The sequence below is a fragment of the Clostridium sp. TJA085 genome, assembly GCF_058310235.1.
This window is the reverse complement of sequence record NZ_JBZEEZ010000005.1, coordinates 1-57,671: the sequence shown is the minus strand read 5'-3', so window position 1 is coordinate 57,671 and position 57,671 is coordinate 1. Positions and strand designations below refer to the sequence as shown.

Annotated in this window: 51 protein-coding genes, 7 tRNA genes, 1 rRNA gene, 1 pseudogene and 2 other annotated features (1 of these 62 running past the window's edge); of the genes and pseudogenes, 51 read left to right on the top strand and 9 right to left on the bottom strand. The window is 28.3% G+C overall.

Annotation, left to right across the window (positions count from 1 at the left end):
• The 6 genes and pseudogenes from rsmA to AC4FQW_RS11615 form a co-directional block, all read left to right on the top strand.
• Window positions 1-75 carry the final stretch of a 16S rRNA (adenine(1518)-N(6)/adenine(1519)-N(6))-dimethyltransferase RsmA gene (gene rsmA / locus AC4FQW_RS11640; protein ID WP_491149199.1) on the top strand. 768 nt of this gene lie to the left of the window's left edge, so 75 of the gene's 843 nt are visible here — the last part of the coding sequence; the start codon falls outside the window, past its left edge; it ends in the stop codon at window positions 73-75.
• Window positions 76-139: 64 nt separating this feature from the next.
• Window positions 140-1,240: a DUF7922 domain-containing protein gene (locus AC4FQW_RS11635; protein ID WP_491149198.1), complete on the top strand. Its 1,101-nt coding sequence runs from the start codon at window positions 140-142 to the stop codon at window positions 1,238-1,240.
• A 116-nt stretch (window positions 1,241-1,356) separates the two neighbouring features.
• A complete protein-coding gene (locus AC4FQW_RS11630) occupies window positions 1,357-2,115 on the top strand; it encodes a prolipoprotein diacylglyceryl transferase (protein WP_491149196.1) in 759 nt (252 codons plus the stop codon).
• On the top strand, window positions 2,112-2,972 hold the full coding sequence (locus AC4FQW_RS11625; RefSeq protein ID WP_491149194.1) for a YhfM domain-containing protein: 861 nt from the start codon (window positions 2,112-2,114) through the stop codon (window positions 2,970-2,972). Before AC4FQW_RS11630 ends, AC4FQW_RS11625 begins: the two co-directional genes overlap by 4 nt.
• 65 nt (window positions 2,973-3,037) lie before the next feature.
• Window positions 3,038-3,790: pseudogene (locus AC4FQW_RS11620) on the top strand (Mrp/NBP35 family ATP-binding protein); the annotation flags it as partial.
• A 35-nt stretch (window positions 3,791-3,825) separates the two neighbouring features.
• A complete protein-coding gene (locus AC4FQW_RS11615; RefSeq protein WP_303127384.1) occupies window positions 3,826-4,014 on the top strand; it encodes a ferredoxin in 189 nt (62 codons plus the stop codon).
• 36 nt (window positions 4,015-4,050) lie between these two features.
• On the opposite strand, the gene AC4FQW_RS11610 is transcribed toward AC4FQW_RS11615, so the two are convergent.
• From AC4FQW_RS11610 to AC4FQW_RS11595, 4 genes are all read right to left on the bottom strand, one after another.
• Window positions 4,051-4,254, bottom strand: coding sequence for a hypothetical protein (locus AC4FQW_RS11610; RefSeq protein ID WP_491149192.1), 204 nt, complete (start codon window positions 4,252-4,254; stop codon window positions 4,051-4,053).
• 79 nt (window positions 4,255-4,333) lie between these two features.
• A complete protein-coding gene (locus tag AC4FQW_RS11605; RefSeq protein WP_491149190.1) occupies window positions 4,334-4,786 on the bottom strand; it encodes a PadR family transcriptional regulator in 453 nt (150 codons plus the stop codon).
• A gap of 2 nt (window positions 4,787-4,788) precedes the next feature.
• Complete coding sequence (locus AC4FQW_RS11600) at window positions 4,789-5,634, bottom strand: DegV family protein (protein ID WP_303127390.1); 846 nt, start codon at window positions 5,632-5,634, stop codon at window positions 4,789-4,791.
• A gap of 132 nt (window positions 5,635-5,766) precedes the next feature.
• Window positions 5,767-6,804 (bottom strand): DUF3048 domain-containing protein, encoded by a 1,038-nt coding sequence (locus tag AC4FQW_RS11595; protein ID WP_491149188.1) that lies wholly within the window; start codon window positions 6,802-6,804, stop codon window positions 5,767-5,769.
• Between the two features lie 270 nt (window positions 6,805-7,074).
• Here AC4FQW_RS11595 and AC4FQW_RS11590 point away from each other — a divergent pair, with 270 nt between their 5' ends.
• The 3 genes from AC4FQW_RS11590 (at window position 7,075) to AC4FQW_RS11580 (ending at window position 11,378) form a co-directional block, all read left to right on the top strand.
• Complete coding sequence (locus AC4FQW_RS11590; RefSeq protein WP_303127394.1) at window positions 7,075-9,192, top strand: anaerobic ribonucleoside triphosphate reductase; 2,118 nt, start codon at window positions 7,075-7,077, stop codon at window positions 9,190-9,192.
• A gap of 172 nt (window positions 9,193-9,364) precedes the next feature.
• On the top strand, window positions 9,365-9,883 hold the full coding sequence (nrdG, locus tag AC4FQW_RS11585; RefSeq protein WP_491149185.1) for an anaerobic ribonucleoside-triphosphate reductase activating protein: 519 nt from the start codon (window positions 9,365-9,367) through the stop codon (window positions 9,881-9,883).
• A gap of 22 nt (window positions 9,884-9,905) precedes the next feature.
• Window positions 9,906-11,378, top strand: coding sequence for a leucyl aminopeptidase (locus AC4FQW_RS11580; protein WP_491149183.1), 1,473 nt, complete (start codon window positions 9,906-9,908; stop codon window positions 11,376-11,378).
• A 90-nt stretch (window positions 11,379-11,468) separates the two neighbouring features.
• Here the strand turns inward: AC4FQW_RS11580 and asnS are convergent, their stop codons facing one another.
• Window positions 11,469-12,863, bottom strand: a complete 1,395-nt coding sequence (asnS, locus tag AC4FQW_RS11575) for an asparagine--tRNA ligase (RefSeq protein ID WP_303127400.1) — start codon at window positions 12,861-12,863, stop codon at window positions 11,469-11,471.
• A 64-nt stretch (window positions 12,864-12,927) separates the two neighbouring features.
• Window positions 12,928-13,187 (bottom strand) — a binding site (T-box leader).
• Window positions 13,188-13,286: 99 nt separating this feature from the next.
• On the opposite strand from asnS, the gene AC4FQW_RS11570 reads away from it, so the two are divergent.
• Window positions 13,287-13,703 carry a cytochrome b5 domain-containing protein gene (locus AC4FQW_RS11570; protein ID WP_491149181.1) on the top strand — a complete coding sequence of 139 codons (417 nt, stop codon included), beginning with the start codon at window positions 13,287-13,289 and terminating at the stop codon, window positions 13,701-13,703.
• Window positions 13,704-13,747: 44 nt separating this feature from the next.
• Here the strand turns inward: AC4FQW_RS11570 and AC4FQW_RS11565 are convergent, their stop codons facing one another.
• Window positions 13,748-14,446 (bottom strand): metallophosphoesterase family protein, encoded by a 699-nt coding sequence (locus tag AC4FQW_RS11565; protein WP_303127405.1) that lies wholly within the window; start codon window positions 14,444-14,446, stop codon window positions 13,748-13,750.
• Between the two features lie 150 nt (window positions 14,447-14,596).
• On the opposite strand from AC4FQW_RS11565, the gene AC4FQW_RS11560 reads away from it, so the two are divergent.
• A complete protein-coding gene (locus AC4FQW_RS11560; RefSeq protein WP_303127407.1) occupies window positions 14,597-15,676 on the top strand; it encodes a M24 family metallopeptidase in 1,080 nt (359 codons plus the stop codon).
• 136 nt (window positions 15,677-15,812) lie between these two features.
• On the opposite strand, the gene AC4FQW_RS11555 is transcribed toward AC4FQW_RS11560, so the two are convergent.
• Both AC4FQW_RS11555 and AC4FQW_RS11550 read right to left on the bottom strand, forming a co-directional pair.
• On the bottom strand, window positions 15,813-17,039 hold the full coding sequence (locus tag AC4FQW_RS11555; RefSeq protein WP_303127409.1) for a NupC/NupG family nucleoside CNT transporter: 1,227 nt from the start codon (window positions 17,037-17,039) through the stop codon (window positions 15,813-15,815).
• Between the two features lie 51 nt (window positions 17,040-17,090).
• Window positions 17,091-17,909: a purine-nucleoside phosphorylase gene (locus tag AC4FQW_RS11550; protein WP_491149178.1), complete on the bottom strand. Its 819-nt coding sequence runs from the start codon at window positions 17,907-17,909 to the stop codon at window positions 17,091-17,093.
• Window positions 17,910-18,193: 284 nt separating this feature from the next.
• On the opposite strand from AC4FQW_RS11550, the gene AC4FQW_RS11545 reads away from it, so the two are divergent.
• Entirely contained in the window at window positions 18,194-18,655 is a 462-nt protein-coding gene (locus AC4FQW_RS11545; protein ID WP_491149176.1) for a YdcF family protein, read from the top strand.
• A 30-nt stretch (window positions 18,656-18,685) separates the two neighbouring features.
• Here AC4FQW_RS11545 and murC read toward each other — a convergent pair whose 3' ends face one another.
• On the bottom strand, window positions 18,686-20,065 hold the full coding sequence (gene murC, locus AC4FQW_RS11540; RefSeq protein ID WP_491149174.1) for a UDP-N-acetylmuramate--L-alanine ligase: 1,380 nt from the start codon (window positions 20,063-20,065) through the stop codon (window positions 18,686-18,688).
• Window positions 20,066-20,354: 289 nt separating this feature from the next.
• Here murC and purR point away from each other — a divergent pair, with 289 nt between their 5' ends.
• From purR to AC4FQW_RS11345, 39 genes are all read left to right on the top strand, one after another.
• Window positions 20,355-21,173 carry a pur operon repressor gene (gene purR / locus AC4FQW_RS11535; RefSeq protein ID WP_303127417.1) on the top strand — a complete coding sequence of 273 codons (819 nt, stop codon included), beginning with the start codon at window positions 20,355-20,357 and terminating at the stop codon, window positions 21,171-21,173.
• A 111-nt stretch (window positions 21,174-21,284) separates the two neighbouring features.
• Window positions 21,285-21,557: a septation regulator SpoVG gene (gene spoVG, locus AC4FQW_RS11530; protein ID WP_303127419.1), complete on the top strand. Its 273-nt coding sequence runs from the start codon at window positions 21,285-21,287 to the stop codon at window positions 21,555-21,557.
• 228 nt (window positions 21,558-21,785) lie between these two features.
• Complete coding sequence (glmU, locus tag AC4FQW_RS11525) at window positions 21,786-23,156, top strand: bifunctional UDP-N-acetylglucosamine diphosphorylase/glucosamine-1-phosphate N-acetyltransferase GlmU (RefSeq protein ID WP_491149172.1); 1,371 nt, start codon at window positions 21,786-21,788, stop codon at window positions 23,154-23,156.
• A 57-nt stretch (window positions 23,157-23,213) separates the two neighbouring features.
• Entirely contained in the window at window positions 23,214-24,173 is a 960-nt protein-coding gene (locus tag AC4FQW_RS11520; RefSeq protein WP_303127423.1) for a ribose-phosphate diphosphokinase, read from the top strand.
• A gap of 231 nt (window positions 24,174-24,404) precedes the next feature.
• Complete coding sequence (locus AC4FQW_RS11515) at window positions 24,405-25,091, top strand: response regulator transcription factor (RefSeq protein ID WP_024614186.1); 687 nt, start codon at window positions 24,405-24,407, stop codon at window positions 25,089-25,091.
• Window positions 25,092-26,510, top strand: coding sequence for a sensor histidine kinase (locus AC4FQW_RS11510; protein ID WP_303127426.1), 1,419 nt, complete (start codon window positions 25,092-25,094; stop codon window positions 26,508-26,510). It begins immediately after the preceding gene.
• A 14-nt stretch (window positions 26,511-26,524) separates the two neighbouring features.
• Window positions 26,525-27,592, top strand: a complete 1,068-nt coding sequence (locus tag AC4FQW_RS11505; RefSeq protein WP_491149168.1) for a S1C family serine protease — start codon at window positions 26,525-26,527, stop codon at window positions 27,590-27,592.
• Between the two features lie 196 nt (window positions 27,593-27,788).
• A complete protein-coding gene (gene pth / locus AC4FQW_RS11500; protein ID WP_303127431.1) occupies window positions 27,789-28,364 on the top strand; it encodes an aminoacyl-tRNA hydrolase in 576 nt (191 codons plus the stop codon).
• Between the two features lie 14 nt (window positions 28,365-28,378).
• Window positions 28,379-31,891, top strand: coding sequence for a transcription-repair coupling factor (gene mfd, locus AC4FQW_RS11495; RefSeq protein ID WP_491149166.1), 3,513 nt, complete (start codon window positions 28,379-28,381; stop codon window positions 31,889-31,891).
• A 100-nt stretch (window positions 31,892-31,991) separates the two neighbouring features.
• Window positions 31,992-33,026: a peptidylprolyl isomerase gene (locus AC4FQW_RS11490; RefSeq protein ID WP_491149164.1), complete on the top strand. Its 1,035-nt coding sequence runs from the start codon at window positions 31,992-31,994 to the stop codon at window positions 33,024-33,026.
• Window positions 33,027-33,164: 138 nt separating this feature from the next.
• Entirely contained in the window at window positions 33,165-33,716 is a 552-nt protein-coding gene (spoVT, locus tag AC4FQW_RS11485; RefSeq protein ID WP_303127439.1) for a stage V sporulation protein T, read from the top strand.
• A 101-nt stretch (window positions 33,717-33,817) separates the two neighbouring features.
• Window positions 33,818-35,353, top strand: a complete 1,536-nt coding sequence (locus AC4FQW_RS11480) for a putative polysaccharide biosynthesis protein (RefSeq protein WP_491149162.1) — start codon at window positions 33,818-33,820, stop codon at window positions 35,351-35,353.
• A 20-nt stretch (window positions 35,354-35,373) separates the two neighbouring features.
• Entirely contained in the window at window positions 35,374-36,825 is a 1,452-nt protein-coding gene (yabN, locus tag AC4FQW_RS11475) for a bifunctional methyltransferase/pyrophosphohydrolase YabN (RefSeq protein WP_491149160.1), read from the top strand.
• Window positions 36,826-37,058: 233 nt separating this feature from the next.
• A complete protein-coding gene (gene hbs / locus AC4FQW_RS11470; protein ID WP_024614195.1) occupies window positions 37,059-37,334 on the top strand; it encodes a non-specific DNA-binding protein Hbs in 276 nt (91 codons plus the stop codon).
• A gap of 96 nt (window positions 37,335-37,430) precedes the next feature.
• The gene (locus tag AC4FQW_RS11465; protein WP_491149157.1) at window positions 37,431-37,688 is read left to right on the top strand and encodes an RNA-binding S4 domain-containing protein; all 258 of its coding nucleotides are present in this window, start codon (window positions 37,431-37,433) and stop codon (window positions 37,686-37,688) included.
• Between the two features lie 91 nt (window positions 37,689-37,779).
• Window positions 37,780-38,076 (top strand): sporulation protein YabP, encoded by a 297-nt coding sequence (yabP, locus tag AC4FQW_RS11460; RefSeq protein ID WP_303127448.1) that lies wholly within the window; start codon window positions 37,780-37,782, stop codon window positions 38,074-38,076.
• Window positions 38,077-38,078: 2 nt separating this feature from the next.
• Window positions 38,079-38,468 carry a spore cortex biosynthesis protein YabQ gene (yabQ, locus tag AC4FQW_RS11455; protein WP_303127451.1) on the top strand — a complete coding sequence of 130 codons (390 nt, stop codon included), beginning with the start codon at window positions 38,079-38,081 and terminating at the stop codon, window positions 38,466-38,468.
• A gap of 80 nt (window positions 38,469-38,548) precedes the next feature.
• Entirely contained in the window at window positions 38,549-38,839 is a 291-nt protein-coding gene (locus AC4FQW_RS11450; RefSeq protein WP_303127453.1) for an FtsB family cell division protein, read from the top strand.
• 55 nt (window positions 38,840-38,894) lie between these two features.
• Entirely contained in the window at window positions 38,895-39,302 is a 408-nt protein-coding gene (locus tag AC4FQW_RS11445; protein WP_303127455.1) for a S1 domain-containing RNA-binding protein, read from the top strand.
• 185 nt (window positions 39,303-39,487) lie between these two features.
• Window positions 39,488-39,576 (top strand) — tRNA-Leu (locus AC4FQW_RS11440).
• Window positions 39,577-39,601: 25 nt separating this feature from the next.
• Window positions 39,602-39,677: transfer RNA gene (locus tag AC4FQW_RS11435), tRNA-Met, on the top strand.
• A gap of 7 nt (window positions 39,678-39,684) precedes the next feature.
• A tRNA-Met gene (locus AC4FQW_RS11430) sits at window positions 39,685-39,761 on the top strand.
• A 19-nt stretch (window positions 39,762-39,780) separates the two neighbouring features.
• A tRNA-Leu gene (locus tag AC4FQW_RS11425) sits at window positions 39,781-39,869 on the top strand.
• A gap of 346 nt (window positions 39,870-40,215) precedes the next feature.
• The gene (gene spoIIE, locus AC4FQW_RS11420) at window positions 40,216-42,606 is read left to right on the top strand and encodes a stage II sporulation protein E (RefSeq protein WP_303130499.1); all 2,391 of its coding nucleotides are present in this window, start codon (window positions 40,216-40,218) and stop codon (window positions 42,604-42,606) included.
• A gap of 275 nt (window positions 42,607-42,881) precedes the next feature.
• Window positions 42,882-44,282, top strand: coding sequence for a tRNA lysidine(34) synthetase TilS (gene tilS / locus AC4FQW_RS11415; protein WP_491149153.1), 1,401 nt, complete (start codon window positions 42,882-42,884; stop codon window positions 44,280-44,282).
• Window positions 44,283-44,284: 2 nt separating this feature from the next.
• Complete coding sequence (hpt, locus tag AC4FQW_RS11410; protein ID WP_303130501.1) at window positions 44,285-44,824, top strand: hypoxanthine phosphoribosyltransferase; 540 nt, start codon at window positions 44,285-44,287, stop codon at window positions 44,822-44,824.
• Between the two features lie 74 nt (window positions 44,825-44,898).
• Window positions 44,899-46,701, top strand: a complete 1,803-nt coding sequence (ftsH, locus tag AC4FQW_RS11405; RefSeq protein ID WP_491149151.1) for an ATP-dependent zinc metalloprotease FtsH — start codon at window positions 44,899-44,901, stop codon at window positions 46,699-46,701.
• A gap of 236 nt (window positions 46,702-46,937) precedes the next feature.
• Entirely contained in the window at window positions 46,938-48,608 is a 1,671-nt protein-coding gene (locus AC4FQW_RS11400; protein WP_491149149.1) for a formate--tetrahydrofolate ligase, read from the top strand.
• A gap of 127 nt (window positions 48,609-48,735) precedes the next feature.
• Window positions 48,736-49,515, top strand: a complete 780-nt coding sequence (locus AC4FQW_RS11395; RefSeq protein WP_303130506.1) for a type III pantothenate kinase — start codon at window positions 48,736-48,738, stop codon at window positions 49,513-49,515.
• A 7-nt stretch (window positions 49,516-49,522) separates the two neighbouring features.
• Window positions 49,523-50,506, top strand: coding sequence for a tRNA dihydrouridine synthase DusB (gene dusB / locus AC4FQW_RS11390; protein ID WP_303130507.1), 984 nt, complete (start codon window positions 49,523-49,525; stop codon window positions 50,504-50,506).
• 276 nt (window positions 50,507-50,782) lie between these two features.
• Window positions 50,783-51,265, top strand: a complete 483-nt coding sequence (gene greA / locus AC4FQW_RS11385) for a transcription elongation factor GreA (RefSeq protein ID WP_303130508.1) — start codon at window positions 50,783-50,785, stop codon at window positions 51,263-51,265.
• A 14-nt stretch (window positions 51,266-51,279) separates the two neighbouring features.
• Window positions 51,280-52,785: a lysine--tRNA ligase gene (gene lysS, locus AC4FQW_RS11380; RefSeq protein ID WP_491149146.1), complete on the top strand. Its 1,506-nt coding sequence runs from the start codon at window positions 51,280-51,282 to the stop codon at window positions 52,783-52,785.
• 187 nt (window positions 52,786-52,972) lie between these two features.
• Window positions 52,973-53,047, top strand: a tRNA-Asn gene (locus tag AC4FQW_RS11375).
• Window positions 53,048-53,062: 15 nt separating this feature from the next.
• Window positions 53,063-53,137, top strand: a tRNA-Asn gene (locus AC4FQW_RS11370).
• A 12-nt stretch (window positions 53,138-53,149) separates the two neighbouring features.
• A tRNA-Asn gene (locus AC4FQW_RS11365) sits at window positions 53,150-53,224 on the top strand.
• Between the two features lie 115 nt (window positions 53,225-53,339).
• Window positions 53,340-53,505 (top strand) — a binding site (T-box leader).
• A gap of 48 nt (window positions 53,506-53,553) precedes the next feature.
• Complete coding sequence (locus AC4FQW_RS11360; RefSeq protein WP_303130512.1) at window positions 53,554-54,954, top strand: glycine--tRNA ligase; 1,401 nt, start codon at window positions 53,554-53,556, stop codon at window positions 54,952-54,954.
• 179 nt (window positions 54,955-55,133) lie between these two features.
• Window positions 55,134-55,517 carry a PH domain-containing protein gene (locus AC4FQW_RS11355; RefSeq protein WP_303130514.1) on the top strand — a complete coding sequence of 128 codons (384 nt, stop codon included), beginning with the start codon at window positions 55,134-55,136 and terminating at the stop codon, window positions 55,515-55,517.
• 216 nt (window positions 55,518-55,733) lie between these two features.
• Window positions 55,734-57,113: a UDP-N-acetylmuramoyl-L-alanine--D-glutamate ligase gene (murD, locus tag AC4FQW_RS11350; protein WP_491149143.1), complete on the top strand. Its 1,380-nt coding sequence runs from the start codon at window positions 55,734-55,736 to the stop codon at window positions 57,111-57,113.
• Between the two features lie 481 nt (window positions 57,114-57,594).
• Window positions 57,595-57,671 (top strand): 16S ribosomal RNA (locus AC4FQW_RS11345); the annotation flags it as partial.

Below are 57,671 nucleotides of genomic sequence, written 5' to 3'. Positions count from 1 at the left end.
CCAAAGAGAAGAGGAGAAACTTTATCTTTAGAAGAATTTGCAAAGCTTAGTGATGAAATTTACAAATATAAGTAAATTTCGATTATCATAATAGGTACCTTACTGCATATACTATATTGAATAAATGTATGCGGAGGTAATGGGGAAATTGGCACATAGTAAATTATATAGAAATTTTATAATTCTACAAGAAGATGAAAGAAGTAAGAGTTCTTCAGATAAGGCACTGTCAGGATATGCAAAAATAGAATCAAAAGGGGATAAGTGCAAAATAACATTTTACACACAAAACTTAAAAAAAGAAGATGATTATACTATAGTACTTATTTGTTATAAAAAAGATTTAAAGCAAATAGTGGATATTGGTAAACTAAAGGTTAGTGATTCTGGAAAAGGTGAGGCGTGTATAGAATATAATTCTGATAATATAGCAGGATTAAATATGCATTATGATAAAATATCAGGAGCTGGTATATGTAAAAAGAAATCAGATGGATTAGATTTTACTATGTATGGATTTATGAGCGGAGAAAAGTTAGATGACAACTGGAAGAAATGCAAAGTAGTAAAATGTGATTATGATGGACTTAAACCTAAATCAAGAGAGTATATAAAAAGAGAGGTTATTGAACCAGAAGTTGAAGAAAAGCATACTGATATAAAAGAGAACTTAGATATAAATCAAAATAAAGAAGAAGTTGTTAAAGAAGAAGTAGAAAATATTAAAGCTGAACATAAAAACAATGAGGAAGAATTAACAAATAAGTTTGAAGATTATGAAAGAAGTATAGAGATAGAAAATGTAGATCCTTATGATTTTAAATTAAGAGGTGGCATTGGAGATTTCTTTGAAAACTTAGTTAAAGGTTTTGAGGAAATTAAAGATGGATTCAAAGAATTAACTTATACTAAATGGTATAAGATACCTGTACATGATATAGAGGATATGTGTGATTCAAAAGATTATAATAAATATTCTATTTTATATTATCCTATGATTAATTATTATCCATATATCAGAAAATACGGTTATTTTATGATGGGATATAAATGTGATAAAAAAGGAAACTTAAAGTACTTAGTTTATGCTGTGCCAGGTAAAAAAGATAAGGATGAGCAACCTTATGGAGGAAAATCAGGATTTATTACATGGTGTAAGAGAAAAAGTAATGATGAATATGGTTTTTGGTTAATGTTCTATGATTATAAAAATTCAACAATTGTAGTTCCAGCTAAGTAATAAATTTGTAATATACAATAATTTGCAAGTAATATTTGAAAGTATTATAATTTAGATATAATTAGGAGAAGCTTAAGCTTCTCCTAATTAGTTATATAGGGTGTTTAGGAGGGAATATGAGACAAGTACTTTTTGAAATTTTAAATTTTAAGGTTTATAGTTATGGGTTTATGATTGCTATAGGTGTAATATTAGCATCAACATTTTTTATAAGAAAAGCAAAAAGGTATGGATATGATGAAGATAAGTTATTAAATTTAATAATTGTAACAGTTATATCAGGTATATTAGGAGGAAAGTTATTATTTATAATTACTGAATTTAAGGACATAATAAATAATCCGTCAATTCTATTTAATTTTGGTAATGGATTTGTAATATATGGAGCTATAATATGTGGTGCACTAGGACTATATTTATATTGTAGAAAAAATAGATTTGATTCTATACAATTATTAGATTTTGTTGTTCCTTTTGTTGCTTTAGCACAGGGGTTTGGAAGAATAGGATGTTTTTTGGCTGGATGTTGCTATGGAAGAGAAACAACACTTCCAATTGGAGTAGTGTTTCCAAGTGGGTCTTTAGCACCTAGTGGAATACCTTTAATACCAACTCAATTATTTAGTTCCGTATTTGATTTTTTATTAGCAGGTTTTTTGATATGGTATAGCAGAAAAGAAAGAATCAAAGGTAGGATACTTGCTGTATATATTATAATTTATAGTATTGGAAGATTTTTTATAGAATTTTTTAGAAATGATCCAAGAGGAAATATATTAATGTTTTCAACATCGCAATTTATAGCTATATTTACTCTTGTATTAGGAGTTATAATTTACAATTTAGATAAATTTAAAAGGAGAGAAAATAAGTGAATAGACGGGTAATATCAAAATTAGCAATGCTTTGCATTATGGTTGTTATTGGAACAACTATGGTTGGATGTACACCTGTAAATAATGTTTTAGTAAAGCTTGGATTTAGAAACAATGATTTTGATTATATGAAGACTAATAAGGTTGATGAAATAGTCATAGAGAATAGTCGTGATACTGGTTTTAGATTTGAAGTTACGGATCCGAAGGCAATAGAGGAAATATACAAAACATTATCAGCAGGAAACCCAGAGCCGGAAAAAAGTTCATTAGATCCTGATTACATATTTGAGATTCATACAGGAGACAAAGTTAAAAAGTATTATTATGTAGTAGGTGTTAATGAAAGTAGGAGAGGAAACTTTTATGATTCAAATAATGCCTATAAGGTACCAAGAGATTTGGATCAGACAATAATTAATAATTTATCATTTATAAGAAGACCTAGAGATTTTAATTCAATATATTATGGTACAATAATGAAAGTAATGGAAATGAATAAAGGTGCATTAGGTGATGGTAGTCACAAAGTTGGAATTAATATACTAAGTGATTTAGATTGTGTTAAATATTTATTTTCAACAGATTTACAAAAATTCCAAAAGGATTTACAAAAAGTAATACCGGGGGCTGAAATAATAAATAATAACAACCAAAATGACTTTAATGTAGTTGTAACTGTTCAAAACATGGGATATAGCACAGATGTGTTTAGAACATTAATAACTGTAGATAATAAGATTGATAAGACTTACCAAAAATATTATGTTGTAGGACATTATGAATTTAAAAAATGGGAAATTACAGTCGGAAGCGATGGTAAAAAGCCTGATAATTGGAGTCAAACAAATAAATAAGGGAGGATTTACATATGAATAATGCTCAAAAAGCTACAATGAATCCATTTGGTAAAAAGCCAAAGTATGGAAAAATAAAAAATGTAATAGGTATAATAAGTGGAAAAGGTGGAGTAGGAAAATCTACTGTAACAGGAATAACTGCAACTATGCTTAGAAAAAAAGGTTATAAAGTTGGAGTTTTAGATGCAGATATAACAGGACCATCAATGCCAAGATTTTTTGGTATAAATAATGAAAGAGCGCAAATAATATCATTAGATGAACAAAATATAAAGTTCATTCCAGCTACAACTAAGAGTGGAATAAAGGTTATGTCAATGAATCTTTTAACAGAAGTTGAAGATGATCCTGTTATATGGAGAGGTCCTGTAATAACTGGAGTTTTAAATCAAATGTATTTTGATACAGAGTGGGGAGAGTTAGATTATCTTCTAATTGATATGCCACCTGGAACAGGAGATATAGCGCTTACAGTTATGAAGGAGTTCAATGTTAAGGAACTAATAATAGTTTCTACACCACAGGATATGGTATCAATGATTGTTAAAAAGGTTGTAAAAATGGCTGAGAAAGTAGGCACACCTATTAAGGGTGTAGTTGAAAATATGGCTTATATAACTTGTGATAGCTGTGACAAAAAGCTAAGAGTATTTAGTAAAAAGTCAGCAGAAGAGCATGCAGAATACCTTGGTTTACCACTTTTAGGGGAACTTCCAATAAATCTAGAACTTACAGAAGCTCTAGAAGAAGGAAGAGCTGAGGAGTATGTATTAGATAATGCTCTATATTCATTAATATTTGAAGGCTTATATTAATACATACTCTCTATGTATGAGAGGAGTAATTTAATATGAAAGCTAATGTTGATAAGGATACTTGTATTGGATGTGGATTATGTCCATCAATATGTCCAGAAGTATTTGATATGGATGATGACGGAAAGGCTGTTGCAATTTCACCTGACGTTCCACAAGAAAATGAAGATGGAGCTAAAGAAGCAGCGGAAAATTGTCCAGTAAATGCAATTAGTGTAGAGTAATAAAAATAGCAAGCTTATATAAGCTTGCTATTTTTATTAAAAGAAGTCATTCATAAGAGGATTTATTATATAATTAGAAAAGTTATGATTACTTGGTGAAGATGAGTTATCAAAAGATACAGATATATAATCTCCAATAGATGCACCAGCTATTTCGCATAAAGGGCGTGAAATCAAGGTGCCATTTTCTAATTCTATAAATGCCTCTAAATTATTTATATCTAATACTTTACCTCGCATAACACTACCTCCTTCTTATTATTAGTGTTAGCGTATTTATTAATATATATACAAAAAGGATACTAAGTTAATAGTATCCTTAATAAATATCATTATATATAATTTTGAACACATCTAATGCTTCTTCAATTTTAGATTTAAGCAAAGATTTTTTTCTTAAGTATTCTTTCTTTCCTTCATTTGTTAAAGAATATATTTTTCTGAATTTCTTTTTAGGATCATCCCATTTCCAAACTACAAGACCGTCTTTTTCTAATGCTTTTAGAATTGGATATATTCCACCTGTACTAGGAATCCATTTTCCTCGTGTACGCTCTCCAATTGAATGTGAGATATAACTACCTGTGGCTGGTGTAGAATTCAATATATGAAGAACATAAATGGATAATAAACCTTTTGTAAAAACTTGACCCACAGCATCTTTTTCTTTTTTTACTTTTTTAAGTTCCATCATATTTCTTTTATATTCTTCATAGAGTCTTTTTTCCTCAGCCTTTATATCCATTGAGTCAGAAAAATTTAAATTACTCATAATTATACCTCTTGGACTACAACTCCTAGTAAACCAGGACCAGTATGAACTCCAAGAGAAGGTCCTATTGTAGCTGGCGCGATAGATTCTATATTATCAAGTTTTGAGATAGCATCATATAAAGCATTAAATTCTTCATCAGATGAACCACCACATAGAACCCAAACTTTGCTTTTACCCTTTTCAAGGTGTTCTTTTGCTATTTTTACTAATTTGTTCATAGATTGCTTTCTACCACGAACTTTAGCAAATGTATAATAAACACCTTCATCATTAACTGATATTATAGGTTTTAAATTTAAGATTTCTCCGATAGTACCTGCTACTTTTCCTATTCTTCCACCTTTTTTTAAGTATTCTAATGTGTTTATAGTAAAGTATCCATGAGTTTTCTTACGAAGTTTTGGAAGTTCCTCAATTATTTCTTCAAAAGTTTTACCTTCTTTAACTAATTGAGCGGCATTTAATACTAATGCACCTTCAGCCATACTAAGAATTTTAGTATCAAAAACATAAGATGTTAATTTAGGGTGATCTTCAAGTGCTAATCTTATAGCATTACCTGTACCTGAAAGCCCACTTGAGATTGTAACTGCAATTACATGAGTGTAACCTTCTTCTTCTAATTTATTAAGAATATTTTCTATTCTAGAAGCACTTGGTAAAGAAGTTGTAGGAATTTCTTTTTCTAATGATTCATAAACCTCTTTTGGACTTATATCTATTTTATCTTCAAATTCTCCATTAGAATATATTATTCTAAATGGTGCAAACTCTATGTTATTTTCTTTTAATTGTTCTGTAGTTAAATCTGATCCACTATCAGTTAAAATGGCAATTTTTTGCATATAAATACCTCCTATTAAAATGATTAAAGCAAGTAAACTTTATCACTACTGATAATATAAACTATATCATTACTGATATAGTTTAGCAATATAAAAGAAATTATTATTAAAATAATTTCTTTTATAAAAAAATTAGTAAGAAATAGAAGAATCTGAATCTACTATATTCCATATTGTATTACCAGGAGATAAGCTAATTTCATTACCTTCTATATCAAAAAGCATAGTATCACTTGTCTCTGAATCTTTAGACCATAATATATTTATAACTTTACCATTAGAAAATAAATAACCTTCACCATCATTAATTAAATCTATATCTAAATGAGAATTATCTGTTTGAAGAGTGATGTCGGCTTTTTGAACTATTATGTTATTGAATGTTAAGGGTTTATTAGTTATAGCATCAATTGCAATTTTACCATCCATATATTTAGTATAAGAACCATTTTCGAAAACATATTTAGTTTCATAAACGTTATTTGGTTTTACAGTTATATTTGAGCTTGTTTTTAAATTATCTTTATTAAAATAGCTAGAATCAAATTTTAAATAAGATTTTGCAGTTAAGTTATATTTCTTATCTTTTATGGCAGTTAATATTTTTTCACTTGATGTATAAAGATTATGTGGTGCTTTTCTAGAATTATCCCTATAATAATATTTTCCATTTTTCATTTCATTTAAACTCATTAAAGAATCATCATTTTCAACTTGTGATAAAGCTTCCTTTGAACCACCACAATGAGCAATAGGTAATGAATATTCTTTTGATAGTGTTAAAAAATAAGGGCGTATACTTCTTATAGGTCCTATTTTTTCTGAAGTTTTACTATGATATAAGGCAATAAATCTAGGAATTCCACCTTCTGCTGAGGTTTCATAGACAATATCTGCAAAGGAGAGTCCACTTTGAGGCCTTGAAGCTTTAGAATTTTCAACAACTGCCATATAAGGAACTTTATTTTGAGGATCTTCTGATGATTCTACACCTGTAAAGGGATAATAAAATTTTTTAGTTTGTTCTATATTATTTGAAGATGTAGTTTTTGATTCATCTAAAATTTCACTTTGATTATTTGATGAATTTTTTTGTTCTTCAACTTTACAAGACATTACAGAAGTAAATGTAAAAATTGTAAATAATGAAATTAATAAAAATTTTCTCATATTTATCTCCTTTTTTTATTTAATGATACTTAATATATATAATGTTTTATAGAAAATGATTACTTTAATTTAAAAAAATATTTTTCTTAATAAAAATAAAAAAATAAAATAAAAAAGAGAGATAATTAGACTTAATATAAGCAAAGAATAAGCAAGGATAAAATATCAAATAAATTTAAAATAAAAGCTGATTGCACTAGAATATCTTTTGAAGTATAATAAGACAGTACTAAAATTGGTACTATATATTGTGTTATGGGGGTCGTTTAGATGCTATATGTTGTAAAAAGGGACGGTAGAGAGGTTGAGTTCAATTCAGAGAAGATAGTTAATGCTATAAAGAAAGCAGCTGAAGATATAGGTGTAAACCTAAAAGCGAGCAAAACGTTAGATATCGTTCAAAAAGTTATTGAGTATATAGAGGTGTCTGGGGAAAATAGAATATCTGTAGAGCAAGTTCAAAATCTTGTTGAAAAAGCTTTAAAGGATTCAAACTTAGATAATGTTGTTATTGCATATCAAAATTATAGAAGAGAGAGAACTAAGGTTAGAGAAATAAAATCAGACCTTATGAGAGCTATAAGTAAAATAGGTGTTGAAACAGATAGAGATAATGCTAATGTTGGTAATAATTTTAGTTCTAAATTATTAAGAATAGCATCAGAATCAAATAAATGGCATAACTTAGCAAATATGCCAAAGTATTTATCAAAAGCACATGAAATTGGAGATCTTTATTATCATGACTTAGATAGTTATAACTTAACTACTAACTGTCTACACATTCCAACTAAAGAGATATTAGAGAATGGATTTAATACAGGATATGGAACTATAAATGCACCAAGAAGAATAGAAACGGCAGCAGAATTATCATGTATATTATTACAATCAACTCAAAATGATATGTTTGGTGGTCAATCACATCCTGACTTTGATAATGATATGTCTATATTTGTTAAACCAACTAGAGAAGAAATAATATCTGAGTTTAAAGAACTTGGATTACCTCAGGAAAAAATAGAGGAACTAGCAGAAAAAAAATTAAAAAATAGAATACATCAAGCAATGCAAGGGGTAGTTTATAATTTAAACACAATGCATTCAAGAGCTGGTTCACAAGTACCATTTAGTTCAATAAATATAGGAATACCAGAATCAAGAGATGCAGCTTTAATTTGTGAAATATTCTTATTAGAGTATGAAAAAGGTTTAGGAAAAGGTGAGCAACCAATATTCCCTAACATAATTTTTAGAGTTAAAGAAGGCGTAAATAGGGAACCAAATGATCCTTATTTCTATTTATATGAGTTAGCTTGTAGAGTTGCGGCTAAAAGAATGAATCCTACATTTATGAATATAGATGCAGATTTTAATAAAAAATATTATGATATGGGTATTACTCCAGCTACTATGGGATGTAGAACTTATCTTATGAGTAATGTAAATGGAGAGCCTGGTGTTAAGGGAAGAGGTAATATAGCTCCTACAACTATAAATTTACCTAGAATAGGAATACAAGCTCAAGGTAATATAGATAGATTCTTTAAAATATTTGATGAAAGATTAAATTTAGCTAAAGAATCATTACTTCATAGATATGAAGTATTAAAGCATTTAAAAGTTAAAGATTTACCTTTTGTAGCAGGTCAAAATTTAATGAAAGGTTCAGAAGGTTTATTACCAGATGATTCAATAGAACCAATATTAAAACAAGGAACTTGGGGAATTGGATTTATAGGTCTTGCAGAAACATTAACTGCATTAGTAGGAAAGCATCATGGTGAAGATGAAGATGCTAGACAACTTGGTATTAAAATTATTGAACATTTAAGATCATTCTGTGATAGAACAGCAGAAGAAACAAAACTTAACTGGAGTGCTTATGCAACACCAGCTGAAGGTTTATCAGGAAAATTCATTAAACAAGACCAAAAGGCGTTTGGAATTATTAAAGGTGTAACTGATAAAGAATATTATACAAATAGTTTCCATGTTCCAGTTAATTATGCAATATCTTTAAAGGATAAGATAGATATAGAAGCACCTTATCATAAACTATGTAATGGCGGACATATAAGTTATTTAGAAGTTGATGATTGTCCATCAGGTGAAACTATAATGTCTATATTAGATTATGCATATAAGAAAACTAATATAAGTTACCTAGGAATTAACTTCCATATAAGATATTGTAAAGATTGTGGAACATACTTACACAATCACGAGCAAAAATGTACTAATTGTGGAAGTGTAGATATACAAGGGATTTCTAGAGTAACAGGATACTTAAGTTTAGATGAAAGATTTGGACCTGGAAAGTATCATGAAAGACAGGATAGAGTTACTCATACAGGAACAGGGGTTAATCACTATCAAGATTGTTAATTAAAAATAGATTAAGGCTGCTACAATAGTAATTGTAGTAGCCTTTTTAGCAAATAATATTTAAGAAAGTATTATAAAGATATTAATAAAATTAATTAAGTAATAAATATTTTTGATTATATTGATAGTAATTATTGGAATGATATAATTAATAGATAAGAGGAGTGAACTTATGAGCAAAAATATAAGACTTGCAGGAATAGCTTATGAAAGCCTGGTAAATGGACCTGGAATACGAAGAGTTTTCTTTGCACAAGGATGTAGACATAATTGTGAAGGGTGTTTTAATCCTGATACTCATGATTTTAATGGTGGAGAAGAAAAAAACATGGATGAACTTATAGAAGATGTTTTAGAAAACCCTATGATTAAAGGAGTGACATTTAGTGGAGGCGATCCTTTAGAACAAGCTGATAAATTTGCATATATGGCAAAAAAGTTTAAAAATAATGGTTTAAATATTTGGTCATTTACTGGATATAAATTTGAACATATTTTAAATAAGATGAATGAAAAAAAAGAATTAAAAGATTTTATAAATAATATAGATGTTTTAGTAGATGGAAAATTTGATCAAAATAAAAAAGAGGATGGAATTAGATTTAGAGGATCAACTAATCAAAGAATAATAGATGTTCCTAAAAGTTTAGCTCAAGGTAAAATTATTTTATTAGAAGAATATATGAAATAATAAGAATATGGAGGGGTATTATATGAATATAACTGTAAGTAATGTTAAAGAGAACTTTGATGGAAGAATAATTCCTTTATTTGAAGGTAATTTAGACATTAAGGATAATAAGTTAAAAGAAATTTTATCTAATTTAAATAGTAAAGATAAGTTTAAAGGAAAATCTGGAGAAACTTACATATTAACAAACGAGAACAATGGAAATATTGAAGATACAATTTTAATAGGTCTTGGAAATGAAGAAGATATAAATTTAGAAACTATTAAAGAAAATATATCAAAAGCCTATAAAAAGATGAAAGAGCTTAAAAATGTATCTATAGCTTTTAATATGATTAATACAAATAAACTTGATGCTTTAGAAATTATAAAAGCTATTACATTATCATTAATGCTTTCAGATTATGAATTTATAAAATATAAAAAAGATAAAGAAAATAGAGAAGTGTCTGTATCAATTATTGGTGTTGAAGAAGCATTAATAAATGAAGCTAATGAATTTGTTAAAGAAGGAATTGATATAGCAGAGGGAGTTCAAATAGCTAGAGAATTAGTAAATGAACCAGCAAATGAAATGTATCCAGAAACACTAGCTGATGCAGCAACTATACTTGGAAATAAATTTGGTTTTGAAGTTGAAGTTTTTGATAAAGAAAAAATTGAAGAATTTGGAATGGAAGCTTTTATGTCTGTTGCAAAAGGTTCAGCTAGAGAACCAAAGCTTATTGTTATGAGGTATTTTGGAGATAAACACAATAAAAAAGATATTTTAGGACTTGTTGGTAAAGGATTAACTTTTGATACAGGTGGATATTCATTAAAACCAACTAATGGAATGGAAACAATGAAATCAGATATGGGTGGAGCAGCTGCTGTAATAGGTGCTATATCAGTTATTGCAAAAAGAAATCTTGCTATGAATGTTATAGGAGTAGTAGCAGCTTGTGAAAATATGATATCAGGATGTGCGTATAGACCTGGAGATATTATAGGTAGTATGTCAGGAAAAACTATAGAAGTTTTAAATACAGATGCAGAAGGTAGATTAACTTTAGCTGACGCAGTTACTTATATAAGTAAAAAAGAAAAGGTTAATGAAGTTATAGAAATGTCAACTCTTACAGGTGCAGCACTTGTTGCTTTAGGAGAAACTACAACAGCTGCTATAACTAATGATAATGATTTATTTAAAGAATATAAAACAGTAACTGAATATACTGGAGAAAAGGTGTGGGAATTACCAACATTTAATGAATATAAGGAGCTTATAAAATCAGACATTGCTGATTTAAAAAATATTGGTGGCAGAAATGCTGGAACAATAACAGCTGGATTATTTGTTGAAGAATTTGTAGAAGAAGGTGTACCATTCTTACATTTAGATATAGCAGGAACAGCGTGGACAGATTCACCAAAGCCTTATAAGGCTAAAGGTGGTACAGGAGTTCCTGTAAACTCATTATATGAATTTGCAAAAGGTAGAGAAAATAAATAAAATAATAAAAAAAGGCCAGTATCTTTTAAAGATACTGGCTTATATCTATTTATAGCCCCTAAATTTTTTATTGCTTAAATTATTTTATAATTAGAAATCTGATTGACCAGTTGTTCTTGGGAATGGAATAACATCTCTGATATTTGACATACCAGTAATGTACATTATTAATCTTTCAAATCCAAGACCGAATCCAGCATGCTTAGTTTCTCCGTACTTTCTAAGCTCTAGATACCACCAGTAATCTTCTTCAGCTAAGTTAAGTTCAGCCATTCTATTTTTTAATATATCAAGTCTTTCTTCTCTTTGGCTACCTCCAATTATTTCTCCTATTCCAGGAACTAGAAGGTCCATAGCTGCAACTGTCTTATTATCATCGTTCATTCTCATATAGAATGCTTTAATATCTTTTGGATAATCAGTTACAAATGTAGGTCTTTTGAAATGTTCTTCTGTTAAATATCTTTCATGTTCTGTTTGAAGGTCAATTCCCCATTCAACAGGATATTCGAATTTTTTACCACAGCTTTTAAGTATCTCTACTGCTTCAGTATAAGTAACTCTAGCAAAATCTGAGTTTGCAACGTGGTTTAATCTTTCAACCAATCCCTTATCAATGAATTTATTGAAGAATTCAATTTCTTCAGGACATTCTTTCATTACATATTTAATTACGTAAGTTAACATTTCTTCTGCAAGTTTCATATCATCTTCTAAGTCAGCAAATGATATCTCAGGTTCAACCATCCAGAATTCAGCAGCATGTCTTGCTGTATTTGAATTTTCAGCTCTAAATGTTGGTCCGAATGTATAAACATTTCTGAATGCTAAAGCAAATGTTTCAGCGTTTAATTGTCCTGAAACTGTAAGATTAGTTTCTTTTCCAAAGAAATCTTTGCTATAATCAACAGCACCTTCTTCAGTTTTTGGAGTTTCATTTAAGTCAAGAGTAGTAACTCTAAACATTTCTCCAGCACCTTCACAATCGCTTCCAGTAAGGATAGGAGTATTTGTATAAACAAAGTCTCTTTCTTGGAAGAACTTATGTATTGCATAAGCAGCAACAGATCTTACTCTAAATACAGCTGAAAAAGCATTACTTCTTGGTCTTAAGTGAGCGATTGTTCTTAAGTATTCAAATGTATGTCTTTTCTTTTGAAGCGGATAGTCTGAATCTGACATACCTTCAATTACTATTTCCTTAGCTTGAATTTCAAATGGTTGTTTAGCATTTGGAGTTTCAACTAAAGTTCCGATTATTTTTAATGATGAGCTTATTGGAAGTTTTGAAACTTCTTTAAAGTTCTCTAATTTGTTATCAAATACTATTTGAATATTTTTAAAGAAAGAACCATCGTTAATTTCAATAAATCCAAAAGCGTTTGAAGCTCTTAAAGTTCTTATCCAACCTGATATAGTTACATCTTTATTTAAATATTCTGATGTATTTCTATAAAGGGATTTAACTAAAATATTTTTATCCATTTAAATTTTACCTCCTATAACTTGAAAATTAATTTATAAAATAAAAAAACCTTCCATCCCAAAATAATGGGACGAAAGGATACTATCGCGGTACCACCCAAATTGCTATAAAATATAGCCAACTTAAATTACAGGCACATTTTATGCCCTTCTAGAAGCTAACGGTCTAGATGTCCGTCTAAGTCTACTAACAATTTAAAATCAATTTGCTTTCGGTTAGAAACTCTGAGATGTTCTTCAATCATAGGCTTCGTATAAGGCTTACACCATCCCTTACTCGCTAAGACTACATCCTAAGTCTACTCTTCTCTTCACAGTTTTTATAAAAAATATATTAAATTGATTTTACAATACTTTTCTAACAAATGCAACATACTTATCATATATTATCATATATTTATCAATAATTATATGAGGTTGTTTATGTTACTAGAAAAAATTATAAATAAAAAAAATAAAGATCTTAATGAATTAAAAGATATGTTATTTTACAGAAATGATGATGATAGGAAGCAAATTATAAGAAATATAAAGGTTATAACAGAGGATTTATTTTTATTATTAGAGGAAGAAAAAAATTTGAGAAATAATTTTGTTTTGAAAAGAAGAAGAGAATTTACTTTAGGTGAATTATTAAAATATAATGGAAAAAATAATAATTTAGCATATGTAGCTATAGATGGTACAGTATATGATGTAACTGGAGTTACAGGATTTAATGAAAATGGACATTTTGGAGTTAAAGCTGGAACAGATGTAACAGAAAGTTTTTATGAGTGTCATAAGGGAGATAAAAGTATATTAAGTAATCTTAGAATTATTGGAGTTTTAAAGCAATAAAAACATACCCCATAATTAATTGTATAATTAATTATGGGGATATATTATTCAGCTCCAGTTTCAAAAGATCTTATTAAAGATTCAGGAAACTTAAGCATAGTCATATCTTTTACTATTCTTTTAACTTCATAAGTAATTTCTTTAATTTCTGCCTTTATAGGTTTATTTTTTTCAACTTCTATTAGGCAATAAGTTGGATTTGGTCTTCCTATTTTTGGTTTTCCTATACTTCCATCATTTATAAAAAGTTTATTTCCAAATTTTTTTATTGAAGGTATGTGTGTATGAGCACATACTAGGGCATCTTCTTTTAGGTTTTCCATAATTGAAGCTGTATTATCATTACCTTCAAGTAAGTATTCATTTATTGCATTTGGACTTCCATGAAGGAATAATATTTTCTTATCTTCAAATTCCAAAGTTAAAGAGGTTGGAAGAGAGTTTAAATAAAATTTATTTGCTGCTCTAAGCTCGTCCACGGCCCATGGTAGTGAAAATGAATTAATAGAGTTTTCTCTTATATATGTATAACTTCCATCTACAACAGATGCATCGTAATTACCTTTTAAACAAAGAATATTTCTTCTTTTTATCATTGATATAACTTCATTTGGGTGAGGACCATATCCAACTAGGTCACCTAAGCAAATTATAGTATCAACCTTATTATCTTCTATATCTTCTAAAGCTCTCATTAGTGCATAAATATTGCCATGTATATCTGAAATAACTGCTATTTTCATAAAGCTAGCCTCCTAAAAATTTCTCAATAATATTATATCACTTAGAAAATAATATAAATATTAAATAATACTTAAAGAATTGTAATTATTTGAACTTTATTCATATTAGTATATTATAATAGTAATATAAAACAATACGGAGGGATAAGAATGAAAGAGAACAGAATAAATAATGTTATAAAAGAAATGCAAAAAAATAATTTAACACAAATGATAGTTTCATCACCATCATCACTTTTTTATTTAACAGGAAAGTGGTTCCATCCAGGAAATAGAATGGTAGCTTTACTTATTAAAACTAATGGAGAACATAAATTAGTAAATAATAAGTTATTCCCTGTAGAAGAAGATTTAGGAATTGATATAGTTTGGTATGATGATATAGAAAATCCAGTTGAAATATTAGCTAAGTATGTTGATAAAGAGGCGGTTTTAGGAATTGATAAAACTTGGCCAGCACATTTTTTATTAAGTCTTATGAAAATTAATGCGGCTAAAAATTATGAAAATTCATCACCAATAATTGATAATTTAAGAATGATAAAAGATGCAGAAGAAATAGAATTAATGAAAGAAGCTTCAAGAAGAAATGATGAAACAATGAAGGAGCTGTGGAAGCATTTAGAAGAAGGAAAAACTGAAGAAGAATGTACTGAAATATTAAAAGATTTATATGCTAAAAATGGAATGAATAAATTTTCATTTCCTCCAATTATAGCGGTATCACCAAACGGAGCAGATCCACATCATGAAACAGATAATTCAGCTATAAAAAGTGGTCATAGTATAGTTATTGATATGGGAGGAGTTTATAAAGATTATTGTTCAGATATGACAAGAACTGTATTCTTTAAAGAAGAGCCTTCAGAAGAACATAAAAAGATATACAACATAGTAAAAGAAGCTAATGAAAGAGCTATAGCTATAATAAAGCCAGGAGTTAAGTTTAAAGAAATAGATAATGCAGCAAGAAGTTATATTGAGGAAATGGGATATGGAGAATATTTTACACATAGAACAGGTCATTGTATTGGTATAGATTGCCATGATTTTGGTGATGTAAGTGCTGCAAATAATAATGAAGTAAAACCTGGAATGATATTTTCAGTAGAACCAGGAATTTATTTAAGTGGAGATATTGGTGTTAGAATAGAAGATTTAGTATTAGTTACTGAAGATGGTCATGAAAGATTGAATAAAGTAACTAAAGAATTAACTGTAATAAAATAATAAATATATTTTAAAAACAATTAATAATCAAGTTATTTTATAGTATTTACTACGATATATTTTAATTTTTATTATAGTGTAAATAAAAAGAGTACTTTTAAAAAAGTACTCTTTTTGTATTTATAAGTTTATTTTACTAAACTGAGAATAAAACTCCAGCTATTGTTCCTGTTAAACAAGTTGCAAGAGCTCCTCCTAGTAATGCTTTAAATCCAAGTTTTGCAATTAAACCTTTTCTATCTGGAGCTAAAGCACCTATACCACCAATTTGGATAGCAACTGAACTTATGTTAGCAAATCCACATAGTGCATAAGTTAATATAAGAACTGTTTTTGGTTGTAAAGTTCCAGCAGCTACATATTTAGACATTTCTGAGTATGCAACGAATTCGTTAATCATAACTTTTTGACCAAGTAAACTACCAGCAGTTCCTAAATCAACAGTAGGTATACCCATTACAAATGTTAATGGTGAGAATATTTTACCTAGTATCCATTGGAAGCTAAGTGTTGGGAATCCAAATAGTCCGCCAATTGCAGCTAATATGTAGTTAAGTAAAGCTATAAGTGCAACGAATGCAAGAAGCATAGCAGCAACGTTAAGGGCAAGACCTAAACCTTCACTAGCTCCATTTGCAGCAGCTTCAACAACATTTGATGCTGTTTGTTCTACTTTTACATCAGTAGTACCTTTTGTTTTTGGTTCTTCTGTTTCAGGTACAAGAATTTTAGCTAATATAAGTCCAGCAGGAGCAGCCATTATACTACCAGCAAGTAAGTCACCTGCATTAATTCCCATTGCCACATATCCAGCCATAACTCCACCTGCAACAGTAGCCATACCACCGACCATTATAGCCATAAGCTCTGATTTAGTCATATCTTTTATAAAAGGTTTTACTAAAAGTGGAGCTTCTGTTTGTCCTAAGAATATGTTTCCAACAGCACTTAATGTTTCAGCGCCTGATGTTCCAAGTAATTTACAAAGACCTTTAGCGATAATTTTAACTATGAATTGCATAATTCCTAAGTAATAAAGTATTCCCATTAAAGCTGAGAAGAAGATAATTGTTGGAAGAACTTGTAATGCGAAAATCATTCCAAAAGTATCTTGATTCATTAAGTTACCAAATAAGAACTTTGAACCTTCAAGAGTAAAGTCAAGTAATTTTGTTATTGCTTTACTACAAAAATCGAAGAAAGCTCTACCAGCTGGGATCTTTAATATAATTAGGGCAAATACAACTTGAAGTGCTAACCCTATACCAACTAAACGCCAATTGATTTTCTTTCTGTTGTCTGAGAACAGCGTAGCTATTCCTAAAATTACTATGATTCCGATTAATCCAATAAATCTACTCAATGTTCTTTCTCCTTTGTATATAATTTTTACTTATAGACTTAAGACTGTTCTTTATAGATTTTTAATTATTTCTTTAGTTAGAGTTATAAAACTATTTTTAGCTTTATTTGAAGTTTCTATAACTTCTTCATGATTAAGTGGTTGTTTTAGTATTCCAGCAGCCATATTTGTTAAACAAGATATGCCCAATACTTTTATTCCGGAATGATTGGCAACAATAACTTCTGGTATCGTTGACATGCCTACTGCATCACCACCTAAAATTCTAACCATTCTAATTTCAGCTGGAGTTTCGTAAGTTGGACCGCTAAACATAGTGTAAACGCCTTCTTTTATGTCAATATTTAAATCCTTAGCGATATTTTTTGCAAGATTTATAAGCTCTGGATTATAAGCTGTTGACATATCAGGAAATCTTGGTCCGAATTCATCTAAATTTTTACCAATTAAAGGATTGCTTCCGGAAAGATTAATGTGATCATTAATTATCATTAAATCCCCAGGTTTAAAATTTGTATTTACAGCACCTGCGGCATTGGTAACGATTAACTTGCCTACGCCTAAAAGCTTCATTACTCTAACAGGAAAAGTTACATCCGTCATTTTATAACCTTCATAATAATGAAATCTTCCTTGCATAGCAATTACAATTTTTCCTTCTAATTTTCCTATAACTAGACGACCTTTATGACCTTCTACAGTAGATACAGGGAAATTAGGTAATGTTTCATATGGATAAAATTCAGGTTCTTCAATTAAGTCAGCTAAAGATCCTAAACCTGATCCTAGAATAAGACCGATTTCAGGTTTATATTTACTTTTAGAAAGTATATATTCTGAAGTAGTCTTTAAAGTGTTTGATAAATCCATTTAATCACCTCTACTAGTTGTATTATTGTAAAATTTAAAAAGAGCATAGAAACAAGTCTACCATATAGATTATAGAATAAAATTAATTAAATTAAAATATAAAAAGCAAAAAATTTAATAAAAGAAAAAATAAAATTTTTGGCAAATCACCAAAAGTATACTTGAATAAATATAATAGTATATACTAATTTATGGTGGTGAAGATTATAAGTACTATATTAATAAATTTAGTAATCATTTTCACGATAACCTTAAAAATAATTATTGCACCACATTTATGTAAAGTGGAAAAGAGTGATGTTATAGTTATTTTAGGTTGTAATTTAAATAGTATTTTTATGAATCAAAGGTTAAAAAAATCTATTGAATTATACAATAAAGGAATCGCAAAATATTTTATTGTTACAGGAAAAGGAAAAGGAGATATAAGTGAAGCTTTAGGAATGAAAAACTTTTTGGTTAATTTAGGTATTGATGATAATAATATATTTATAGAAGAAAAGGCAAAAAACACATATCAAAATTTAAAATTTTCTAAGAATGTAATGAATAATAAAGGGTTTAAAAAAGCTGTAATTGTTTCGGATTATTATCATATTGCTAGAATAAAGATGATAGCTAAAAGAATTAAGTTAGATTGTTCATTTGCAGCATGGTCTGTTAAAAAGTTCAATAAATATGAAGTTAAGGCGATTTTAAGGGAAGTAATAGCTTATATAAAAGATTTTATTATTGTATATGAATAAAAAGGTGGTATAACCACCTTTTTAAAAAATTTATTTATTATTCAAAAATTTTTCTCCAACTATAACAACATCACCAGCACCTACTGTTAAAAGCATATCTCCAGGATTTATATTATTTTTTACATATTCAACAGCTTCATCATGAGAGTGTACATTAGTACATTTAACACCTGTTTTTCTTATTGCATCACCTAATTCGTCAGATGAAACAAGACCAGTATCTTTTTCTCTAGCAGCATATATATCCATTAATACTAATTCATCAGCATCATTAAATGCTGTAGTAAATTCATCAAATAATGTTTTTGTTCTAGTATAAGTATGTGGTTGGAATACACATATTGTTTTATTGTGAGGAATTTTTTTAGCAGTACTTAAAGTTGCTTTTATCTCAACTGGATGATGAGCATAATCATCTATAACTGTAACTCCATTTAATTCCCCTTTGTATTCAAATCTTTTATGAGCACCCTTGCACTCTTTTAATCCATCTATTATATCATCATAAGGTAGATTAAAAATAAGTCCTACACATGCACTTGATAATGCATTTAAGATGTTGTGTTTACCTGGCATATTTAATTGTAAATCAAATAAATCTTCTCCATCTTTACAAACAGTGAAAGATGCACAACCTCTATTATCATATTTTATATTTGTTGCAGTTACATTAGTATCCTTAAATCCATAGCTTATAGTATTGCAATTAGCTTCTTTTAAAATTTTAGCAACATTAGGGTCTTCACCGTAACCTATTAAGTAACCATCTGTAGGAATTAATGTTGAGAATTTTTTAAATGTTTCAGTTATATGATTTAAATCTCTATAATAATCTAAATGATCAGCATCTATATTTAATATTATTCCTATGTATGGGAAGAATTTTAAAAATGATTCTTTATATTCACATGCTTCTGTAACAAAATATTCACTATTTCCTATTCTGTAATTACCGCCTATTACATCAAGTTCACCACCTACAAGTATAGTTGGATCTAAATTTGCTTTAAGAGTTATATTTGTAATCATAGAAGTACATGTAGTTTTACCGTGTGTACCTGCGACTGCAACATTGTATTTATGACCTTTCATTATAAGACCTAAAAATTCTGCTCTATCCATAAGGTGTATATTATCTTCTTTGGCTTTAATTATTTCAGGATTATCTTGTGGAATTGCAGCCGTATAAACAACTAAGTCAACATCTTTTATATTATCCTTTTTATGTCCTATATAAATTTCAGCACCTTTTTCTTTTAAGCTATTAGTTATTTCTGATTCTTTAGAATCGGAACCTGAAACTTTAAATCCATTATTTAAAAGTACAGCAGCAAGACCACTCATACTTATACCGCCAATTCCTATAAAGTGAACCTTTTTATTGGTATCTTTTAAAAAATCAAATGACATGAAATCAACCCCTTTTTTATTTATTTTATGATTATATAAGTTTAATGTTTTAAAAATTAATTTTTTATTTTATAACCATTTATAATTATATACATTTTTAATTAAATGAACACAAAAATTAACTAAAAATTATATCAATTTAAAAAAGAATTTTCAATTTATTTTACATTAAGTGATTAAAATGTATTGCACTAGGAAAAAATATAGAATAAAATATGAATATTGAGAGTGAAAAATTATGATATAATTCGTATAAATTCGAATAATTATTAAGATGCAGGTGGTTTTCATGGAAAAGTTAAGTAGAAATAGTAGAGTTGTTGTAATTACAAAGATACTAATAGAAAATCCGAATAAAATTATCGGATTAAATAAATTTTCAGAGTTATTAAATGCAGCAAAATCAACTATAAGTGAAGATATAGTTATAGTTAGAGAAATATTAGCAAAGTTTGAAATGGGAAGAGTTGAAACCATAGCTGGTGCTGCAGGAGGTATAAGATATATACCTGAAACAAGTGTATCAAAAGGAAAGGAATTTGCTTTAAGCCTTTGCGATTTATTAAAAGATGATGGAAGAGTGGTTCCGGGAAATATAATATATATGACAGATTTAATGTATAATCCTGAAATAATAAGTAAAGCTGGAACAATACTTTCTTCTTGGTTTGAAAATATGGATATTGATTATGTAATTACAGTAGAGACAAAGGGAATTCCATTAGCGTATGAAGTTGCTAGAAATTTAGGAGTTCAACTTGTTATTGCAAGAAGGGACAACCAATTTACAGAAGGAACAACTATGACAATTAATTATGTGTCAGGTACTAGTGGGAAGCTCCAACAAATGTCATTATCTAAAAAATCAATGAAAAGTAATTCAAAATGTGTATTCATTGATGATTTTATGAAAGGTGGGGGAACTGCACTTGGAATAAAGGATCTTTTAAAAGAATTTGATAGTGAATTAGTTGGAATAGGAGTTTTAGTTGATAATAAAGAAGCTAAAAAGAAACTTATTGATGAATATATATCAATAGTTGAATTACATTCAGTAAATGAATCATCAATAGTTGATATACGTCCTTCTAAGATATTTGAAAAATAGATAAATAATTTACCACACCAATAATAAATTTAAAAATTTACCAAATAAAAGAGGATATTGCCAATGTATGGAGAATTTATAATATCATAAAGGCAACTGGAGGTGTGGTCAATGCAAATTACAGACGTTAGAATCAGAAAGATAGCTACAGATGGGAAGATGAAAGCAATAGTATCAGTTACTTTTGATGATCAATTTGTAGTTCATGACATTAAGGTTATTGAAGGGCAAAATGGGTTATTTATTGCTATGCCAAGCAGAAAAACACCAGATGGTGAGTTTAAGGATATAGCACATCCTATAAACAGCGAGGCAAGGGACGTAATACAAAGAGCTATTCTTGAAGCGTATGATAAAGCTTTATCAGAAGAAATAGCGGAATAATTTATTAAAAATAAAAGGGATTTTCCCTTTTATTTTTTTGTAACTTACTGAAATAAGAATATTATAAAGGATAATAAAACAATATACATATATTATAAGTTTTATTGTATTGTTATCTAAGTTGAAATAGTTAGTTTGTTGAAATATAATAAAATAGAATTAAAATGTACTAAAATATAATACTATAAAAAATCGGGTTAAATATAAGTAATTAATAGAGGTGGTAAAATGTATAAATGTGCATTAATACTTGCAGCTGGTCAAGGTACTAGAATAAAGTCAGATTTACCTAAGGTTTTACATAAGGTTTGTGGCAAAGAAATGGTAAATCACGTTATAGATAATATGAGAAAAGCAAATATCAATGATGTAAATGTAATTATAGGAAAAGGAGCAGAGTTAGTTAAAGAACAAACTAATGATAGAAAAGTTTCTTATTCATTACAAGAAGAGCAATTAGGAACAGGACATGCAGTTAAATGCGCAGCTGAATTCTTAAAAGGAAAAAAAGGAACTGTAGTAGTATTTGCTGGTGATGCACCGCTAACAAAAGAATCAACAATAGAAGAATTAATAAAAACACATGAATCAAATGGAAATTCAGCAACTTTATTAAGTGCTATAGTTGAAGACCCAACAGGCTATGGAAGAATAATAAGAGATGATGAAGGATATGTTTTAAAAATTGTTGAACATAAAGACTGCAATGAAGATGAATTATTAGTAAATGAAATGAATGCAGCAATGTATTGTTTTGACATAGAAGATTTAGTTAATTCATTAGATAAGCTTTCAAATAATAATACACAAGGTGAATATTATCTTACAGATGTAATAGGAATTCTTAAAGAAGAAGGAAAAAAGGTTGGGGCACTAGTTACTGATTATGAGGATACTATAGGAGTTAATTCAAGAGTTCAACTTGCAGAAGCAGAAGAAATATTAAGAAATAGAATTAATTTAAAACATCTTAATAATGGTGTAACGTTAATAGATCCAAAATCAACATACATAGGAATAGATGTTGAAATAGAAAAAGATACAATTATATATCCAGGAACTATATTAGAGGGAAATACTAAAATAGGTTCAAACTGTATGATAATGCAAAATTGTAGAATTAAAGATAGTATAATAAACGAAGGTGTTACTGTAGAATCTTCAGTAATATTAGATAGTGAAGTAGGAGAAAATACTACTGTTGGACCATTTGCATATATAAGACCAGAAAGTAAGATTGGTTCAAAAGCTAGAATAGGGGATTTTGTAGAAATTAAAAAATCTACAATTGGTGATGGAACTAAAGTATCACATTTAACTTATATTGGAGATGCTGAAGTTGGTTCAGGATGTAACTTTGGATGTGGTACTGTTGTAGTAAACTATGATGGAAAAGTTAAGAATAAAACAGTAATTGGAAATAATAGTTTTATTGGATGTAACACAAATTTAGTTTCACCAGTAACTGTTAAAGATAATACTTATATTGCAGCAGGTTCAACAATAACTAATGATGTTAATGAAGGTGAACTTGCAATAGCTAGAGCTAAGCAAAGAAATATATCAGGATGGGTAGAGAAAAAGGGATTAAAGAAGTAATCAATAAAAATTTATTTATATATAAAAGAGCTAAATTTGAGGAGGTCTTCATTAATTATGTTAAGTCATGGAAAGAATATTAAAATATTCACAGGAAACTCACACCCAGAATTAGCGCAAGAAATTGCAAAAATATTAGGGCTAGAAGTAGGTGCGGGCGATGTAGGTACTTTTAGTGATGGAGAGATATCAGTAAATATAGGTGAGACAGTAAGAGGTGCTGACGTATTTATAGTTCAATCAACTTGTTCACCTGTAAATAATAACTTAATGGAATTACTTATAATGATTGATGCATTTAAAAGAGCATCAGCAGGAAGAATAACAGCTGTTATTCCATACTATGGATATGCAAGACAAGATAGAAAAGCAAAATCAAGAGATCCAATAACTGCAAAATTGGTAGCGGATTTACTTACAACAGCAGGAGCTCATAGAGTTTTAACTATGGATTTACATGCTGCTCAAATTCAAGGGTACTTTAATATACCTGTTGATCATTTAGTAGGTTCACCAATACTTTCAAAGTATTTTGTAGATAAAGGATTAATAGATCAAGATGATGTTGTTGTTGTGTCTCCTGATCTTGGAAGTGTAACTAGAGCCAGAAAATTTGCAGATAGATTACATGCACCAATAGCAATAATAGATAAAAGAAGACCTAAGGCAAACGTATCCGAGATAATGAATATTATTGGAGATGTTGAAGGAAAAAGATGTATATTAATAGATGATATGATAGATACAGCAGGAACTATAACAAATGCAGCAAATGCGCTAAAAGATTTAGGCGCAAAAAATGTATATGCATGTTGTACTCATGGGGTTTTATCAGGACCGGCATTTGAAAGAATAAATAATTCAGCAATTGAAGAATTAGTAATGTTAAATACAATAAAACTTCCAGAGAATATTGATAAGAAAAAATTTAAATCAATATCAGTTGCTCCTATATTTGCAGAAGCTATAAAAAGAATATATAATAATGAACCAATAAGCAAATTATTTGAAGCATAATAGTTAATGTATTAATACATAATATACATAAAGAAAACCTCTAGATAAATCTGGAGGTTTTGTTTTATAACTATTTATATAATAATGAAATATTACAGTTAACAAATTGTAACTTTTATATGAAACTATATTAAAAACTGTGAAAAAATGATAAATTTATAATTGTTAGTTAATTTTTAAATTAATTAAGCAATAAATATTTAATAAGTTAAAATGTGGAGGTATTAAGACATGGAAGGTGTTTTAGGTAAAGTATTAATAGTTGATGATGATGAAAATATTTGTGAAGTAATAAATATGTATGTAAAAAGTGCTGGATACGATACAAGAGTTGCACATAATGGTAAAGAAGCAGAAGAAATATTTTTAGACTATAAACCGGATATAGTTCTTTTAGACGTTATGATACCAAACATAGACGGAATAGATGTTTTAAAATGGATAAGAAAAGAAGGTACAACTCCAGTAATCATGCTTACAGCAAAAGGAGATACATTTGATAAGGTTTTAGCTTTAGAACTTGGTGCTGACGATTACATAGTTAAACCATTTGAACCAAAAGAATTACTTGCAAGAGTAAAAGCTGTAATGAGAAGATATACAGCAGATAATACAAATAAAGAAGTAATTCAATATAATGATTTAACAATAGATGCAAATTCATATAGAGTAATTTATAAGAATAATGAAATTAAAATGCCACCTAAAGAATTTGAACTATTATATTATTTAGCATGTAATAAAAATAGAGTTTTCACAAGAGAACAATTATTATGTGAAGTTTGGGGATATGATTATCCAGGAGACTCAAGAACTGTTGATGTTCACGTTAAGAGATTAAGAGAAAAGTTACATTCAGGAGATACTTGGCAAATTGAAACAGTTTGGGGGGTTGGCTATAAATTTGAGGTGAAATAGATGAAAAAGCATAGCTTAGCATATAGGCTTATAATAACATTCACATTAATAGTAGTAATCGCGCTTGTAATAGTAGCAGGAGTTTTATCTTTATGGATTAGACAAACTTATTTTGATCAAAAGAAAGAGCAATTAAATAGAGAAAGTAACATAATAGAAAGTGCAGCCATAGCTTATTTATCTTTGGATAAAAGTTCAAACTTAACAACATTAAATAATGTAATGAACTTTGTAAGCAAAACTATAGATGCAGAAATATTAGTTACAGATAATCTAGGATATACATATGCTGTTTCTAATAGTGGATATGAAAATTATAAGTTTTCTAATGCAGGAATTCCTAAAGAAGATATGGATGTGTTGAAGCAAGGGAAGTCTATAGAATATGGAAATGTAAAAAGTGCATCTCAAAATAATTATGTATATTTAAAGCCTATTTTTAATAAAGATTATTTTAGCGGAGTAATAATAATGGTTATTCCGACTGATAGTATGTTATCTCCTATAATTAAAATAAATAAAATTATATGGATAACTGCTTTAATTGTAATAATTATTGGTGGTATATTTGTGTACTTTTACAGTAAAAAATCTTTAATAAAGCCTATAGATGAAATAACTGCAGCAGCAAGAAGAATATCTAAAGGTGGAGTTAATGAAAGACTTAATATTAATCAAAATAATGAAATAGGAGAACTTGCAGAATCATTTAATATAATGGCACAATCTCTTCAAACAGTTGATGATAATAGGAGAGCTTTTATATCAAATGTATCACATGAATTAAGATCACCTATAACCTCAATAAAAGGATTTATATCAGGAATATTAGATGGTGTAATTCCTAGAGATAAAGAAGGATATTATTTAAAAATTGTATATGAAGAAACTGATAGGTTATCAAGATTAATAAATGATTTGTTAGATATATCAGCTTTAGAATCAGGAAAAATAAAGCTTAATAAACAAGAAATTGATATAAGTAATATGTTAAGGTACACAATTACTAAATTTGAAAGTGCTATAAATAAAAAAGGATTAAATGTTGATGTTGTTTTAGAGCAGGAACATCAATATGTAATTGGAGATAATGACAAAATAACACAAGTAGTAACAAACTTAATAGATAATGCAATAAAATATTCTTATGAAAATGGTAATATAAGAATAAACACGAAATCAAAAGGTGATAGAGTGCTTGTGAGCATTTATAATGATGGTGAGTTATTAACTAAGGAGCAATTAATAAAGATTTGGGATAGATTCTATAAAGCAGATGTATCAAGAACTAACAAAGTAAGTACAGGGCTTGGATTATCTATAGTAAGGTTAATTCTTACAGAACATGGTGAAGATATTTGGGTCGAAAACTATAAAGATACTGGTGTTATGTTTACATTTACTTTAATCAAGAAATAATTTTGGTGATATTTATGAAGAATAAGAATGATAAGGGTAAAATAAATATAAAAAGTAAAAAAGTTGTTGTAACTAAGAAAAAAATTATTATAGCATTAGTAATAATATTAATTATAGTAATAACTACTTCACTATCAGTTGCATATGCTATGAATAGTATAAATAAAATTATTGATAAAAAGATTGAAAGTGTGTTAGAACAAAATAATTTAAGTGGAGTTATAAGCAAAGTTGCGCCATCTTTAGTAACTATAGGAGAAAATTATGATGATGCTACCTCATCAAAGGTATCTCAAAAAAATTCAACTGGAATAGTTGTTGATAGTGGTGGATTAATAATTACTTCTTATGAAAAGATTAAGGATTATAAAGAAATATTTATAGATATACCAGCAAAAGGAGTAAAACCGCTTAAGGGTACTTTAATTGGATATAATAAAGAGGCAGATATGGCATTAATAAAAATATCTGCAAATGGATTAACACCAATTTCATTAGCTAGTTCTAGCTCAATAAAAGAAGGTGAAAGTGTCTATGCAATAGGAAATTCTTTAAGCAATAATTATATAGGTCTAATTACTTCAGGGATCATAACATCTACAAACCATAAAATTAAAATGAATGATGAATATTGTTCTATAATACAAACAAATGCTGTTATGAATGAAGAAAACTTTGGGGGAGTACTTTGTAACTCTAAAGGAGAATTAGTAGGCTTAAATAGTAGATACTTAACTCAAGAATTTAACAAAGATGGATTATATTTTGCATCTAGTATAGACATGATAAAAAAATCTTTAAATAGTATAATAAAAAAAGAAGATCTTATAGGAATACGTGGTGTTGAGGTAAATGTTAGCAATGAGTATAAAAAAGGTTTTTACATAAAAGATGTAATAACTGATAGTAATGCTCAAAAAGGTGGGCTTAAGCCAACAGACATAATATTAACTGCTAATGATACTAAAATTTTATCTTATGATGATTTGATAAAAGTACTTAAAGATGATAAGTATAAGGGTAATATAAAATTTAAGATACTAAGAAACGGTGAGATAGAAAAGATAACTATAAATCTATAATTTAAAAGGAGTATAGCGAGTGATTATAGTATAATCATAAGCTTACTCCTTTTAATATTTTTTTAATATATTTTGAAATTTATAGTACGCTTTTTTTATTATCAAAATTTAGTATAATATTTAATAGGTATTTGAATAAATAAATTTTTATTGTAGAAGATTATAAAATATAAGTAGTTTAGAAAGAGGAGATAAAATGTTCATAATAGTAGGACTTGGAAATATAGGTGAAAAGTACGAAAATACTAGACATAATATTGGTTTTGATAGTGTAGATTATATAGCTAATAAGTATAATATAGATATAAACAGGAAAAAATTTAAAGGGGTTTATGGAGAAGGATTTATTGAAGGAGAAAAGGTAATTTTAATTAAGCCTTCAACATTTATGAATTTAAGTGGAGAATGTGTCAGGGAAATACTTGATTTTTATAAACTTACAAATGAGGATATTATAGTTTTATATGATGATATAAGTTTAGATGTAGGTAAGATAAGAATAAGAGAAAAGGGAAGTGCTGGGGGACATAACGGAATAAAAAATATAATATCACATTTAGGCACTGATAAATTTTCAAGAATTAAAATAGGAGTGGGACAACCTAAAGGAGATTTAATAAATCATGTTTTAGGAAATTTTTCAAAAGAAGAAAGAGAAGTTTTAGAAGAAAGTTTAGATGTTACTAAGCTTGCTGTAGATGAAATAATAAAAAGTGATATAAGCTCAGCTATGAATAAATATAATGGATTTAAAGCTAAAAAAAGTATTTAAGGATGGTGTATAAAATGAGATTAGAGGGGTTAATGGAGCCCTTAATTGAAAGTAAAAAATTTAATGAAATAAAAGAAAATATAAATAATAAAAAGTTTCCATTAGGGATATATGGACTATCAGAATCTGGTAGAACATATTTGATGAATGCTATATTTGAAAGTTCTAATGAGTCTTTAGTTATAGTTACAAACAGTGATATAGAAGCAAAAAATTTATATGAAGACTTAAGTTTTTATACAACAGAAGTTTATTATTTTCCTGTAAGAGAGGTTGTCTTTTATAACATAGATGCTATCTCAGGTGATTTAAGATGGGCTAGACTTAAGGTAATAAAAGAAATATTAAATAAAAAGAAGAAAATAATAGTTACATCCATAGAATCTTTTGCAGCAAGCTATACTCCAAGAGAATATTATGAAAATCATAAAATAGAATTATCAATAAATAATGAAGTGGATTTTAATGATATAAATAGATTGCTTGTTGAAGGCGGGTATGAAAGAGTTGAAATGGTTGAAGGAAAAGGTGAGTTTGCTTTAAGAGGTGGAATTCTTGATGTATACCCTCCAGATTCAATTTATCCTTATAGAATAGAGTTATTTGGAGATGAAATAGATTCTATTAGAAGATTTAATGTGGAATCTCAAAGAAGTATAGATAAGGTTGATAAAGTTAGTATTTTTCCTGCTAAAGAAATAATAATAGATGATAATGTTATAGATTATGCTAAAAATACTTTAATAAAAGAGTTGAATAAAGCTTTAGAAAATAATAAAAATAAAGATAGTAAGGAAAAATTAAAAGAAATAATAAATAGAAACTTAGAATCTTTAATTCAAACTTCAAGTTTTGAAACTATAGATTCATATCTTCCATTTTTTTATGAAAAATTAGAAAGTTTATTTGATTATTTTAAAGGATATAATTTCGTAATTGATGATACAACAAGGTCTCTTGGAAAGTTAGAAGGTACTTATAGTGAATTTAGAGAAAACTTTTCAATGTTTCTTCAAAAGGGAAATATACTTCCTAAACATTCTGAATTACTTTTAGATTATAGTGAAGTTTTAGGTAGGTTTGAGGAATGTAAATTAATAACTATGGATACCTTTAAAAAGGTTAGAGATATACTAAAGCCTCGTTCTATAATAAATATGTCTCAAATAACACTTCACAATTATCAAGGACAGTTAGATTTACTTATAGATGATATAAAAGATAAAAAGAGTAAAGGCTTTAAAAGCTTAATTCTTTCAGGAACAAGAACTAGAGGAGAAAGATTAGTAGAAACTTTAAGAGATAGAGAAATTGAAAGCGTTTATAAGGATAACGTTGATAAAATATCTTGTGGGGAAGTCGTAATTACTTTTGGAAATCTTCTTAAGGGATTTGAATTTCCTGATGAAAAGTTATGTGTAATATCAGATAAAGAAGTATTTGGGGAGGCGAAACGAAAAATCCCTAAAAAGAAAAAGGTTAAAAAGGGTATAGCTAAAATAAATTCATTTACTGAATTGAAAATAGGTGATTATGTAGTTCATGCAAATCACGGAGTTGGTGTTTATAAAGGAATTAAACAAATAGAAGTAGCGGGAAATAAGAGAGATTATTTGGATATAGTTTATCAAAAGGGCGATAAGCTATATGTTCCTGTTGACCAACTTGACCTTATACAAAAGTATATAGGAACTGAAGGAAAGACTCCTAAGGTAAATAAACTTGGTGGAACAGAGTGGCAAAAGGCTAAGAGTAAAGTTAAACAATCAATAAATGAAATAGCTAAAGATTTAGTGAAACTTTATGCAACTAGGGCTACTTTAAAAGGTTATAAATTTAGTAAAGACACAGAGTGGCAAAGACAATTTGAAGATGAGTTTCCTTATGAAGAAACACCAGATCAACTTACATCACTTTCAGAAATAAAAAGTGATATGGAATCTGTAAAATCAATGGATAGACTTCTTTGTGGAGATGTAGGATATGGAAAAACTGAAGTTGCTTTAAGGGCAGCATTTAAAGCTGTTATGGATGGAAAGCAAGTTGCATTTTTAGTACCAACAACTATACTTGCAGAACAACATTATAAGAATATGATTAAAAGATTTTCAGATTTTCCAATAAAAATTGATATGATAAGTAGATTTAGAACTGCAAAAGAACAAAAAGCTACGATACAAGCAGCAAAAGAAGGAAATGTTGATATATTAGTTGGAACTCATAAATTAGTAGCAAAAGATATTCAATTTAAAGACTTAGGTCTTTTAATAATAGATGAAGAGCAAAGGTTTGGAGTTAAACAAAAAGAAAAAATAAAAGAATTAAAGAAGAATGTTGATGTTCTTACATTAAGTGCAACACCAATACCAAGAACTCTTCATATGTCATTAACAGGTGCTCGTGATATTTCTGTAATAGAAACACCTCCTGAAGAAAGATATCCGGTTCAAACTTATGTTATAGAACAAAATGATCAACTTATAAGAGATGCTATACTTAGAGAAATGAACAGAGGAGGGCAAGTATTCTTTGTTTATAATCGTGTTGAAAGTATTGAAAGCATGGCAAATTATATAAAAGAATTAGTTCCAGAAAGTAAAGTAACGTTTGCCCATGGTAGAATGACAGAAAGACAACTAGAAAAAGAAATGATGGACTTTATGGATAAAAAGTATGATGTGTTAGTATGTACTACCATAATAGAAACTGGTATAGATATACCAAATGTAAATACTATAATAGTATTTGATGCAGATAAGATGGGGCTTTCACAATTATATCAATTAAGAGGTAGAGTTGGGAGATCTAATAAGATAGCTTATGCTTATCTTTTATATACTAAGGATAAAATATTAACAGAAGTAGCTGAAAAGAGGCTTAAGGCACTAAAGGATTTTACTGAACTTGGATCTGGATTTAAAATAGCTATGAGAGATTTAGAAATAAGAGGTGCTGGAAACATGATGGGTTCAGCTCAACATGGTCATATGGCTACTATAGGTTATGATTTATATTGTAGAATGCTTGAAGATACAATAAAAATTATAAAAGGTGAGATTACAAAAGAACCAGTTGAAACTACTGTTGATATTAAAGTTGATGCATATATTCCAGGAACGTTTATATCAGATGAAAATCAAAAGATTGAAGTTTATAAAAAAATTGCAGCTATTGAAAGTTATGAAGAATACATGGAAATTAAAGATGAATTAGAGGATAGATATTCAGATATTCCGGATTCGGTTTATAATTTAATGGATATAGCTTATATAAAGAGTAAAGCTAAGCAACTTAATATAGAAGAAATAAAAGAAACGCCAAAAGGAATATTCTTTAAATTTGAAGAAGGAGATAAAGAACATAAGGAAGTATTTAAAATATTAATAGATAAATATAAAGATAATGTAATACTTAAGTTTGGCAATATACCTGAATTTCAGTTCAAGCAAAATGGATTCAAGAAAGAGGAAATATTACCATTCTTTAAAAATATGTTAAATAACATATTAAAAGTAATAAATACTTAATTCTATATAATTGAACTTAATAAATAATATGTTATACTAAAAACAGTGAAATTTTAACAATTAGGTACTTTATAATAAATAGTAAAGCGAGGGAACGTTAGTGGGTAGAATTAAAAGAATTGTAGCTTTAGGTTTAGTTGCAATATCAAGCATGGTATTTGCTGGATGTAACATGATACAAAAAACTCCTGAAGCAATAAAAAATGAAACCTTAGCAAAGGTTGGAGATCAAAAAATAACAAGAGGTGAAGTTGAAAAGGTTGTTGAAGGAAATGGATATTATCAACAATTAAAACAACAATATGGTGATAATTTACAAAATAATGAGCAAGCAAAATCAATGTTATTACAATTACAAAAAAGTGCATTAGAAAGTCTTGTAGATCAAAAAGTTATGATTACTGAATCTGAAAAGAATAAATGGATGTCAGATGAAGAAATAAATAAAAAAGTAGACTCTGAACTAAAAGAAATGAAAAAAGCTTATAAAACAGAAGAAGAATTTAAACAGGCTTATGAAGCAAGTGGCTATAAGGATGAAAATGAATTAAAAGAAAATTTAAAAGAACGTATTATAGTATTAAATGTTGTTGAAAATCATATATATAAAGACGTAAAAGTTACAGATGCTGATGTGAAGAAATATTATGATGAAAATAAAGCAACAACATATACAATAAAACCTGGTGCTGATGTTTATCAAATAATAATAGCTGATGGAAAAGATGCTGAGAAGACTATAAAGAAGATAAGAGAAGATATAGTTTCAGGAAAAGCTAAATTTGCGGATATGGCAGCTAAATATAATATTGATGCAACAAAATCAACAGGTGGATCATTAGGTTATATAGATTATGATTCACAACAATATGATAAAACATTTATGGCTGCTATGAAGAAACTTAAAGATGGTGAAATATCACAACCTGTAAAAACACAGTTTGGATACCATTTAATAAAAGTAGAAAATATTAAAAGCAAGGCAGAAGTAATACCATTTGATAAAGTAAAAGATTCAATTAAACAACAATTAGATCAAAGTAAAAAGAATAAAGCTTATACAGACACTCTTAAGAAGTGGAAAGATGAACTTGGAGTTAAAGTTTACGAAGATAAAATAGAACAAAAAAACTAAATGTTGTAAAAAGGACACCTAATTTTAGGTGTCCTTTTTGTTTAAATAATGGATATAAGTGCATAAAATTTCTATATAGTCAAATACTAATAATGTTACTAAATTTAACAGTATTTTATTAAGGAGGTTAAATATAAAATGAAAGCTACAGGAATTGTAAGACGTATAGATGATTTAGGTAGAGTAGTTATACCAAAAGAAATTAGAAGAACTTTAAGAATAAGAGAAGGAGATCCACTTGAGATATTTACAGATAGAGAAGGAGGAGTAATTCTTAAAAAATATTCACCAATTGGAGAACTTACAGATTTCTCAAAAGAATATGCTGAAAGCTTACAACAATCAATAGGTCATATAGTTTTAATAAGCGATAAGGACGCATTTATTTCAGCAAGTGGTGTACCTAAAAAGGATTATATAGATAGAAAAATAAGCAATGAACTTGAAGCAATAATGGATGCTAGAAAACCAGTTTTATTAGGAGAAGGAGGACAAAAATTAATTCCTTTACATAGTGATGAAGATACTTCAGAAATGACATCACAAGTTGTTGCGCCAATTATAGCTGAAGGAGATGCAATTGGTGCTGTAATAATTCTATCAAAAAAATCAGGTGAAACTTTAGGTGAATTAGAACTAAAATTATCTGAAACAGCAGCAGCATTTTTAGGAAAACAAATGGAACAATAAAAAACATATTATAAATTTAGTTAAAATAATGAATAAATAGTAATAATGCCTCTGAACTTACAATAATTATTATTAGTAAATCAAAAGTTTGGAGGTATTTTATGAAGAAACAATCCTTAATAAAGGGAAGTATAATATTAGGTACAGCAGGAATATTTGCAAGGTTTTTAGGTGTTTTTTTTAGATGGCCTCTTATTATGTTAATAGGAGATGAAGGAATGGCCTTTTATCAAATGTCATATCCTTTATATATGTTTTTTGTAGCTATAGCATCTGGAGTTCCGGTGGCTATATCTAAGATAGTTTCTGAAAATAATGCTATAGGAGATATAGAAGGCAGTTTTAAGGTTGTAAAAGAATCAACCTATATGATGCTTATATTGGGAGCAGGTACAAGCTTTTTCTTGTTTTTCTTTGCAGATTTCATAATAAAATTTGTTGAATGGGATCCTAAAGCTTATTATTCAATAATAGGAATATCATTTGCACCACTTATAATTTCAATAATGACAATATTTAGAGGATTTTTTCAAGGGTTTCAAAATATGACTCCATCAGCAGTATCACAAATATTAGAACAAGTTGGGAGAGTTATATTCGGTGTTGGACTAGCTGTATTATTTTTACCAAAAGGAATAGAATTTGCGGCAGGGGGTGCAGCATTTGGTGCAGCAGCAGGAGGTTTACTTGCAGGAGGATATTTATATATAAAATATATAAAAGTAAAAAAGCAATTTGGTATTAAAAAAGTAAAAAGTGATATAGACATAATGAGTAAAATATTAAAGATTGCAATTCCGATATCATTGGGAGCAACTGTTGGTACAATAATGAGTTTGATAGATTCTATATTCATACCACAAAAACTTTTAGAAGCTGGAATTATAAGAAGTGAAGCAAATATTTTATATGCACAACTTACAGGGAAAGCGTCTGTTATTGTAAATATACCAATGACATTATCTATGGCATTATCTATTTCTTTAATTCCTATAATTGCAGAAGAATTTATACTAAGGAGAAGAAAAAATGTGGAAAATAAGACTAACCTTGCAATTAAAATATCAACAGTAATAGCCATACCATGTATGTTTGGAATGTTTTTTATGGCAGAACCTATAATGAAACTTATATTTCCAGGAAGATTTGAAGGTTTTGAAATACTTAAATATTTATCTTTAACAATTCCATTTATAATATTAACTCAGACTACTACAGCAATCCTTCAAGGTGTTGGAAAATATATATTGCCAGTAGTAAATCTTTTTATAGGATGTTTAATAAAATTAATTTTAACTATAAAATTAGTTCCAATATCAGAATTAAATATATATGGTGCTGTTATAGCAAGTATAGCTGCATATATAACTACAACAGCATTAAATGTAATATTATTAAAGATAACTTTAAAAACTAGAATAGATATAATAAATAATGTAATAAAGCCAACATTAGCATCATTTATAATGTCTATATTAGTTTTAGTTTCATATGATAAAATATTAATTTATACAATGAGCAATGGTCTATCTTGCTTAATATCAGTATTTTTAGGTATTATAATATATATGGCCTTAATAGTTGTAATGAAAGTTTTTGATGTTAATGAGGTAAGAAACAGAATTTACAAAAAATAATAAAAAAGGAGAAATACCTAATGATTAAAATAGTTGGTTTAGGACCAGGAGCAAGTGATGCACTTACAGTAGGTGCTTTAAGAGTTTTAGAAGAAAGTAAAAACATATATTTTAGAACAGAAATTCATCCAACAGTTGATTTTATAAAGTCAAAAAATATAAAATTTAACACTTATGATCATTTTTATGATAGTAGTAAAAGTTTTGATGAAGTTTATAAAAATATAGCAGAAGATTTAATAAAAGTTTATAAAGAATTTGGCGATGTTGTTTATGCAGTACCAGGACACCCTTTAGTTGCAGAAAAGTCAGTATCAAACATTATGGAACTTTGTGATAAAGAAAATATAGAATATGAAATTTTGCCTGCAGTTAGTTTTGTCGATGCTATGATGGATAGATTAAAAATAGATCCTATAGAAGGACTAAAGATTATTGATGCATTTGATATAAATAATCAAATATTAGATAAGAGAATAGGAACTATAATAACACAAGTTTATAATCCTTTTATAGCATCAGAAGTTAAACTTAAGTTATTAGAATGTTATGATGATGAAACTGAAATAATTTATGTAAGAGCAGCAGGAATAGAAGGTCTTGAAAGTATAAGAAAAATACCAATATATGAGTTAGATATGCAAGAGGATATAGATTACTTAACTTCACTTTATATACCTAAAGATTTAAATAATAAAAAAGATATAAATGATTTAATTGCTCTTATAGATACATTAAGAGGAGATGATGGTTGTCCTTGGGATAGAGAACAAACTCATGAAAGCTTAAAAGACGCCATAGTTGAAGAAAGTTATGAAGTAAAAGATGCAATTGAAAAAGAAGATGATGATGCCTTAATAGAGGAATTAGGAGATGTTTTATTACATGTAATATTCCATTCATCAATAGGTAAAGAAGATGGATACTTTGATTTCAATGATGTAGTTTTAGGAATATATAATAAAATGATAGAAAGACATCCACATATATTTGGTGAAGAGAATATAGATACATCAAGTGAAGTAGAAAAAAGTTGGGATGAAATAAAAAAAGAAGAAAAAGGCTTTGAGACAGTTACACAGGAATTAGAAGGGGTAGCTAAAGCATTACCAGCTTTAATAAGAGCTCATAAGATACAAAATAAAGCAAGAAAAGTTGGTTTTGATTGGGATACTGTAGAGGATGCCTCAAAGAAGGTTATAGAAGAGTTAAATGAAGTATTAGAAGTATATAATACTAAAGATAAGGATAGAATAACAGAAGAAGTAGGAGACTTACTATTTGCTTGCGTTAATGTTTCAAGATTTTTAGAGGTAAATGAAGAGGAAGCGTTAAATAAAACAATAGATAAGTTTATAAAAAGATTTAGTTATATAGAAAGTGCTGCGCTTAAAAATAATAAAACATTAAAAGAAATGACATTACAGGAAATGGATGAGCTTTGGAATGAAGCTAAAAAACAAGAATTATAAGTAATTTTAGAAGGAATTTTAAAGACTTTGTAGAATATATAATTCAATGAAATTCTATATTTCCAAGATAATGTATTTAATTTGCTTTTTTTTACAAAAATATATAAATATTTATTCATTGAGTGTAGACGAGAGTAAAAAGTAATAATATAATAAGATAATGTAAGTGTAGTACATAAAAGAATTAGTTACTACTATAAATATATAACTAGTTATTTAAGGAGGATGTAATTGTGAATAAAGCAGAATTAATTACTAGCATGGCTGAAAAGTCAAAGTTAACTAAAAAAGACGCAGAATTAGCTTTAAAAGCATTCATAGAAAGTGTTGAAGAAGCTTTAGAAAATGGAGAAAGAGTTCAATTAGTTGGATTCGGAACTTTCGAAACTAGAGAAAGAGCTGCTAGAGAAGGAAGAAACCCAAGAACTAAAGAAATAATCAAAATTCCAGCATCAACTGTTCCAGTATTCAAAGCTGGTAAAGAGTTTAAGGAAAAAGTTAATAAATAATTTTTTGAACCCGAGGAGACTCGGGTTCTTTTATAAATTAAAGCTTTATTGAATTATAATAATATTTTTAGGAATAATATTAAAGAAGGTGATTTTGTGAGATTAGATAAGTATTTAAAGGTTTCAAGATTAATAAAAAGAAGAACAATTGCAAAAGAAGCTTGCGAAGGTGAAAGAGTTTCTATAAATGGAAAAGTTGCAAAATCAGGAACCAAATTAAAGGAAGGCGACATAATAGAGATAACTTTTGCAAATAGAAGTTTAAAAGCTGAAGTCCTTAATTTGGCAGAGCATGTAAGAAAAGAAGATGCAAAAGATATGTATAGAATTTTAGATGGAGAAGAAATAGACTAATTTTATCTCTTTATAAGATATTAATTAAGAATATACATATGTATAAAAACATATATTTTTTAATAAGAATAATATCTTAAAGGAGAATAAAATGGAAAGAAAATCTGATTCTATAAATTTGTGTAAGAGTTTTATGACACTTGAAGATAGGAAGAAGCTTTCATTAACAGGTGTAGATGAAGTTTTAGGTTTTGATGAAGAAAAAATAATTTTAAATACTATACTTGGAAGGCTAAAAATAAATGGTCAAGGTCTAAAAATGAATAAACTAGATGTAAAAAATGGTGATGTAACTGTAGAGGGTTATATAAGTAGTATAATTTATCAAGGTAAAGCAAAAAAGAAACATAAAAAATTAAACATAAAAAAGCTTATAGGTAGGGAATAAAAATGCCTTTAGAGTTAGAAGTTCAGTTTGAGATTATAATATATGCTTTAGCTTCTGGAATTATATTAGGAGTTTTTTTTGATATATATAGATTAATAAGAGGAAATGATGGACATAAACTTATAATAGCAATACAAGATATATTATTTTGGTTATTATGTTCTATAATTATTTTTATTTTTTTGCTTTATACAAATTATGCTTTTTTAGGAACTTATGTATACTTGTGCATGGGTTTAGCTTTATTCATATACTTAAAACTTTTTAGTAAGATAGTTTTTAAGATTGAAAAAACTATTTTGTCTGGATTTAAAACTATTATAAGATGCAGTTACAAGACTTTTAGTTATCCTATTAGAATTATGTGGTCTAAGATTTTAAACAAAAACTAAATATAATTAAAAATAACTTGAATTAAAGGTTCAGAGTGTTTAAAATATATTTATAGAAGTTAAAAAATGAGGTACTATGGATGATAAAAAAGATAAAAGGGAAGAATTTAATAATATTATTGCTATGCCTTGTTTTTTTGTTTGGTTTTATTAGACAGGAAAGAGCTATTAAAAGAATAGAAAGTGAAATAGCAAATAAACAAACAGAATTAGAAACACTGAAAAAGAAAAACAAGCAACTTGAAGAAGAAGTTAAAAGCGCTAATTCTGATGAATATATTGAGACCTTAGCGAGGGAAAGGCTTAATATGGTTAAGCCTGGAGAAAAAATCGTAAATTATAAAAAAGAGGACTCAAAGACTAAAGATTAGGTTATTCAAAATAACATATATATATTTTATTTAATTAAGGAGGAGTCTTTTAAACATGACCTTAGAGGCAGGAAACATATTAGAGGGTACAGTGGTAAATATCACTAATTTCGGAGCTTTCGTAGAATTAGAAGGCGGAAAAACAGGTCTAGTTCACATATCAGAAGTAGCAGATTCTTTTGTAAAGGACATAAGACAACATTTAAAAGAACAAGATAAGGTGAAGGTTAAAGTTATCTCAATTGATGATAATGGTAAAATTAGCTTATCAATAAAACAAGCTGAACCAAAACAAAAAAAATCAGTTAGACCAGCTGAATTTGATTGGGCAGCAGAAAAGAAAAAGGTTTCTGGAAATTTTGAAGATAAAATGTCAAAATTTTTAAAAGACAGCGAAGAAAGAATGCAAGATGTTAAAAAGCATCAAGATTTCAGAAGTAAAAGTGGTAAAAAATCATTTTAAAAAGTAGATCATCATATAAATTTAATATATAAATCTATATAAGTAAAAAGCCGTAGATAAGAAAACTACAGGCTTTTTATTATATTAAAAATAAAATAAAATAAATTTCAAAAAAAATGTTGACAGTTATATAGCTATAATATATAATAACTATTGTCGTCAGGAAATGACAGAGAAAAACGCATGCCGAAGTGGCGGAACTGGCAGACGCACAGGACTTAAAATCCTGCGGTGGTTAAACACCGTACCGGTTCGATTCCGGTCTTCGGCACCAAGTTTTTCAAAATAAAATATAATATCGCGGGGTGGAGCAGTTGGTAGCTCGTCGGGCTCATAACCCGAAGGTCGTAGGTTCAAGTCCTGCCCCCGCAACCAAAAGTTTGGCGGAATAGCTCAGCTGGCTAGAGCATTCGGTTCATACCCGAAGTGTCGTAGGTTCAAGTCCTATTTCCGCTACCAATTAACTTGCCGAAGNCTTGCCGAAGTGGCGGAACTGGCAGACGCACAGGACTTAAAATCCTGCGGTGGTTAAACACCGTACCGGTTCGATTCCGGTCTTCGGCACCAAGGATCTAAGATTTTTCTTAGATCCTTTTTTTATTTTCAAAAGTATTTTGTGGTAAATTTTTATTTTATGTATAAAAATATATATTAAGAAATAACAAAAAAATATATATATTGACATTATATAAATATTGAGAAATTTAATATCAATCCTTTTAATTCTTTAGTTTGTTCATAATTATTAGAAATTTATTAAAATATCGAAAAATAAGATTAAATATAGAAAGTTGAATTTATTAAAGAAAATTGTCTTACGAAAGTTTGAATGTATAACATAAAATGACATATATCGAAAAGATAAGTTGCTATAATTTAATTACAATTTTTGGTAATTAACGGAGGGGGATATATGCAATACGGACTAAGTGGGGGAAGAATAAAAGGATTAAGTAAAAAAAATAGTAAAAAAATAGAATTAGGGGAAGATTCCTTTATTTTATGTATCATATTTATAACATCTTTATTATTGAGTAGAGTAACAATAATGTTTGGTGAAGGTGATATATCTGGAGTATCACCTTTTGGATTGGCTTTTTTAATAAGCATAATTATGACAAAAACACAAAATAAAATATTGTCATCAGCAACTGGTGCTATTATTGGGTATTTTACAGTTAATGCTACGTTAAGTGATGGATGGATATACTTAACAACAGTTTTAACTATTTTAGGATATACATTTTTAGTAAATAAATTTAAAAAGAATATTAGCGTGTTAAGTTTATTTTTATTAATATTTTTAAGTTATACAATATATAATTTAATGATAGTAAAATATGATTTTGGCGTTAGTGTAACTATCTCTATACTTAATACAGTTTTAATTGTTCCAGTATATTTTGTTGTGAAATATAGTTTAAGATGTATTGGAGAATATAACACAAATTATTTCTTTAATACAGAAGAAATAATAAGTATAGCAATAATAATATGCTTAATGGCTGCTGGAATAGGTGAAATTTCAATAGTAGGAGTTTCAATAAAAAATATAATATCATTAGCTATTGTAATTTCTATAGCTTATATTGGTGGGTCAGCTAATGGTGCAGCTATCGGTATAACTATGGGGGTAATACTTGGAATCACATCAGGAGATATGATTAGTGGTATAGGTATTTATGGCAGCGTTGGTTTAATTGTAGGTTTATTTAAGGATACTGGTAAAATATTTTCATTTTTATCATCAATGATAGTATTTTTAATTTTATCTTTATATTCTAAAGGGCTATATGTTCAAGGGATTTTTGAAATATTAATTGGAGGTTTTATATTCCTATTAATACCAAAGAAAATATTAAAAACTTTAGAACTTGAACTTTGTAAAGAAGTTAAAATTGATGCAATGCAAGAAGAACATTTAAATCAAATAAAAGATGAATTTACAAGAAAAGTTCAAGGATTTGAGAATACGTTAGGCGTTGTATCAAAATCATTAAGAAATATATCTGATAATGATAAGCTTTCATACAAAAATAGAAGTACGGCTTTAATTGAAAATTTAGCTGATAGAGTTTGTGAAAATTGTGAAAATTGTAATAGATGTTGGGATAGAGAGTTCACTCAAACATATAATGCTTTTCAATTATTATTAAAGGGAAGAGAAGAGGGAAGAGATTATTTTCCTATGGAATTAGAAAAGAAATGTATAAATAAGTATGATTTAATAAGGAATTCAGAAGATGTATTAAATATATTAAATGCAAATGAAATAACAAAAAGAAAATTATCAGAAGGTAGAATTCTTATATCAAATCATTTAAATAATATGTCAAACAATTTATATAATATGGTTGGAGATATAAAAAGAGATATAGATTGGTGTTTAGATGTTGAAAGAATTGTTAGGAGAGAGTTAAACAAAAACTCTATAAAATATAAAGAGGTTTTCTGTTTTAATGATAAGGGTGGAAAGGTTAACATAAAAATAAATATGGAAAAATGTTCAAGATGTGATTATTGCATAAAAAATGTTCTTCCAGTAGTAAATAAAGTAATGAAAAATCCTATGATGATAAGTGATGAAGGGTGTAGGATAAAACCAAATAACAAAGAATGTTCAATACTTTTAAAAGAAATGCCTAAGTATAAAATAAAATCTTATGCAGGAGTTAGAGTTAAAGAGGGAGAGCAGTATACTGGAGATACATGTACTTTTGGAAATTATCCAGGTGGAAAATATGTAACTATATTAAGTGATGGTATGGGATCAGGTCCAGAAGCAGGTAAAGAAAGTAAAATAACTGTTGATTTAGTTGAAAAGTTTATAGAAGAGGGTTTAGGGATAAATACAGCTTTAGAAACTGTAAACTCTATAATGAGTATGAAATTTGAGGAAGATGAAAAATTTGCTACATTAGATTTAAATACAATAGATTTGTATACAGGAAAAGCCCATTTTTATAAGGTTGGAGCTGCTGCAAGTTTTATAAAGAGAGGAAATAAAATAAATAAAATATCATCAAATATGCCACCTTTTGGTTTGGTTGATAAGATAGAAGTTGAAAGTGTTGAGGAAATGATTAATGGTGGGGATTTAATAATAACATTAAGTGATGGAGTTTTGGATGTAGATAAAGATGGTGTTGGAGATTCCAAATGGCTTGAGGATTATTTAATTAAAAATGATAGTGATCCAAAAGATCTTGCTATGGACATATTAGAATATTCAAGAGATATTAATGGTGGAAAAATAAAAGATGATATGACTATTATAGTTTCAAAGGTTTATTCAGTATATTAATGAATATAAATTAAATATTCAATTTTATTAGGTTAGTTAAAAATATTTGGTTTATGTAAATTAGCTAAAGCTTAAGATAAATAAGTTTTTATGAATCTAGTATATTACAATAAAAAGCTGGCTTATTGTCAGCTTTTTTATTTTAAGTTTCATTAATTTTATAGATTTATATAGTTTAGTACATATAATTTTAATATTACAAAAAACATAATATAATGTATCATATAAATAAGACAAAATTATGATTTAGCAAAGTTTACGTAGGAAGTGATAATATGGTTAAAGATTTTATTAGATATATTGATGAAAATAATCTTATAAATAAAGGAGATAAGGTGTTAATAGGTTTATCTGGGGGACCGGATTCTATATGCTTATTACATTTATTAAATAGTGTAAAGAATAAATATGAATTAAAACTTGGAGCTGCTCATATAAATCATATGTTAAGAGGTGAAGAAGCAATAAAGGATGAACAATATTCAAAAAGTTTTTGTGAATCGTTAGGTATTGATTTTTATAGTATTAGATTAGATGTTGATAAGATAGCAAAAGATAGGGGTGTATCAACAGAAACTGCTGGAAGAGACTGTAGATATAATTTTTTTAACTCAATAAAAGATAAATATGGGTATACTAAGATAGCTACAGCACATAATGCAAATGATCAAGCTGAAACTATTATTATGAGAATAATGAGAGGAACAGGTCTTGAAGGTTTAGGAGGAATTCCGGTATTTAGAGATAATTTATATATAAGGCCAATATTGTTTTTAGAGAGAGAGTATATAGAAAAATATTGTGAAGATAATAATTTAAATCCAAGAATAGATAGAACAAATTTAGAAAATATATATAGCAGAAACAAAATAAGGTTAGATATATTGCCTTATATGCAGAAAAATTTTAATAATGATGTTATAAAAGCTATTAATAGAATGAGTTTGCTGCTTCAAGATGATAATGAATTTATAGATAATGAAGCAGAAAAATCTTTTAATAAATATTGCGAAGTTAAAGATTATGAAATAATAATTTCTGAAGAATTATTTTTAGAAGAAAGGGCAATAATTACTAGGGTAATAAGAAAATCATTAACTAAACTTTCAAAGAGCGAATATGATTTTGAGTTAAAGCACATAAAAGAAGTTATAAATCTTGAAAGTATTGGAACACATAAAAGAATAGATTTACCTAACAATATCTTTGCTGAAAATATATATGGTAAAGTATATATAAGAAAAAAGGATAGATTAAATAAAATAGCTAATAAAATAGAAGACGAAATAATAAAAAAAGAAGACTTAAATAATTTTAAAATTAATTTTTTAGGGTGTCTAATTGAATTTGAAGTTAAAACTAAAGAAAAAAGTTTAAAATTTCAAAATAATGACTTAATTAAGTATTTTGATTATGATAAAATTAATAGGTATGTTACTATCAGAAAAAGGAAGAATGGAGATAGAATAATTCCTTTAGGTATGAATGGAAGTAAAAAAATTAAAGATATATTTATAGATATGAAAATACCTAAGGATTATAGAGACGAAATTCCGGTTATTCAGTTTGATGATGAAATTGCTTGGCTTGTAGGGCTTAAAACATCAAACACATTTAAGGTAACAAGTAATACAAAAAAAATTATTAAAATAGAGATTAAAAGAGAGGAATTATAAACATGAGAGAAGACGTTAAAGAAATATTATTTGATGAAAATCAATTAGCTGAAAAAGTTAAAGAGTTAGGTAGTAGAATTAGCAAGGATTACAAGGGTAAAGATTTACTTGTAGTTGGAGTTTTAAAAGGATCAGTTTTATTTGCTGCAGACCTTATAAAGAATATAACTATACCTTGTGAAATAGATTTTATGGCTGTTTCAAGTTATGGTAATTCAACAGAAACTTCAGGTGTTGTTAGAATATTAAAGGATTTAGACCATAGTATAGAAGGTAAGCATGTTCTTTTAGTTGAAGATATTGTAGATAGTGGAATAACATTAAGTTATCTTTTAAAATATTTAAAGGCTAGAAGAGCTGAAAGTATTGAAATAGTATCATTATTAAATAAACCAGAAAGAAGAACTGCTGATTTAGAAGTTAAATATATCGGCTTTGAAGTTCCAAATGAGTTTATAGTTGGATATGGAATAGACTATGCAGAGAAGTACAGAAATCTACCTTATATAGCTATATTAAAAGAGGAAGTATATAATAAATAGATTTGGATAAATTGTATAAAGAATACATCTATGTTAATATGTAAAAAATAATTAAAAAGAGAGGGGGACCTTGAATGAAGAAATATTCAAGTGCAGCTGTATGGATTGTTGCATTAGCTGTTCTGATTTTTGCATCAGTAGCTATGTGGGAAACAGGAAGTAAAGCGGATACTATTTCATATAGTTCGTTCCAGCAGAAATGGAACTCAAATCAAATAACTAAGATATATGTTCGTGAAGATAATATGACTATTGAAGGTGTTTTAAATGATAATAAGAAATTTATAACATATGCACCTAAAGAATTAGTAAATAAATTGATAACTGACAGTCCTAAAGGGAATGTTAAAGTTGATTTTGAAAAACCATCAAACACAAGTGCTTGGCTATCAATAATACCTACAGTTTTAACTATAGTATTATTCTTAGTGTTATTATTTGTTATGACTCAACAATCACAAGGTGGAGGTGGAGGAAGAGGTGTTATGAACTTTGGTAAAAACAGAGCTAAAGTTGCAACACCAGATTCTAAGAAAGTAACATTTAATGATGTTGCTGGAGCTGACGAAGAAAAACAAGAATTAGAAGAAATAGTTGATTTCTTAAAAGAGCCAACTAAATATACAGAAATGGGGGCTAGAATTCCAAAAGGAGTTCTTTTGGTTGGACCTCCTGGAACAGGTAAAACATTGCTTGCTAAAGCTATAGCTGGAGAAGCTGGAGTTCCATTTTTCTCAATTTCAGGTTCTGACTTTGTAGAAATGTTTGTAGGTGTAGGTGCATCAAGGGTAAGAGATCTTTTCGCAGATGCTAAAAAGAATGCTCCTTGTATAGTATTTATAGATGAAATAGATGCTGTTGGTAGACAAAGGGGAGCAGGTCTTGGTGGAGGACATGATGAAAGAGAGCAAACTCTTAATCAGCTACTTGTTGAGATGGATGGTTTTGGTATGAATGAAGGAATCATAATGATTGCAGCTACTAATAGACCAGATATATTAGATCCTGCTCTTTTAAGACCAGGTAGATTTGATAGACAAATAGTAGTTGGAGCGCCTGATGTAAAAGGAAGAGAAGAAATACTTAAGGTTCATACTAGAAAAAAACCTTTAGCAGAGGATGTTAAGCTTGATGTTTTAGCTAAGAGAACTCCTGGTTTTGCAGGAGCAGATTTAGAAAACCTTACTAATGAGGCAGCTTTACTTGCTGTTAGAAGAGGTGATAAGTCTATAACAATGCAGGATATGGAAGAGGCCATAACAAGAGTGATAGCTGGTCCTGAAAAGAAAAGTAGAGTTATTAGTGAAAAAGATAGAAAGCTTAGTGCTTATCATGAAGCTGGTCACGCAGTAGTTATGAAATCTCTTAAATTCTCTGATCCAGTTCATGAAATAAGTATAATACCAAGAGGTAGAGCTGGTGGGTACACTATGCATTTACCTGATGAAGATAGAGCATATACATCAAAATTAAGATTGAAAGATGATATGGTTGGACTTCTTGGAGGTAGAGTAGCTGAAAAACTTATATTAGGTGATATAAGTACAGGAGCTAAAAATGATATAGATAGAACAAGTGCTATAGCTAGAAGTATGGTTATGGAATATGGTATGAGCGAAAAGCTTGGAACAATATCATATGGTGCAGATCAAAATGAAGTATTCTTAGGTAGAGATTTAGGAAGAGGAAGAAACTTCTCAGAAGAAATTGGTGCTGAAATTGATAAGGAAGTTAAAAGTCTTGTTGATGAAGCTTATAGAAGAGCTGAGAAAATTCTTAAAGATAATATAGCTAAGTTACATGCTGTAGCAGGAGCGTTACTTGAAAAAGAGAAATTAGAAAGAGAAGAATTTGAAAGAATTTTTGAAGAAGCATAAATTTAAATAAGTATAAAGAGAGTCTATTAAAGGCTCTCTTTTATTTTCTAGGAAATAACAAAAATAATATGATAATCATTGCAATAACACGAATGATTTGATTTATTTTATAAAAATAATTCGAAAAAATCCTTGGTTATAATATTTTTGATGGTATACTTTAGAAAAGTAATGTATAATAAAATATATTTATTTAAAAATAACGAATATTATTTAATGGAAAAGAGGTTATGGTATTGAAAAGTGATATAAAAATAGCTCAAGAAGCTAAAATGGAACCAATAATAAAAATTGCTGAAAAATTAAATTTAAAAGATGATGATATAGAGTTATACGGAAAATATAAATGTAAAATATCATTAGATATTTTAAAAAATAATGAAAATAATAATAAAGGTAAGCTAGTACTTGTAACAGCAATAAATCCAACTCCTGCTGGAGAAGGAAAATCAACAGTAACTGTTGGACTTGGAGATGCTTTAAGTATAATGGGAAAAAGAAGTGTTATAGCGTTAAGAGAACCTTCACTTGGACCTGTATTCGGAATTAAAGGTGGAGCAGCTGGTGGTGGATATGCACAAGTTGTTCCTATGGAAGATATAAATCTACATTTTACAGGTGATATGCATGCAATAACATCAGCTAATAATTTATTAGCTGCAGCTATAGATAATCATATACATCAAGGAAATGATTTGAGAATAGACTCAAGAAGAATATTATTTAAAAGAGTTATGGATATGAATGATAGAGCTCTTAGAAATATAGTAGTTGGAATGGGTGGAAAGGTAAATGGATTTTTAAGAGAAGATGGATTTATGATAACAGTAGCATCAGAAATAATGGCAATACTTTGTTTAGCTACTGATTTAAATGATCTTAAAGAAAGAATGGGTAATATATTAATTGCTTATAATTTAGATGGTGAGCCAGTTTACGCAAAAGAATTAAATATTCAAGGTGCTATGGCATTACTTATGAAAGATGCTATAAAGCCTAATCTAGTACAAACGTTAGAAAACACTCCAGCAATAATTCATGGAGGACCTTTTGCTAATATTGCACATGGATGTAACTCAATACTAGCAACTAGACTTGCTTTAAATTTAGGTGAGATAGTTATTACGGAAGCTGGATTTGGAGCTGATCTTGGAGCTGAAAAGTTCTTAGATATAAAATGTAGATATGGGAATTTAAATCCAGAGTGTGTTGTAATAGTAGCTACAATAAGAGCTTTAAAGCATCATGGAGGTGTTGTTAAAGCTGAATTGAATACACCAAACGTTGAAGCTTTAAAACTTGGTATATCAAATTTAGAAAAGCAAATTGAAAATATAGAAAAATATAATGTTCCAGTTGTTGTTGCTATAAATAGATTTGTTACAGATAGTGATGAAGAAATTGAATTTATTAAAGATTTTTGTAAATCAAAAGGTGTGAGAGTTGCGCTTTCAGATGTTTGGGCAAAAGGTGGAGAAGGTGGAACTGAATTAGCTTCAGAAGTTCTAGATGTATTAAATAGCAATGAAGCTGATTTTAAAGTTTTATATGATGAAAAGGATAGTATAGAAAATAAAATTTTAAAAATAGCTGAGGAAATATACGGAGCTAATCATGTTAATTATACGCCAGCAGCTAAAAAACAAATAGCAGAACTTGAGAAATTTAATTTAGATAAATTACCTATATGTATGGCTAAAACACAGTATTCATTATCAGATAATCCTAATTTACTTGGAAAACCAGAAAATTTTGATATAACTGTAAAAGAGGTTAGAGTGTCAAATGGAGCTGGATTCATTGTAGCATTAACAGGAGATATAATGACTATGCCTGGGCTTCCTAAAGTTCCTGCTGCAAATAAAATGGATATATTAGATAATGGAGAAATTATTGGATTATTCTAATAATCTGTTAAACTCTTGACAAATACTGCCGAATTGTTAAAATTATATTGTTAAAATTAAGTTAGTTTATTGTAATAAAAGCAGCTTTGATTATAGCTGCTTTTAACTATATTAAGGTGGTGCTTTTATGATTTTGCTTGTCGATGTAGGGAATACTAACATAGTGTTAGGGGTAAACAAAGATGATAGCTATATAGCAAGTTGGAGAATATCAACAGATGCAAAGAAAACTTCTGATGAATATAGTATTCAAGTAATGCAGTTATTCTCACAAAGTGGTTTAAATCCAAAGGAAGTTAAAGGTATAATAATATCATCGGTTGTGCCTAATATAATGCATTCCTTAGAAAATATGATAAGAAAATGTTTTTGTAAAGAGCCTATTATTGTAGGTCCTGGAATAAAAACAGGAATAAATATAAAATATGATAATCCTAAAGAAGTTGGAGCAGATAGAATAGTAAATGCTGTTGCAGCTTTTGAATTATATAAAAAACCAAATATAGTAATTGATTTTGGTACAGCAACAACATTTTGTGCAATAACAGAAAAGGGTGATTATTTAGGGGGATGTATTGTTCCGGGGATAGGTATATCATCAGATGCATTATTTGAAAGAGCGGCAAAGCTACCAAGAATAGAGCTAGAAGTACCAAAAAATATTATATGTAAAAATACTACTGTAAGTATGCAGGCTGGTATTTTATATGGATATATTGGGCAAGTTGAATATATAGTAAATAAAATGAAAAAAGAAATGAGAAATAAATGTTCAGAAGAACCGATAGTTATAGCTACTGGAGGTTTAGCTAATTTAATAGCAAAAGAAACAGATGTTATAGATATAGTTGACGGAGAATTAACACTAGAAGGATTAAGATTAATATACAATAAAAATAAGGAGTAGTACTCGTATGAAAATAGGAAATCTAGAATTTAAGAATAATGTATTTCTAGCACCTATGGCAGGAGTAACTGATATTGCGTTTAGAGGACTTTGTAAAGAACAAGGATGCGGATTAGTATATACGGAAATGGTTAGTGCAAAAGCACTTTTTTATGGGAGTGAAAATACTAATAAGCTTTTAAGGATAGCAGATGAAGAGAGACCGGTTGCTGTTCAAATATTTGGTCATGAACCAGATATTATGGCAAAGATGGTTGAGGAGCATTTTAATAAGAGAGAAGATATTTGTATAATAGATATAAATATGGGGTGTCCAGCACCTAAGATAGTTAAAAATGGTGATGGTTCAGCTCTTATGAAAAATCCAGAGTTAGCTGCTGAAATAGTTAGAAAAGTAAAAAGTGTTTCTAACAAACCTGTAACTGTTAAATTTAGAAAAGGCTTTGATGAAGATAATATAAATGCAGTTGAATTTGCGCTTGCTTTAGAGAAGGCAGGAGCTGATGCTATTGCTATACATGGTAGAACTAGAAAGCAGATGTATGAAGGTAAAGCTGATTGGAATATAATTAAAGAAGTTAAAGAGCGTGTAAATATACCTGTTATAGGAAATGGTGATGTATTTACACCAGAAGATGCATTAGATATGAAAAGACTTACTAATTGCGATGGTATTATGATTGCAAGAGGAAGTATGGGTAATCCGTGGTTATTTAAACAAATTGAAAGGGTTTTAAATGGAGAGGAACCTATAGAAATAAGTCCTGAAGATAAAATCAATATGTGCATTAGACATTATGAGCTTGCTATAAAGTATGATGGTGAGCATAAAGCTATAAGAGAAATGAGAAAACATGCATCATGGTATATAAAAGGATTACCTAAATGTACTGAGATAAGAAATGTAATGAATACATTAAATGATAGCAAAGAAGTAATGAAACTTTTAGTTGATTATAAAAATGAATTAAAGCATTTAAAATTAAGATAAAATATTAACTTTTGAATAAAGTTTTTGCTTTATTCAAAAGTTGTATTATTTTTAAACATAAAAACAATTAATTAATACTATATATGAATAAAGTATATATGTATTTGGATATATAATATATAGTATGTAATTGTTTAAAGACACTAGATTTGTTGACATATTATATGCCCTGCTTTATAATATTTTAAATGAATTTCAATATTTGTAGGGCTCTAATAGTTTGAAAATATTATAGTAAAATATAGACCGATTTAGGTTATTAAAGGGGAGTTAAATATGAGTGAAAAGAAGAAATTTGTAATGACTTACGAAGGCGTAAAGAAACTTGAAAACGAACTAGAATACTTAAAAACAGTTAAAAGAAAAGAAATAACTGAAAAGATAAAAGTAGCATTAGGATACGGAGATTTAAGTGAAAACTCAGAATATGATGAAGCTAAAAATGAGCAAGCTTTTACAGAAGGAAGAATACTTCAATTAGAAAATATGCTTAAGAATGCTGAAGTTGTAGATGAATCAGAAATACCATCAGATGTTGTTTCAGTTGGTGCTAAGGTTAAAGTTAAAGATTATGAATTTGACGAAGAAGTTGAATATACAATAGTAGGTTCAGCAGAAGCAGATCCAATGGAATTTAAAATATCAAATGAGTCACCAGTTGGAGCTGGACTTATTGGTAAAAAAGTTGGAGATATCGTTGAAATAACAGTACCTGATGGAGTCAATAAATATGAAGTCTTAGAGATAAGTAGACAATAACGGAGGGATAATTAATGTCAACTGAGGAAATTAATGTACAAGAATTAGAAGCTCAGTTAAGTGAACAAGAGGCACTTAGAAGAGAAAAACTAGCTGAATTACAAGCAGCTGGAAAAGATCCATTTGATGTATATAAAGTGGAAAGAACTCATAGTTCAGAAGAAGTTAAATCAAACTTTGAAGAATTAGAAGGTCAAGTTGTAACTGTAGCAGGAAGAATAATGTCAAAGAGAGGACAAGGGAAAGTTGTATTCTCAGATATCCATGATAGAGACGGAAAAATCCAATTATTCATAAAGATTGATGCAGTTGGAGAGGAAAACTTAAAAGCATATAAGAGTTTTGACTTAGGTGACTGGGTTGCAGCAACAGGAGAAGTATTTAAAACTAAAACTGGTGAAGTTTCAGTTAAAGTTACAGATTTTGAATTAACTTGTAAATCATTAAAGCCACTTCCAGAAAAATTCCACGGATTAAAAGATCCTGATTTAAGATATAGACAAAGAGAAGTGGATATAATAACTAATCCAGAAGTAAAAGATACTTTCATAAAGAGATCAAAAATAATAAAAGCTATAAGAGAATTTTTAGATGAAAAAGGATTCTTAGAAGTTGATACACCAATACTTTCACCAATAGCTGGTGGTGCAGCTGCTAGACCATTTATAACTCACCACAATGCATTAGATATAGATATGTATTTAAGAATTGCTACAGAGTTATACTTAAAGAGATTAATAGTAGCAGGATTTGAAAAAGTTTATGAAATGGGTAAAAACTTTAGAAATGAAGGAGTTTCAGTAAGACATAATCCAGAGTTTACTGCTATAGAATTATATCAAGCATATGCTGATTATAATGATATGATGGAAATTATGGAAAATATGATTGCTTATGTATGTGAAAAAGTAAATGGAACAACTAAAGTAATGTACGAAGGAACAGAAATAGACTTTAAGCCACCATGGAGAAGAATTACTATGGTTGATGCTGTTAAAGAATATTCAGGAGTTGACTTTAATGAAATAAAATCAGATGAAGAAGCTCAAGCAATAGCTAAAGAAAAACATTTAGAATTCCCTAAACCACTTGATAAGGTAACTAAGGGAGAAGTTCTTAATATGTTATTCGAAGAATACGGTGAATCAAACTTAATTCAACCAACATTCTTAATTGATTATCCAGTAGAAATATCACCTCTTACTAAGAAAAAGAGAGGAAATGAAGAATTTACTGAAAGATTTGAAGGATTTGTATATGGAAGAGAAGTATGTAATGCATATTCAGAACTTAATGATCCAATAGTTCAAAGACAAAGATTTGAACAACAAGCTAAGGAAAGAGAATACGGAGATGATGAAGCATATATGTTAGATGAAGAATTCATGAGTGCTTTAGAAACAGGTATGCCTCCAACAGGTGGACTTGGAATTGGTATTGATAGAATGATAATGTTCTTAACTGATTCATCATCAATAAGAGACGTTATTCTATTCCCAACAATGAAACCAGCAAAATAATTGCATATATTAAGGATATCTCATTAGAGGTATCCTTTTTTGTATGTAATATTATTTAAAATAAAAAGCTCTTTTAAACATAATATAGTTTTATTAAAATAAATTAATTTAAATATAAAATAAAAAAGTTTTAAAAAATAGTTGCATTTTATATAAAAGATGATATAATATCAAATGTAGCAAATATTCCGCGATAGCTCAACGGTGGAGCACTCGGCTGTTAACCGATAGGTTGGAGGTTCGAATCCTCTTCGCGGAGCCACTTTTAAAATAATATTCCACGGTAGCTCAATGGTGGAGCACTCGGCTGTTAACCGATAGGCTGGAGGTTCGAGTCCTCTCCGTGGAGCCATTTTAAAAATATTCCGCAGTAGCTCAATGGTGGAGCACTCGGCTGTTAACCGATAGGTTGGAGGTTCGAATCCTCTCTGCGGAGCCATTTTTAATTTAGAATTTATGCAGTGATTTTAATCACTGCTTTTTTTATTAAATCAAGCTATATACCTTGACATATAAAAACCTTTTGGTAAAATAAATTTATGATTTAAAATTTAATAGATGCGTTGATAAAGAAGAGTAAATTTATATTTATTTAAAGAGAGATGATGGTAGGTGCAAATCATTAATAGATTAAATTGAAGGGAACTTTTGAGCATTTTAATTAGAAAGTTGGGCTTTAGCCAAGAAGGGTGGAACCGCGGAAAGTTTTTCGTCCCTTTATTGTGCTTAAGGCTTTTTTTATTATAAAAATTTTTGGAGGGATTAACAATGGCAGTAGAAAAAACTATGGAAAAAATAGTTGCACTATGTAAAAATAGAGGATTTATATTCCCAGGTTCAGATATATACGGTGGACTTGCAAACTCATGGGATTATGGTCCTTTAGGAGTAGAATTTAAAAATAACGTAAAAAAAGCATGGTGGAAGAAATTTGTTCAAGAAAGCCCATATAATGTAGGAGTTGATTGTGCTATCTTAATGAATAAAGAAGTTTGGGTAGCTTCAGGTCACTTAGGTGGATTCTCAGATCCATTAATGGATTGTAAAGAATGTAAATCAAGATTTAGAGCTGATAAATTAGTTGAGGATCATATGACTGAGAGTGGAGTAGAAGTTGCTTCAGCAGATGGTATGTCAAATGAACAATTAAAAGCATACATAGAAGAACATAATATAGTATGTCCTAAATGTGGAAAGATGAACTATACTGAAATAAGACAATTCAACTTAATGTTTAAGACTTTCCAAGGAGTAACTGAAGATGCTAAAAATGAAATATACTTAAGACCAGAAACAGCTCAAGGTATATTTGTAAACTTTAAGCAAGTTCAAAGAAGTTCAAGAAAGAAAGTACCATTTGGTATAGCTCAAATAGGTAAATCATTTAGAAATGAAATTACACCAGGTAACTTTACATTTAGAACAAGAGAATTTGAACAAATGGAATTAGAATTCTTCTGTAAGCCAGGAACAGACTTAGAGTGGTTTGGATACTGGAGAGATTATTGTTGGAATTTCCTATTAAATTTAGGAATGAATAAAGAGTGTTTAAGATTAAGAGATCATGAAGCTGAAGAATTATCATTCTATTCAAAAGCAACATCAGATATAGAATACCTATTCCCATTTGGTTGGGGTGAACTTTGGGGAATAGCTGATAGAACAGACTATGACTTAAAGAAACATGAAGAACATTCAGGTCAAGATATGAGCTACTTAGACCCTTCAAATAATGAAAGATATGTACCATATTGTATAGAACCATCATTAGGAGCTGATAGAGTTGCTTTAGCATTTTTAGTTGATGCTTATGATGAAGAAGATTTATCAACAGAAACAAAGCAAGATTCAAGAGTTGTAATGCACCTTCATCCAGCACTTGCACCATTTAAGGCGGCTATATTACCTTTATCAAAGAAATTATCAGATAAAGCTCTAGAAGTTTATGGTGAGTTAGCAAAGAAATTCAATATAGATTTTGATGAAACAGGAAGTATTGGTAAGAGATACAGAAGACAAGATGAAATTGGTACTCCATTCTGTATAACAGTAGACTTTGATACATTAGAAGATGGAGCAGTAACTGTTAGAGATAGAGATTCAATGGAACAAGAAAGAATAAAAATAGAAGATTTAGAAGCTTATATAGCAAAGAGTTTAGAATTTTAATTATATAATTTTAAATAAATAAAGGGAGCATTTTTAAAATGCTCCTTTTATTTTTATATATAAATGTTTAAAAATAATTATTATGAAAATAATATTATAAATTGTAGTTTAAATTTTAAAATTATAATATTATTAATATATAAATATACAATATTTTATTGGTTTTGGGAGGTATAAATATGGCTGAGATATTAAATAAGAGAGTGTTTAATTTTTATGGAGAGATACAAGCGCCGGAAGAGTTGAATAAGTTTATAAATAATAATGAAAAAACTTTATTTGCAATAAAGACATTTAGAGATGCCGCAATAATTACTGATAAAAAGATATTGATATGTGATAAGCAAGGATTAACAGGCAAGAAAGTAGAGTATTTTGTAATACCCTATAGCAAAATAGTTACTTATTCTATTGAGACATCAGGAAGATTCGATTTAGATTCTGAAATTAAATTAACTTTGTCTGGAGGGCTTGAAATAGAACTTCAATTTTTAAAGGACAAAAATATGAATGACTTATTATTTAAAGTTTTTAAAGTAATAGATGAATATGTAATAAAATAAAAGGTACTATCTTTAAGTACCTTTTTTATTTCTTTAAATAATAGATATTTAATAAAAAATAAAATAAAATTATTTAGATTTATTTAAATTAGTATATATGATATTTTACAGTAGTTAAAAATAATAATATATAGTGTTATAATTAAAAGCAAATGGGACAAAATTAAAGACGACTCATAATATAAGTTGAGGGCAAGGAAGACTTGGAGGCAAAGTATGAGAAAAGATTTTAAAGAATTTAAAGATTTTATAAGAGATAAGAAAGTAGCTGTAGTAGGTATAGGGGTTAGTAACATTCCTCTTATAAATTTTTTGGTTAAATTAGATGCAAAAGTAACAGCTTTTGATATAAAAACTGAAGATAAGCTTGGCATGATAGCTGAAGAATTTAAAAATAAAGGTGTAAAACTTTCACTTGGAGAAAATTATTTAGACAATTTAAGTGGATTTGATGTTGTATTCAAAACTCCTTCTATGAGAATTGATTGTGATGCTTTGGTTAGAGCTAAAGAAGAAGGGGCATACATAACATCAGAGATGGAAGAGTTCGTTAGATATTGTAAAGGAAAAATTTATGGAGTAACAGGTAGTGACGGAAAAACAACAACAACAACTATAATATCAAAATTATTAGAAAAGCAAGGATATAAAACTTGGGTTGGAGGAAATATAGGTACACCTCTTTTTTCTCAAATAGAAGATATAAAAAAAGATGATATGGTAGTTTTAGAGTTATCAAGTTTTCAACTTATGACTATGGATTTACCTATAGATGTAGCTATATGTACAAATTTAGCACCTAATCATTTAGATATGCATAAAGACATGCAAGAATATATAGATGCAAAGAAAAATATATTTTTATATGGAGAAAAGGATGGAGTATTAGTTGTAAATAGAGAAAATGAAATAACATATTCATTCGAAAAAGAAGCTAAAGGTGAAGTTAGAGAGTTTAGCTCAAAAAGAATATTAAAAAATGGAGCTTACTATAATGATGGCAAACTTTATTTAGAAGGACAAGAAGTAATAAGTAGAAATGAAATATTGTTAAAAGGAATGCATAATGTTGAGAATTACTTAGCTTCATTTATAGCTACTAAAGATGATGTAGAGATAAATACAATGAAAGAAGTTTGTAAAACATTTGGTGGAGTAGAACATAGATGTGAGTTAGTTAGAGAGATTGATGGCGTTAAGTATTATAATGATTCAATAGCATCAAGCCCTACAAGAACATTAGCAGGTTTAAAGGCTTTTGATGAAGAAGTAATATTAATAGCTGGAGGCTATGATAAACATATTCCATTTAAACCATTAGCTGAAGAAGGCTATAAATTTATAAAAACTCTAATTTTATTAGGAGATACTAAAGAAAAAATAAAAAATGCATTTAATAAACTAAAAGAAGAAAAAGGTATAGAAGTAAAAATTATAGAAGTTAATAATTTAGAAGAGGCTGTTGATAAAGCTAGAGAAATTTCAGAAAGTGGAGATATAGTTACATTGTCACCAGCTTGTGCGTCATTTGATATGTTTCCTAACTTTATGGTTAGAGGAGATAAATTCAAACAGATAGTTAATAAATTAAAATAATAAAAAGAGCTACATAAATTTGTAGCTCTTTTTTATTAATAATTAAATTGCATTAAATAAAGATTCAATTTAATTAATTATGTTATATAAATTACAACACAATTAATTAAAATTTATCAATAAAGAGCAAAAATAACGATAACTGTACCTAGCGTATCATGATTAGAAATTAAAAGTAATAATAAGAAAATGATAGAAAAATAGTATTAATTTAATTAAATGAATATTTTATAAAAAATAGATATAAAACAATCATGATATTATAATATCCGTCGTCAGGTGATGGCGACAAACCAAAACACTTTCAAGTTTGATTGAAAAAACTTTTTAAAAAAGTTGTTGACAATAAGAAACTTAAGTGTTAATATATAAAAGCGGTCAACGAAACCGCACAGATCTTTGAAAATTGAACAGAATATAGAAATACATTTAGAACCAGCAATTCTTTTTACAAGTAAGTTTTAAGAGTGAGATTAAACTTTTTATTGAGAGTTTGATCCTGGCTCAGGACGAACGCTGGCGGCGTGCCTAACACATGCAAGTCGAGCGATGAAGTTT

Coding starts and splice junctions, on each gene's coding strand:
- AC4FQW_RS11635 (WP_491149198.1), top strand. CDS start 140: ATGGGGAAATTGGCACATAGTAAATTATATAGAAATTTTATAATTCTA.
- AC4FQW_RS11630 (WP_491149196.1), top strand. CDS start 1,357: ATGAGACAAGTACTTTTTGAAATTTTAAATTTTAAGGTTTATAGTTAT.
- AC4FQW_RS11615 (WP_303127384.1), top strand. CDS start 3,826: ATGAAAGCTAATGTTGATAAGGATACTTGTATTGGATGTGGATTATGT.
- AC4FQW_RS11610 (WP_491149192.1), bottom strand. CDS start 4,254: ATGCGAGGTAAAGTATTAGATATAAATAATTTAGAGGCATTTATAGAA.
- AC4FQW_RS11605 (WP_491149190.1), bottom strand. CDS start 4,786: ATGAGTAATTTAAATTTTTCTGACTCAATGGATATAAAGGCTGAGGAA.
- AC4FQW_RS11600 (WP_303127390.1), bottom strand. CDS start 5,634: ATGCAAAAAATTGCCATTTTAACTGATAGTGGATCAGATTTAACTACA.
- AC4FQW_RS11595 (WP_491149188.1), bottom strand. CDS start 6,804: ATGAGAAAATTTTTATTAATTTCATTATTTACAATTTTTACATTTACT.
- AC4FQW_RS11590 (WP_303127394.1), top strand. CDS start 7,075: ATGCTATATGTTGTAAAAAGGGACGGTAGAGAGGTTGAGTTCAATTCA.
- nrdG (WP_491149185.1), top strand. CDS start 9,365: ATGAGCAAAAATATAAGACTTGCAGGAATAGCTTATGAAAGCCTGGTA.
- AC4FQW_RS11580 (WP_491149183.1), top strand. CDS start 9,906: ATGAATATAACTGTAAGTAATGTTAAAGAGAACTTTGATGGAAGAATA.
- asnS (WP_303127400.1), bottom strand. CDS start 12,863: ATGGATAAAAATATTTTAGTTAAATCCCTTTATAGAAATACATCAGAA.
- AC4FQW_RS11570 (WP_491149181.1), top strand. CDS start 13,287: ATGTTACTAGAAAAAATTATAAATAAAAAAAATAAAGATCTTAATGAA.
- AC4FQW_RS11565 (WP_303127405.1), bottom strand. CDS start 14,446: ATGAAAATAGCAGTTATTTCAGATATACATGGCAATATTTATGCACTA.
- AC4FQW_RS11560 (WP_303127407.1), top strand. CDS start 14,597: ATGAAAGAGAACAGAATAAATAATGTTATAAAAGAAATGCAAAAAAAT.
- AC4FQW_RS11550 (WP_491149178.1), bottom strand. CDS start 17,909: ATGGATTTATCAAACACTTTAAAGACTACTTCAGAATATATACTTTCT.
- murC (WP_491149174.1), bottom strand. CDS start 20,065: ATGTCATTTGATTTTTTAAAAGATACCAATAAAAAGGTTCACTTTATA.
- purR (WP_303127417.1), top strand. CDS start 20,355: ATGGAAAAGTTAAGTAGAAATAGTAGAGTTGTTGTAATTACAAAGATA.
- spoVG (WP_303127419.1), top strand. CDS start 21,285: ATGCAAATTACAGACGTTAGAATCAGAAAGATAGCTACAGATGGGAAG.
- glmU (WP_491149172.1), top strand. CDS start 21,786: ATGTATAAATGTGCATTAATACTTGCAGCTGGTCAAGGTACTAGAATA.
- AC4FQW_RS11520 (WP_303127423.1), top strand. CDS start 23,214: ATGTTAAGTCATGGAAAGAATATTAAAATATTCACAGGAAACTCACAC.
- AC4FQW_RS11515 (WP_024614186.1), top strand. CDS start 24,405: ATGGAAGGTGTTTTAGGTAAAGTATTAATAGTTGATGATGATGAAAAT.
- AC4FQW_RS11510 (WP_303127426.1), top strand. CDS start 25,092: ATGAAAAAGCATAGCTTAGCATATAGGCTTATAATAACATTCACATTA.
- AC4FQW_RS11505 (WP_491149168.1), top strand. CDS start 26,525: ATGAAGAATAAGAATGATAAGGGTAAAATAAATATAAAAAGTAAAAAA.
- pth (WP_303127431.1), top strand. CDS start 27,789: ATGTTCATAATAGTAGGACTTGGAAATATAGGTGAAAAGTACGAAAAT.
- mfd (WP_491149166.1), top strand. CDS start 28,379: ATGAGATTAGAGGGGTTAATGGAGCCCTTAATTGAAAGTAAAAAATTT.
- spoVT (WP_303127439.1), top strand. CDS start 33,165: ATGAAAGCTACAGGAATTGTAAGACGTATAGATGATTTAGGTAGAGTA.
- AC4FQW_RS11480 (WP_491149162.1), top strand. CDS start 33,818: ATGAAGAAACAATCCTTAATAAAGGGAAGTATAATATTAGGTACAGCA.
- yabN (WP_491149160.1), top strand. CDS start 35,374: ATGATTAAAATAGTTGGTTTAGGACCAGGAGCAAGTGATGCACTTACA.
- yabP (WP_303127448.1), top strand. CDS start 37,780: ATGGAAAGAAAATCTGATTCTATAAATTTGTGTAAGAGTTTTATGACA.
- yabQ (WP_303127451.1), top strand. CDS start 38,079: ATGCCTTTAGAGTTAGAAGTTCAGTTTGAGATTATAATATATGCTTTA.
- AC4FQW_RS11450 (WP_303127453.1), top strand. CDS start 38,549: ATGATAAAAAAGATAAAAGGGAAGAATTTAATAATATTATTGCTATGC.
- AC4FQW_RS11445 (WP_303127455.1), top strand. CDS start 38,895: ATGACCTTAGAGGCAGGAAACATATTAGAGGGTACAGTGGTAAATATC.
- spoIIE (WP_303130499.1), top strand. CDS start 40,216: ATGCAATACGGACTAAGTGGGGGAAGAATAAAAGGATTAAGTAAAAAA.
- tilS (WP_491149153.1), top strand. CDS start 42,882: ATGGTTAAAGATTTTATTAGATATATTGATGAAAATAATCTTATAAAT.
- hpt (WP_303130501.1), top strand. CDS start 44,285: ATGAGAGAAGACGTTAAAGAAATATTATTTGATGAAAATCAATTAGCT.
- ftsH (WP_491149151.1), top strand. CDS start 44,899: ATGAAGAAATATTCAAGTGCAGCTGTATGGATTGTTGCATTAGCTGTT.
- AC4FQW_RS11395 (WP_303130506.1), top strand. CDS start 48,736: ATGATTTTGCTTGTCGATGTAGGGAATACTAACATAGTGTTAGGGGTA.
- dusB (WP_303130507.1), top strand. CDS start 49,523: ATGAAAATAGGAAATCTAGAATTTAAGAATAATGTATTTCTAGCACCT.
- greA (WP_303130508.1), top strand. CDS start 50,783: ATGAGTGAAAAGAAGAAATTTGTAATGACTTACGAAGGCGTAAAGAAA.
- lysS (WP_491149146.1), top strand. CDS start 51,280: ATGTCAACTGAGGAAATTAATGTACAAGAATTAGAAGCTCAGTTAAGT.
- AC4FQW_RS11360 (WP_303130512.1), top strand. CDS start 53,554: ATGGCAGTAGAAAAAACTATGGAAAAAATAGTTGCACTATGTAAAAAT.
- AC4FQW_RS11355 (WP_303130514.1), top strand. CDS start 55,134: ATGGCTGAGATATTAAATAAGAGAGTGTTTAATTTTTATGGAGAGATA.
- murD (WP_491149143.1), top strand. CDS start 55,734: ATGAGAAAAGATTTTAAAGAATTTAAAGATTTTATAAGAGATAAGAAA.